Origin of the sequence: Nonomuraea cypriaca, from assembly GCF_015645445.1 — a bacterium.
GTDB lineage: Bacteria > Actinomycetota > Actinomycetes > Streptosporangiales > Streptosporangiaceae > Nonomuraea > Nonomuraea cypriaca.
Map to the genome: position 1 here is coordinate 1 of NZ_JADOGI010000070.1, position 44,959 is coordinate 44,959.

The 44,959-nt window shown below is 71.9% G+C and carries 31 protein-coding genes; 18 read left to right on the top strand and 13 right to left on the bottom strand.

Annotated elements, in window-relative coordinates; translation table 11 throughout:
- Positions 1-150: 150 nt before the first annotated feature.
- Both ITP53_RS23195 and ITP53_RS23200 read left to right on the top strand, forming a co-directional pair.
- Complete coding sequence (locus tag ITP53_RS23195; protein ID WP_328815472.1) at positions 151-1,665, top strand: MFS transporter; 1,515 nt, start codon at positions 151-153, stop codon at positions 1,663-1,665.
- Positions 1,666-1,835: 170 nt separating this feature from the next.
- Positions 1,836-2,765 (top strand): aldo/keto reductase, encoded by a 930-nt coding sequence (locus ITP53_RS23200; protein WP_195897532.1) that lies wholly within the window; start codon positions 1,836-1,838, stop codon positions 2,763-2,765.
- A 61-nt stretch (positions 2,766-2,826) separates the two neighbouring features.
- On the opposite strand, the gene polX is transcribed toward ITP53_RS23200, so the two are convergent.
- From polX to ITP53_RS23215, 3 genes are read right to left on the bottom strand one after another with little or no spacing between them, the layout of a single operon-like run.
- Entirely contained in the window at positions 2,827-4,506 is a 1,680-nt protein-coding gene (polX, locus tag ITP53_RS23205; RefSeq protein WP_195897533.1) for a DNA polymerase/3'-5' exonuclease PolX, read from the bottom strand.
- Between the two features lie 38 nt (positions 4,507-4,544).
- Positions 4,545-5,513, bottom strand: a complete 969-nt coding sequence (locus ITP53_RS23210) for an aldo/keto reductase (RefSeq protein WP_195897534.1) — start codon at positions 5,511-5,513, stop codon at positions 4,545-4,547.
- 43 nt (positions 5,514-5,556) lie between these two features.
- Positions 5,557-6,594, bottom strand: coding sequence for a zinc-dependent alcohol dehydrogenase family protein (locus tag ITP53_RS23215; protein ID WP_195897535.1), 1,038 nt, complete (start codon positions 6,592-6,594; stop codon positions 5,557-5,559).
- Between the two features lie 244 nt (positions 6,595-6,838).
- On the opposite strand from ITP53_RS23215, the gene ITP53_RS23220 reads away from it, so the two are divergent.
- From ITP53_RS23220 to ITP53_RS23240, 5 genes are all read left to right on the top strand, one after another.
- Positions 6,839-8,236 carry a glutamate--cysteine ligase family protein gene (locus ITP53_RS23220; protein ID WP_195897536.1) on the top strand — a complete coding sequence of 466 codons (1,398 nt, stop codon included), beginning with the start codon at positions 6,839-6,841 and terminating at the stop codon, positions 8,234-8,236.
- Between the two features lie 93 nt (positions 8,237-8,329).
- A complete protein-coding gene (locus tag ITP53_RS23225; RefSeq protein WP_195897537.1) occupies positions 8,330-9,349 on the top strand; it encodes a hypothetical protein in 1,020 nt (339 codons plus the stop codon).
- A gap of 111 nt (positions 9,350-9,460) precedes the next feature.
- Entirely contained in the window at positions 9,461-11,113 is a 1,653-nt protein-coding gene (locus ITP53_RS23230; RefSeq protein WP_195897538.1) for an acyl-CoA dehydrogenase family protein, read from the top strand.
- Positions 11,114-11,130: 17 nt separating this feature from the next.
- Positions 11,131-11,874 carry a crotonase/enoyl-CoA hydratase family protein gene (locus ITP53_RS23235; RefSeq protein WP_195897539.1) on the top strand — a complete coding sequence of 248 codons (744 nt, stop codon included), beginning with the start codon at positions 11,131-11,133 and terminating at the stop codon, positions 11,872-11,874.
- 30 nt (positions 11,875-11,904) lie between these two features.
- Positions 11,905-13,101, top strand: coding sequence for a DNA polymerase domain-containing protein (locus ITP53_RS23240; RefSeq protein WP_195897540.1), 1,197 nt, complete (start codon positions 11,905-11,907; stop codon positions 13,099-13,101).
- Positions 13,102-13,263: 162 nt separating this feature from the next.
- On the opposite strand, the gene ITP53_RS23245 is transcribed toward ITP53_RS23240, so the two are convergent.
- From ITP53_RS23245 to ITP53_RS23275, 7 genes are all read right to left on the bottom strand, one after another.
- Complete coding sequence (locus ITP53_RS23245; protein WP_195897541.1) at positions 13,264-14,682, bottom strand: NAD(P)/FAD-dependent oxidoreductase; 1,419 nt, start codon at positions 14,680-14,682, stop codon at positions 13,264-13,266.
- Positions 14,679-15,821, bottom strand: coding sequence for an ABC transporter ATP-binding protein (locus ITP53_RS23250; RefSeq protein ID WP_195897542.1), 1,143 nt, complete (start codon positions 15,819-15,821; stop codon positions 14,679-14,681). Before ITP53_RS23250 ends, ITP53_RS23245 begins: the two co-directional genes overlap by 4 nt.
- Positions 15,808-16,602, bottom strand: a complete 795-nt coding sequence (locus tag ITP53_RS23255; RefSeq protein WP_195897543.1) for an ABC transporter permease — start codon at positions 16,600-16,602, stop codon at positions 15,808-15,810. Before ITP53_RS23255 ends, ITP53_RS23250 begins: the two co-directional genes overlap by 14 nt.
- Positions 16,599-17,471: an ABC transporter permease gene (locus ITP53_RS23260; protein ID WP_207756323.1), complete on the bottom strand. Its 873-nt coding sequence runs from the start codon at positions 17,469-17,471 to the stop codon at positions 16,599-16,601. Before ITP53_RS23260 ends, ITP53_RS23255 begins: the two co-directional genes overlap by 4 nt.
- Before the next feature lie 6 nt (positions 17,472-17,477).
- Positions 17,478-18,596 carry an ABC transporter substrate-binding protein gene (locus tag ITP53_RS23265; protein ID WP_195897544.1) on the bottom strand — a complete coding sequence of 373 codons (1,119 nt, stop codon included), beginning with the start codon at positions 18,594-18,596 and terminating at the stop codon, positions 17,478-17,480.
- Between the two features lie 32 nt (positions 18,597-18,628).
- Positions 18,629-19,207, bottom strand: coding sequence for a helix-turn-helix domain-containing protein (locus tag ITP53_RS23270; RefSeq protein ID WP_268961113.1), 579 nt, complete (start codon positions 19,205-19,207; stop codon positions 18,629-18,631).
- A 113-nt stretch (positions 19,208-19,320) separates the two neighbouring features.
- Entirely contained in the window at positions 19,321-20,214 is an 894-nt protein-coding gene (locus ITP53_RS23275; protein ID WP_195897546.1) for an SDR family oxidoreductase, read from the bottom strand.
- A 66-nt stretch (positions 20,215-20,280) separates the two neighbouring features.
- On the opposite strand from ITP53_RS23275, the gene ITP53_RS23280 reads away from it, so the two are divergent.
- From ITP53_RS23280 to ITP53_RS23290, 3 genes are all read left to right on the top strand, one after another.
- Positions 20,281-22,041: a thiamine pyrophosphate-dependent enzyme gene (locus ITP53_RS23280; protein WP_195897547.1), complete on the top strand. Its 1,761-nt coding sequence runs from the start codon at positions 20,281-20,283 to the stop codon at positions 22,039-22,041.
- 121 nt (positions 22,042-22,162) lie between these two features.
- A complete protein-coding gene (pobA, locus tag ITP53_RS23285) occupies positions 22,163-23,326 on the top strand; it encodes a 4-hydroxybenzoate 3-monooxygenase (RefSeq protein WP_195897548.1) in 1,164 nt (387 codons plus the stop codon).
- Between the two features lie 72 nt (positions 23,327-23,398).
- Positions 23,399-23,665 carry a DUF6401 family natural product biosynthesis protein gene (locus tag ITP53_RS23290; RefSeq protein ID WP_195897549.1) on the top strand — a complete coding sequence of 89 codons (267 nt, stop codon included), beginning with the start codon at positions 23,399-23,401 and terminating at the stop codon, positions 23,663-23,665.
- A 133-nt stretch (positions 23,666-23,798) separates the two neighbouring features.
- On the opposite strand, the gene ITP53_RS23295 is transcribed toward ITP53_RS23290, so the two are convergent.
- Positions 23,799-24,587: a mechanosensitive ion channel family protein gene (locus ITP53_RS23295; RefSeq protein WP_328815483.1), complete on the bottom strand. Its 789-nt coding sequence runs from the start codon at positions 24,585-24,587 to the stop codon at positions 23,799-23,801.
- Between the two features lie 126 nt (positions 24,588-24,713).
- Here ITP53_RS23295 and ITP53_RS23300 point away from each other — a divergent pair, with 126 nt between their 5' ends.
- On the top strand, positions 24,714-25,088 hold the full coding sequence (locus ITP53_RS23300) for a VOC family protein (protein ID WP_195897550.1): 375 nt from the start codon (positions 24,714-24,716) through the stop codon (positions 25,086-25,088).
- Positions 25,089-25,143: 55 nt separating this feature from the next.
- On the opposite strand, the gene ITP53_RS23305 is transcribed toward ITP53_RS23300, so the two are convergent.
- Together ITP53_RS23305 and ITP53_RS23310 are read right to left on the bottom strand one after the other, a co-directional pair.
- Positions 25,144-25,908, bottom strand: coding sequence for an HpcH/HpaI aldolase family protein (locus ITP53_RS23305; RefSeq protein ID WP_195897551.1), 765 nt, complete (start codon positions 25,906-25,908; stop codon positions 25,144-25,146).
- A gap of 173 nt (positions 25,909-26,081) precedes the next feature.
- Complete coding sequence (locus ITP53_RS23310; protein ID WP_236051110.1) at positions 26,082-26,675, bottom strand: transposase; 594 nt, start codon at positions 26,673-26,675, stop codon at positions 26,082-26,084.
- Between the two features lie 185 nt (positions 26,676-26,860).
- Here ITP53_RS23310 and ITP53_RS23315 point away from each other — a divergent pair, with 185 nt between their 5' ends.
- From ITP53_RS23315 to ITP53_RS23340, 7 genes are all read left to right on the top strand, one after another.
- The gene (locus ITP53_RS23315; protein WP_207756324.1) at positions 26,861-28,120 is read left to right on the top strand and encodes a four-carbon acid sugar kinase family protein; all 1,260 of its coding nucleotides are present in this window, start codon (positions 26,861-26,863) and stop codon (positions 28,118-28,120) included.
- Complete coding sequence (gene pdxA / locus ITP53_RS23320) at positions 28,117-29,115, top strand: 4-hydroxythreonine-4-phosphate dehydrogenase PdxA (protein ID WP_195897553.1); 999 nt, start codon at positions 28,117-28,119, stop codon at positions 29,113-29,115. The genes ITP53_RS23315 and pdxA overlap by 4 nt, the downstream gene beginning before the upstream one ends.
- A 16-nt stretch (positions 29,116-29,131) precedes the next feature.
- Entirely contained in the window at positions 29,132-29,911 is a 780-nt protein-coding gene (locus ITP53_RS23325) for a DeoR/GlpR family DNA-binding transcription regulator (protein WP_195897554.1), read from the top strand.
- 161 nt (positions 29,912-30,072) lie between these two features.
- Positions 30,073-30,660, top strand: a complete 588-nt coding sequence (locus tag ITP53_RS56170) for a GNAT family N-acetyltransferase (protein ID WP_207756325.1) — start codon at positions 30,073-30,075, stop codon at positions 30,658-30,660.
- A gap of 5 nt (positions 30,661-30,665) precedes the next feature.
- A complete protein-coding gene (locus tag ITP53_RS23330; RefSeq protein ID WP_328815487.1) occupies positions 30,666-31,925 on the top strand; it encodes a lysine N(6)-hydroxylase/L-ornithine N(5)-oxygenase family protein in 1,260 nt (419 codons plus the stop codon).
- Positions 31,922-35,086, top strand: coding sequence for a non-ribosomal peptide synthetase (locus tag ITP53_RS23335; protein ID WP_195897556.1), 3,165 nt, complete (start codon positions 31,922-31,924; stop codon positions 35,084-35,086). The genes ITP53_RS23330 and ITP53_RS23335 overlap by 4 nt, the downstream gene beginning before the upstream one ends.
- The coding region (locus ITP53_RS23340) for a non-ribosomal peptide synthetase (protein WP_195897557.1) at positions 35,083-44,959 on the top strand (9,877 nt) is incomplete at its 3' end. The genes ITP53_RS23335 and ITP53_RS23340, both read left to right, overlap by 4 nt.

The following is a 44,959-nucleotide window of genomic DNA, read 5'->3' on the forward strand; positions in this document are numbered from 1 at the left end:
CCACGACGGCCACCGTCACCTCTCCACTCGCCGCCCCAGCCGGGGGGACCTCATGACCACCCCTCATGACGGCCACCGTCACCTCTCCGTCCGACGCCCCGCCCTGCGGGATCTCATGACCGCCGCCGACTGTCCGCCCCGGAGGATCGCGTGACCACCGCCGCCTCGCCCCCTGTTTCGTCGAGGCGGCGCTGGGCCGGGCTGGTCGTGTTGTCGGCCAGTGTGCTGCTCGTCGTCATGGACATGACCGTGCTCAACGTCGCGCTGCCTGCCATGTCCGAGGACCTGCGGCCGGACTCGATCGAGCTGCTGTGGATGGTGGACGCGTACGCGCTGGTGTTGTCCGGGCTGCTGGTCACGGTGAGTGCGCTGGGCGACCGGTGGGGGCGCAAGCGGATGCTGCTGACGGGGTTCGCGGTGTTCGGGCTGGCCTCGCTGGCGGTGCTCGCGACCGACAGCCCGCTGGAGGTCATCGCCGTACGCGCGCTGCTCGGGGTGGGCGGCGCGATGATCATGCCGTCCACGCTCTCCATGATCCGCAACCTCTTCACCGACCCTGCAGAACGCGCCAGGGCGCTGGGCGTCTGGTCGGCGATGGCCGCGGTGGGCGCCGCGCTGGGGCCGATCCTGGCCGGGTTCCTCCTGGGGCACTTCAGCTGGCACGCGGCGTTCCTGGTGAACGTGCCCGTCATGGCCACGGCCATCGCGGCCGGGGTGTTCCTGCTGCCCGAGTCCAGAAACCCGGCGCCCGGCCGCTGGGACGCGCTCGCCACGGTGCTGTCGATGGCGGGCATGGTGGCGCTGGTCTTCGCGGTCAAGACCTTCGGCAAGTACGGCCTCACCGCGCCGAGCGCCCTGACGGCGGCCGTGGTGGCGGTGGTGGCGCTGGGCTGGTTCGCGGCGCGGTGCCTGCGCCGGCCTGATCCGCTGCTGGAGCTCCGGCTGTTCCGCGGCGGGCCGTTCTCCGCCGGGGTGGTGACGGCGCTGACCACGTCGATCGCGATGGCCGCGGTGCTGCTGCTGCTCGCGCAGTGGATGCAACTCGTGCAGGGGTACTCGCCGCTGGAGACCGGGGTGCGCCTGCTGCCCGCCGCGCTGGCCGCTCTCGTCGCCTCACCGCTGGCCCCCGCGCTGGCCGAGCGGGTCGGCGCCCGTACGGTGCTGGCCGGCGGGCTGGCCGTGACCGGCCTGGGATTCCTGCCGCTGTTCTTAGCGCCCGCGCCGCTCGGCTACTGGCCGGTCGCGGGCGCCCTGATGCTGATCGGCATCGGGAACGGCTCCCTCGCCGTCGCCTCCGCCGTCATCATGTCCGGCACGCCCGCCGCGAAGTCCGGCAGCGCGGCGGCCATCGAGGAGACCAGCTACGAGGTGGGCGGAGCACTCGGCGTCGCCGTCCTGGGCAGCGTCGCGGCGGCCGTCTACCGGGCGGAGGTGGCGTACGACGGGCCGGCCGCCGGTGTGGTGCGCGAGTCGCTGGGCGGCGCGATCGACGTGACCAGGGAACTGGGGGCGCCGGGCGGGGCGGTGGCCGACCAGGCGCGGGCCGCCTTCACCGACTCGCTGGTCCTGACGAGCGCGGCGGGAGCGGCGCTGATGCTGGCGGGCGCGCTGGCGGTATGGCTGCTCACCCCCCGCACCCTGGACCTGTCACCGACCCACCACTGAGAAGCCCTCCGAGACCTGCCGCCCACTCACCACCACTGGGCAGCCCTCTGCGGACTCGCCGCCACTCACCACCACCGGGGAGCCCTCTGTGGACCTGTCGTCCGCTCTCCACCACTGATTGCCTGGGGTCCCCGTCGGGTCGCGGGATCGCCGGTGCCCATAATGGCCGGATGAGATCAATAGGCAGTACGGACCTGACCGTTTTCCCGATTTCGCTCGGTGCGAATGTCTTCGGGTGGACCGCGGACAAGGAGACGTCGTTCGCGGTCCTGGACGCGTACGTCGAGGCCGGCGGCAACTTCATCGACACGGCTGACTCCTACCCGTACTGGGCGACCGGCGAGTCCACCTCCGAAATGATCATCGGTGAGTGGATGGCCGACCGCCGCAACCGCGACTCCATCGTGCTCGGCACCAAGGTCGGCATGCTGGAAGGGCGGAAGGGGCTGGCTCCCGCAACCATCCGCACGGCGGTCGAGGACTCGCTGCGGCGGCTTCGTACCGACCACATCGACCTCTACTGGGCTCATGTCGACGATCAGGACACTCCGCTGGTGGAGTCCCTGGCCGCGTTCGACGAGCTGGTGCGCGAGGGCAAGGTCAGGTACGTCGGCGCGTCCAACTACAGCGCCGCCCGGCTGACGGAGGCGCTCAAGATCTCCGACGACGAGGGGCTGGTCCGGTATGTGGCCCTGCAGTCGCCGTACAACCTGGTCCAACGCGACTACGAGGGCGAGCTGCGCGACGTGGTCGCCAGGGAGGGGCTGGGCAGCACCCCCTACGTCGCCCTGGCCCGCGGCTTCCTGACCGGCAAGTACGCCCCCGGCGTGACGGTCGACAGCCCGCGAGCCGGCCGGGCGTCCGAGTTTCTTGCGACCGAGCACGGCCCCCGGACCCTGGAGGCGCTGACCAAGGTGGCGGCCGACAAGGAGGTCACCCCTGCCACGGTGGCCGTTGCCTGGGTCGCCGCCCAGCCCACCATCACCGCCCCGCTCTCCAGCGCCCGCGACCTCGGCCAGCTCCAGCCCCTGCTGGCCGCCGCCACCCTGACCCTCACCACGGACGAACTGACCTTCCTGGACGAAGCCTCCCGCCCCTGACCACGGACGAACCGGCCCTCCTGGAGGAAGCCTCTGACGACCGGGTCGCGCCGGGCCGCCGTCAGCGGCCCAGGAAGGCCAGCAGCCGGTCGAGCGGCCAGGTGTTGATCACGTCGTCCGTGGTCAGCCAGGCCCGTTGCGCGATCCCCACCCCGAACCGCTGGTTGCCCAGGTGGGGAATGGCGTGCGAGTCGCTGTCGATCGAGAACTTCACCCCGTGGTGCTTGGCCAGCCGCACCAGGTCGGACGGCAGGTCGGAGCGGTCGGGGAAGGAGTCGATCTCCATGGCGGTGCCCGTCCGTGCGGCCACCCGGAAGATCGCGTCCCAGTCCGCGTCCACGCCGGGGCGCTTGCCGATCTTGCGGGTGGTGGGGTGGCCGATGATGTCGACGTAGGGGTTTTCGCAGGCGGCGATGAAGCGGCGGGTCATCTCCTCCCGCGACATCCCGAAGTGCGAGTGCACCGAGGCCACGCACACGTCGAACTCGCGCAGGATCTCCCCTGGCCAGTCCACCGAGCCGTCGGGGGCGATGTTGAGTTCGGTGCCGTGCAGCAGGCGCATGCCGGGATGGTCGAGTTGCAGCTTGGCCACCTGGGCCCGCTGCTCCAGCGCCTTGTCCAGGGTCATCCGCTGCATCGCCAGGTCGGGCGCGTGGTCGGTGACCGCGTAGTAGGAGTAGCCGCGCGCGTGGCCGGCCGCCACCATGTCGGCCAGCGGGGCGATGCCGTCGGTCAGGTCGGTGTGGGTGTGCAGGTCGCCCTTGAGGTCGGCCAGGCCGACGAGCACCGGCAGCTCGCCCCGCAGCGCCGCCTTGACCTCCCCGCCGTCCTCGCGCATCGGCGGCGGCACGAACTGCATGCCGAGGGCTGCGTAGATGTCCTCCTCCGACTCGGCGGCGATCACCCGCTCGCCCTCGAACAGCCCGTATTCGGACAGTTTCCAGCCCTTCTTCACCGCCATCTCCCTGATGGTGACGTTGTGCTCCTTGGAGCCGGTGAAGTATTGCATCGCCGCGCCCCACGACCCGGTCGGCACCACGCGCAGGTCGACCTGGATGCCGGACGTGGTGCGGATCGAGGTCTTCTTGTCGCCGGTCGCGATGACCTCGGTGACGTAGGGCTGGGCGCGGAAGTCGTCCATGATGGACTCGGGCGCGACCGCCAGGATGTCGATGTCGCCGATCGTGTCCTTCATCCGCCGCAGCGACCCCGCGTACGCGATCCGCTCGGCCCGCAGCGACCCCATCACCTGCTCGGCCAGGGACATGGCGACGCCGATGTGGACCCGGCGGCCTGACGACTCGAGCTGCTCGATGCCCTTGAGCAGGTTGGCCAGAGTCTTGGGGCCGAGGCCCTTGACGCCGTCGAGCCGCCCGCCGGCGATCGCCTCGCCCAGCGCCGCCGGGGAGTCGACGCCGAAGTCCTCGAACAGCATGATCGCCGTCTTGGGGCCGAGCGACGGCACCCGCGTCAGCCTGCGCACGCCCTCGGGGACCCGCCCTCGCAGGTCGTCGAGCTGCCGGAAGCTCCCACGCGTCAGGAACTCCTCCATCTTCTTGGCGATGGCCTCGCCGACTCCGGGGACGCCGCGCACGTCCACGACCGAGATGTCCTCGGGGAACCCCGCGATCGCCTTGGCGGCCTTCTGGTAGCTCCGCACCCGGAAGGCGTCGCCGCCGCACAACGCGAACAGCTCCGCGTATTCCTGCAGCGCCGACGCCGCTTCCTCGTTTGCCCGCATCCCCATACTTTAAGAGGTCGCCCCGACAATCCCGAGCGTCAGAAACGCACCTGGCGCGGCAGATACGGATCCCCGAGGAACGCGAGCTCCTCCGCCGACAGCGACACGGAGACGGCGGCCACCGCGTCGTCCACGTGCGCGTCCTTGGTCGCCCCGACGATCGGCGCGGTGACGCCCGGCTGGTGGAGCAGCCAGGCCAGCGCGATCTGCGCGCCGGGCAGGCCGCGCTCCCCGGCCAGCCGCGCCACCCGGTCGAGGATCAGCTTGTCGTTCTCCGGGTCGTACAGGAAGTCGATGCGCTCGTCGGAGCCCGTCCTGGCGGTCGTGGCCGCCGCGCCGGCCCTGGCCAGCACGCCGCGCGCCAGCGGGCTCCACGGGATCACGCCCACGCCCTGGTCGGCGCAGAGCGGGAGCATCTCGCGCTCCTCCTCCCTGAAGAGCAGGTTGTAGTGGTTCTGCATGGAGACGAACTTCGTCCACCCGTTGGACTCGGCCACGTGCTGCGCCTTGGCGAACTGCCACGCCCACATGCTGGACGCGCCGATGTAGCGGGCCTTGCCCGCCTTGACGACGTCGTGCAGCGCCTCCATCGTCTCCTCGATGGGCGTCTCGTCGTCCCACCGGTGGATCTGGTAGAGGTCCACGTGGTCGGTGCCGAGCCGGGAGAGCGAGGCGTCCACGGCGGCGAGGATGTGCTTGCGTGACAGGCCGCCGGCGTTGGCGCCCTTGCCCATCGGGAAGTAGACCTTCGTGGCCAGCACGTAGTCCTCGCGCCGCGGGAAGATCGCGCGCAGCAGGTTGCCTGTCACGACCTCGCTCTCGCCCCGGCTGTAGGTGTCGGCCGTGTCGAAGAACGTCACGCCGGCGTCGGCCGCCCGGCGCACGATCGGCTCGGCGTGGTCCTGCGGCAGCGCCCACTCCTGCCTGGCCGGATCGCCGTAGCTCATCATGCCGAGGCAAACCCGGGAGACCTTCAAGCCTGTCGTGCCAAGTCGCGTGTATTCCATGGCACCCACCATAGGAGGACCGCGAACGGGGCAATCGCTGAGTTCAGACCTTCAGAGCCGGCGCGATCATGGTCACGCCGGGCACCGAGCCGATCGACGCCAGCGCCTTGCCCGCGTCGGCGAGCCCGATCGTGCGGGTGACGAGCTGGTCGGGGTGCAGGACCCCGGCCCTGATCAGCTCCAGCATCGGCGGGTACGCGTGCGCGGCCATCCCGTGGCTGCCCAGCAGCCGCAGCTCGTAGCCGACCACCCGGTCCATCGGCACGGGCGTCGGCCCGCCGGGCAGCAGCCCCACCTGGACGTGACGCCCCCTGCGGCGCAGGCTCTCGATCGAGGCGGCGCATGTGCCTGGGCTGCCCAGCGCGTCGACGGACACGTGCGCGCCGCCCCTCGTCAGCTCCCTGACCTGGGCCGCCGCGTCACCGGCCGAACCGTTGACGAAGTGCGTGGCGCCGGCCACCTCGGCCAGGTGCAGCGCATCGGCGCTGATGTCCACGGCCACCACGCGGGCCCCGGCCGCCGTCGCGATCATCACGGCGGACAGGCCCACGCCGCCGCACCCGTGGACCGCCACCCACTCGCCCGGGCGCGCCTCGCCCACCTGCGCCACGGCGCGGAACGCGGTGGCGAAGCGGCAGCCGAGCCCGGCCGCCGTGGCGTAGGCCATGTCCTCGGGGATCGCGATCAGGTTGACGTCGGCGTGGTCGATGGCGACGTACTCGGCGAAGGAGCCCCAGTGGCTGAAGCCTGGCTGCGTCTGCCGCTCGCAGATCTGCTGCTGGCCGGCGGCGCAGGCCGCGCATGAGCCGCAGGCGCAGACGAACGGCACGGTCACCCGCGCTCCAGGCCGCCAGCCGCGCACGTCGGGGCCGACCGCCTCGACCACGCCGGCCAGCTCGTGGCCTGGCACGTGGGGCAGGACCTTGATGTCGGGGTCGTGGCCCTGCCAGCCGTGCCAGTCGGAGCGGCAGAGCCCCGTGGCCTCGACCTTGATGACCGCTCCGTGCGGGGCCGGCTCGGGGTCGGGGAGCTCGCGCACGTCCAGCTCGCCACCGAAGATGTCAAACGCTACCGCTCGCATCTCATGAGCTTAGGGTCAATCGCCGCAGCTCGCGCAAGGCCTGGTGCGAGGGTGAACCGGGTTCGGTCGTGTAGAGGACGAGACGGAGGTCGTCGCGGTCGGGGGGCCGCCCGGCCAGGGGGGCGGCGATCGCCGTACGGCTCGCCACGCTCGACGCGGACGGTCCCACCGGGGGCTACCTGGACGACGGCGGCACCCTCCGCTGGTGATGTGTCAAACCCGGTGAAACGGACAGAGGGGGGTGATGGGACGAGATCTGGACAAGGAGCGCTTTACCGAGGCGGAGTACGCCCGCTTCGGTGAGCGCATCCGCGAGCAGCTCGGCGCGCTGCGCGAGCTGCTCGGAACCCCCGGCTTCGGCCAGGGCCCGGCGACGATCGGGGCCGAGCTGGAGCTGTTCCTCATCGACGCGCGGGGGCGTCCGCTGCCGCGCAACAGCCAGGTGCGGGAGACCCTGGACGACCCGCGCGTCGTGCTGGAGCTCGGCCGGTTCAACATCGAGGTGAACCTGACCCCGATACCGCTGGAGGGCAGGCCATTCGAGCTGCTGAGCGCCGAGGTCCAGGAGACGATGACCAAGGTGGACGGCGCGGTCGAAGGCGGCGGCGCGCTGCCCATCGGCATCCTGCCGACCCTCGACGCCGACGACTTCACGCTGGGCGCCATGAGTGACGAGAACCGCTACCGGGCGATGAGCAGGGGCATCAGGCGGCTGCGGCTGGAACCGTTCCTGGTCAAGATCGGCGACCTGGAGCTGTCGGTGGAGGACGTGATACTGGAGAGCGCCAACACCTCCTGGCAGGTGCACGTCCGCACGCCGCCCGAGCGGTTCGCCCGGCTGTTCAACGCGGCCCAGCTGGCCATCGGGCCGGTGCTGGCCGCGTGCGGCAACTCGCCGTTCTTCCTGGGCCGCGACCTGTGGGAGGAGACGCGGATCGCGCTGATGGAGGAGGCCGTCGACGACCGTGACGTGGAGCGCCGCTACCGCAGGGACGGGCGGGTCACGTTCGGCTCGGACTGGGTGCGCGAAGGGGCGTACGAGCTGTTCGAGCGGTACGTACGCGACTACGACCCGGTCGTGCCCGACCTCACCGACGACGCCGGGCCGCGGGACGTGCCCGAGCTGCGGCTGCACCAGGGCACCATCTGGCAGTGGAACCGGCCCGTCTACGACCCGGCGGAAGGCGGTCACCTGCGGATCGAGATGCGCGCGCTGCCCGCGGGGCCCACGTGCGCGGACATGGCGGCGAACACGGCGTTCCTGCTCGGGCTGACGTTGTCGCAGGCGGAGCGGGATCTGACCGGCTACCGGTTCGCGCAGGCGTACCAGAACTTCTACCGCGCGGCCATGGACGGGCTGGACGCGAAGCTCTCATGGCCGGGCAGGGACGGCGAGTTCGAGGCCGCGGACCTGGTGCTCTCCCTGCTGCCCGAGGCGAGGGAAGGGCTGCTCGGCGCGGGGGTGACGCCCAGCGACGCCGATCGCGCGCTGGGCGTCATGGAGCAGCGGACCAGGCTGCGCCGCACCGGCGCGGTGTGGCAGCGGGAGGCGCTGGCGCGCTTCGGCGGCGACCGGGAGCGGCTCGTGCGGCGCTACCGCGAGCTGGCCCTTTCCGGGCTGCCCGTGCATTTGTGGAAGTGACCCGTGCATTTGTGGAAGTGAAGCGAAACCTCAGCCGCGCCCGTTCCGTCAAACCAGGACAGGGGACGGAAAAGTGAGGGAGATGTGACGGCAATGGGGCTGGTTTCCACGGATAAAGCGCCTTTTGCCTTAGAGCAGGCGACGGGTGATCTCGCCGAAGGAGCGGCCAAGCTGGCGGAGGAGATCGGCAGCACGGCGGTCGAGGCGCTGCTGGCCTCGGCCAACAGGAAGGCGGTGCGCAAGGGCGCGGCGGCCGCGCTCGGCTCGATGGAGCCGAAACCCGCCGAGTGGTACGCCTTCGACGACAAGGACCAGGACACCGCCGACTGGTATCCCCAGGGCCTGACCTGCGGCGAGGAATCCGGCTCGATCGGCGTGCCGGTGTTCCTGGTGAGCTGGTACTTCAAGCCGGAGGCGGGCGAGCGGGGGATCAGGGTGTCCTTCCTGAGCCCGCAAACCCTGAAATATCAGCACGCGCTGCTGGTCGCGGCGAAACCCGATGGTTCGTACGGACCGATCGACATCCACGCGGGCGGCATCGCCTGCCACGGCGACCTGCTCTACGTCGCCGACACCGTCAGGGGCCTGCGCGTCTTCGACCTGAACAACCTGCTCGACCTGCGCACCGCCCAGGACGACCTGGGCGACCCCGAGCGCGTCGGGCGGCACGGGAACAAGTTCCACGCGTTCGGTTACCGCTACGTGATCCCGCAGACCGATCTCTGGCGGGTCGTGACGGCGGGGCCGCGGTTCTCGTTCGCCTCGGTCGACCACAGCGGCGACACACCGCTGCTGATCACGGGCGAGTTCAAGGACAGCGACCCGGACGGCTGGGTGGGGCGCTGGGAGCTGGACATGTCGGGCGGCGAGCCCGCGGACGCCTTCGTGATGGGGCACCCCAAGATCCAGGGGGCGCTCTCGTGGGACGACACGTGGTACCTCAGCCAGTCGGCCGGTTCGAGCGCCAAGGGCAAGCTGCTGGTCCACGCCGGAGAGGAGGCCCGGACGCGGCAGTTCCCGATCGGGCCGGAGGACCTGACGGTCCAGGACGGCAAACTGTGGAGCGTCACCGAGTTCCGCGACAAGCGCGTGGTCTTCGGGGTCCCTCTGTGAGGCGCCGGAACGACGGTCTTTGAGGCGCGGGAGCTTCGGCGCCCGGGCGCGGAAGCTTCGGCACCTGATGCGTGGGAGCGGACCCGTGCCGGGTGTGTAACACTCGCCGGTATGGGCCGGTATCTCATCGAACCGTTCGACGGCAGCGACCGTTACGCCACCGAGCGCTACCAGGGCGCGGCCGGGCGCAACTGGTGGCGTTGCGATCCCACGTTGCGGCTGCTCATGCGGCGGCACCTCGGAGACGGCCTCGCCTGGGCGGAGCCGCACCTCGACCGGCTCGGCGCGCTGATGGGCGGGCTGGTGGCCGAGTGCGCCGAGGAGACCGACCGCAACCCGCCTCGGCTGGAGAAGTACGACAAATGGGGTAGGGACGTCAGCGAGGTCGTCATGCCTCCGTCGTTCCACACCGCCCGGCAGGCTCTCATGGAGGACAACTTCACGTCTCCGGCGTTCGCGGAGGAGGCCCGCGCGCACGGGGCGAATCCGGACGCGCTCGCCGCGGCGTGGACGTACCTGCTCGACCAAGCCGACATCGGGATGGGCTGCGCGCTCGGCACGGGCGGCGACATGGTGGTGTCCCTGGCCGAGAAGCACGCGCCCCCGGACGTACGCGAACGGGTGCGGGAGATCTTCGCGGGCGGCTTCTACTCCGGCGAGGCCGCCCAGATGTTCACCGAGCGGACCGGCGGGTCGGACCTCGCGGCGCTAGAGGCCGAGGCGGTGCCCGACGGCGAGTCGTGGCTGCTGTCCGGGCTCAAGTGGTTCGCCTCCAATGCGAACGGGTCCGCGTTCGTGGTGCTGGCCCGGTTGCCCGGCGGTTCCGTGGCGCCGTTCCTGGTGTTGTGGGAGCGGCGGGACGGCACCCGCAACGGGGTGCGGATCAGGCGGCTCAAGGACAAACTCGGCACCAGGTCCGTCGCGTCGGCCGAGGTCGAGTTCGCGGACGCGGAGGCGTTTCTACTCGCGGGTGAGGGCTCCGGGTCGGGGCTCGGGACGATGATGAAGCTCACCAACGCCTCCAGGCTGGGCGTCGCCATGATGGGCGTCGGCGTGGCCAGGCGGGCGCTGGTCGAGGCGATCTGCTACGCCGGGGCGCGGGAGGCGTTCGGCAGGACCCTCATCGAGCAGCCGCTGATGCGGCGCAAGCTGAGCGAGCTGATCGTCGAGGTCGAGGCCGCTCAGGCGATGGTGTTCGACGGGCTCGTGGGGCCGCGGCTGCGGCTCGCGCCCGCCCTGGTCAAGCTGCGCGCGGCCCGGCTCGGCGTGACGGCGGCCAGTGACGCCGTCGAGGTGCACGGCGGCAACGGCTACATCGAGCAGTGGCCGGTGGCGAGGCTCCTGCGCGACGCCCAGGTCAACCCCATCTGGGAGGGCGGCGACAACATCCTCTGCCTGGACGTGCGGCGCGCCGTCGTGAAGGAGCAGGCCCACCTGCCCTTCCTGGAACGCCTGCGCTCCCTGGCCACCTCTGACCTGGTGCGGGCCGGCGTCGACGACCTGTCCAAGGCCGTCTCGGCGTGGTCCGCGCTGGACCCGGAGGTGGCGGAGCAGCGGCTGTACCCGCTGGCGCAGTTCATGGCCGACGTGTACGCCGCCGCCCTGCTGGAGGAGCAGGCCACCTGGGGACTCGACGACGGCCGCAAGGCGCTCGTCGCCCGCCTCTACGCCGAGGCGCACCTGGCAGAACGCGGCCCGCTGCGCGGCATCGACGCCCCCGCCGACGACCACTTCGACACGCTGCTGGCCGGCACCCTGACCTGAGCTCACCGGAGGTTCGCATGACCGTACGTGTGGAGCGCGAAGGACCCGTCACCACCGTGGTGATCAGCAGGCCCGCGGCGCGCAACGCCGTCGATCGCAAGACCGCCGACGCGCTGACGGACGCGTTCCGTGACTTCGAGGGCTCGGACAGCGCCGTCGCGGTGCTGTGGGGCGAGGGCGGCACGTTCTGCGCGGGCGCCGACCTCAAGGCGCTCGACAATCACATCGGCGAGGAGGGGGACGGGCCGATGGGGCCGACCCGGCTGCGCCTGACCAAGCCGGTCATCGCCGCCGTCGCCGGCCACGCCGTCGCGGGCGGGCTGGAGCTCGCCCTCTGGTGCGACCTGCGAGTGGCCGAGGAGGGCGCGGTGTTCGGGGTGTTCTGCCGGCGGTGGGGCGTGCCGCTAATCGACGGCGGCACCGTACGGCTGCCCAGGCTCATCGGCTCCTCGCGGGCCATGGACATGATCCTCACCGGCCGGCCTGTCGAGGGGCGGGAGGCGTACGAGTGGGGGCTGGCCAACCGGCTCGTCCCCACCGGAACCGCGCGGCGGCACGCCGAGTCGCTGGCACGGGAGATCGCCGGGTTCCCGCAGGCGTGCCTGCGCGGTGACCGGCTGTCGATGCTGGAGCAGGACGGGCTGGATGAGGCCGAGGCGATGCGCAACGAGCTGCGCCACGGCCTGGTCTCGCTGCCCGACGCGGTCTCGGGCGCCGCCAGGTTCGCCGCCGGCGCGGGTCGCCACGGCGACTTCGGCTGACTGTCGGTGCCCCCGCGTATCGTGACCTGCATGCCTGACATCGAGGTCGCCGGGCGCGAGGTGCGCGTCACCAGTCCCGGCAAGGTCATCTTCCCGCGGTCCGGGCACACCAAGCTCGACCTGATCCGGTTCTACCAGGCGGTGGGCGAGGGGGCGCTGCGCGGCGTCCACGGGCGGCCGATGGTGCTCAAGCGGTTCGTGCGCGGCATCGAGGAGGAGGCGTTCTTCCAGAAGCGCGCCCCGGCCAAGCGGCCCGGCTGGATCGAGGTGGCCGAGCTGAAATACCGCTCGGGGCTCAGCGCGGAGGAGGTCGTCTGCACCGACCTGGCGCAGTTGCTGTGGGTGGTCAATCTCGGGTGCGTCGACCTCAACCCGCACCCGGTGCGTTCCGACGACCTCGCCCACCCCGACGAGCTGCGCATCGACCTCGACCCGGTGCCGGGCGTCGAGTGGGCCGACGTGCTGCGGACCGCGCAGGTCGCCCGCGAGGTGCTGGCCGACCACGGGCTGGTCGCCTGGCCCAAGACGTCCGGATCGCGCGGGTTCCACGTCTACGCCAGGATCGAGCGGCGCTGGCCGTTCGCGAAGGTGCGCAAGGCGGCCGAGACCGTGGCCCGCGAGGTCGAGCGGCGGGCGCCCGACCTGGCCACCAGCCGGTGGTGGAAGGAGGAGCGCCACGGCGTGTTCGTCGACTTCAACCAGAATGCCTACGACCGCACGGTGGCCTCCGCCTACTCCGTGCGCGCCGTGCGGGACGCCCGCGTGTCCACGCCGCTGACCTGGGAGGAGGTGCCGGGGTGCCGGCCGGAGACGTTCACGATCGAGACCGTGCCCCGGCGGCTGGCCGAGCTCGGCGACCCCTGGGAGGACATGGATCTGCACGCGGGCTCGCTCGACGGGCTGCTGGAGCTGGCCGAGGAGCTCGGGCCCGCGCCCAAGGCGCCCAAGGGCACCGGGCGGCGGCAGCAGACCATGCCGGTGATCGAGATCGCCAAGGCGGAGCACAAGGACGAGGCGATGGCGGGGTTCGAGCGGTGGAAGGCCCGCCATCCGGCGGTCGCGGCCCGGCTGGAGCCCGCCGACGTGCTGGTCGACGGCATGCGGGGCCGCAGCAGCGTGTGGTATCGGGTGAGAGTCAACCTGCAGCACGTGCCGGAGGCGGAGCGGCCCCCGCAGGAGCCGCTCGAAGTCGACTACGACCCCTGGCACGGCGACTCCCCGGCTTGACGCCCGCCGGGCCGGCTCCCCAGTCTGACGCCCGCGAAGTCGGCTCCCCGGCCTGACGCCCGCGGAGCCGGGGAGATCTGGCGCCCGGCGGGCCGGGAAGGCTTGACGCCCGGCGGGTGGAGCGCCCGCCGGGCCGCGGGGGCAGATCCGGTGGCGGCTCGGCTATCGGCCGGAGATCAGGTTTGCCAGGCGGGCGTACGGTGAGGTGGTGGTGCCGTGGTCGTTCTCGCGGCGGTCGGCGGCGCGGAACAGCGCGTAGATGAGCTGCACGCCGGCCCACCGCAACGGCTCAGGCTCCCACTGACGCACCTGGCGGCCCACCCAGGGCAGCGTGGTCAGCTCGGTGTTCCGTCGCAGCACCAGGTCGCGCAGGGTGCGCCCGGCCAGGTTCGTCGTCGTGACGCCGCTGCCCACGTAACCGCCCGCCCAGCCGAGGCCCGTCGTGTGGTCCAGGTGGACCGTCGGGCACCAGTCGCGCGGCACTCCCAGCACACCGCACCACGCATGCTGGATCCGCGCGTCCGCCGCCGCGGGAAACAGCCTGACCAGCATCCGCCACAGCAGCGCCACGGTCTGCCGCTGGGTGGCGCCCCGGACATCCGTACGCGAGCCCAACCGGTAAGGCACCCCTCGCCCCCCGATCGCGATGCGGTCGTCGGCGGTCCGCTGCGCGTAGATGTAGGCGTGCGCCTCGTCCCCGAGCAGTTCGTTGCCCTGCCACCCGATGTGCTTCCACACCTCAGGAGACAGCGGCTCGGTGACGATCATGGAGCTGTTCATCGGCAGCCATTGCCGGTGCTGGCCGGACAGCGAGGCGGTGAAGCCCTCGGTGGCGCGGATGACGTAGTCGGCCGAGACCGCCCCGCGCGGGGTGAGCGCCGCCGGCTGGCCGACGTCCCTGCGCGGGAGGATCGCGGTCACCGGAGTGTCCTCGAAGATGTCCACCCCCAGCCGGGCGACCGCCTCGGCCAGGCCGACGGCCAGCTTGGCGGGCTGGACGCGGGCGCAGTGCGGCGAGTACGTCGCCTCCAGCGTCCCCGCCACCTGCACCCGCTCCCGCTGCTCGTCCCGGTCCAGCAGCCGCAGGTCGTCCTCGCGGTACCCCCAGGTACGCAGGTCCGCCAGCTCCTGGCGCATCCGCCGCCGCTGGGCCGGGTTCGTCGCGACGTGGATGAGCCCGCCCTTGTGCAGGTCCGCGTCGATGGCCTCCTCGCGGGTCACCGCGATGACCTCGTCCACCGAGCGGAACATCGCGTGCTGGAGGTCGATCATCGCCTGCCGCCCACGCGCCTTCGCGTACCTCTCGCGCGACCCGGCGAACTGCGCGGACAGCCATCCGCCGTTGCGCCCGGACGCCCCGAACCCGGCGAACTCCTTCTCCAGGATCGCGATGCGCAGCCCCGGTTCGGCCTGCTTCAGGTAGTACGCGGTCCACAGTCCGGTGTAGCCGCCGCCGACGATGGCCACGTCGTACGAGCGTGGCCCCGGCAGCGCGGGACGCCGTTCAGGCAGGCCGATCTGCCGGTACCAGTAGGAGACCCCGCCGTTGGCGAAGTCCTTGGTCAGGGGGATGTCGTTCACGTGAGCACAACCTCGGCGTCGGGGGAGTCGGGCAGGAGGACGGAGTCGGCGACACGCCACGTGAGCGTGACCTCGTCGCCGCCGTGGGCGTCGCTGAGGCTGCCGGCCTGCTCGCGCACCAGCGCCGCGGAGCCGTCGGGCAGCCTGAGCTCCAGTTTTCTGCTGGAGCCCAGGTAGATCTCCCCGGTGACGGTGGCCGGCAGGGCGTTCCATCCAGGGCCGGGGGAGAAATCCGCCTCCCGCACGGCCAGCCGCTCGGGGCGTACGACGAGCGCTCCGGCTTCCGGTGACGATCCGGCGGCCGGCGCGGGCCCGGTCGAGGGCGGCGTGCCCGGCGCCTGGAGCAGCCGCGCGCACACGCCGATGCCGTCGGGAGTGACGTCGCCGCGCAGGATCGTCGACTCGCCGAGAAAGCGGGCCACGAACAGCGTGGCGGGCCGCTCGTACAGCTCGTCGGCCGGCCCCACCTGCTCGATGCGGCCCTGGTTGAACACGGCGATGCGGTCCGACAGCACGAGCGCCTCGTCCTGGTCGTGCGTGACGTACACGAACGTGGTGCCGAGCTCGCCGTGAATGCGCTTGATCTCGAGCTGGAGCCAGTCGCGCAGCTTCTTGTCCAGGGCGCCCAGGGGCTCGTCCATCAGCAGCGCGCGCGGGCTGTAGACGATGGCCCTGGCCACGGCCACGCGCTGCTGCTGGCCGCCGGACAGCTCGCGCGGGTAGCGGTGGCCGTACTCGCCGAGATGGACGGTGGCCAGCGCCGCCGCGACCAGCTCGGCGCGCCGCGCCTTGGGCACCTTGCGTTGCTTGAGCGGGTACGCGATGTTCTCGGCGACCGTCATGTGCGGGAACAAGGCATAGTGCTGGAAGACCATTCCCATGCCCCGCCTGTGCGCGGGCGTCGCGGCGATGGCCGTCCCGTCCACGGTCAGCTCGCCGGTGGTGGGCTGGTCGAAGCCGGCGATGATGTTCAGCGTGGTCGTCTTGCCCGAGCCGCTCGGCCCGAGCAGCGTGATGAACTCGCCCGGCTTGATCGACAGCGAGACGTCGTCCACGGCGACGAAGTCCCCGTAGCGCTTGGTGAGTCCGGACAGTTCGATGCCGGCGCCGTGGGCGGCGAGATCGTTAGTGGTGGGCACGTGACCTCCTGGCGACGAAGAAGGTGGCGATCAGCACGAGGCTCGTGGTCAACACGATGATCATCGTGGCCGCCGCGGCGATGGTCGGGTCGGTCTCGCGGGTGACGCTCGCGTACATCTTCACCGGCAGGGTCTGCAGGTAGGGGCTCTGGATGAACAGCGAGACGACCACCTCGTCGAAGCTCGTGACGAACGCGAACAGCGCTCCCGCCGCCACGCCAGGCGCGACCAGCGGCAGCGTCACGGTGCGGAACGTGGTCCAGCGCCCCGCGCCCAGGCTCGCCGCCGCGCTCTCCAGCCGCCGGTCGAACCCGCTCAGCGACGCGGTCACCGGGATCATCACGAACGGCAGCGCCAGGACGGTGTGCGCCATGACGAAGCCCATCAGCGTCCCCACGAGCTGCAGCTTCAGGAACACGGCGTAGACCCCGATGGCCAGCACGACGCCCGGCACGATCATCGGGGCCAGCATCGACCCCTGGACCAGCGTGAGCCCGCGCATCCGCGCCCGGGTCAGGCCCAGCGCCGCCGCCGTGCCGAGCGCGGTGGCGACGACCGTGACGAGCACGCCCACCTGGATCGAGGTCCAGAGGGCGGACATCCAGGCGGGGTCGCCGAAGAAGTGCTCGTACCAGCGGGTGGAGTAGCCGTCGGGCGGGAACTTGAGCGACGCCTTCGAGGTGAGGCTGAGCGGCACCACGATCAGCGCGGGAGCCACCAGCCACAGGCCGACCAGCACGCAGAACGCCCACAGCACCCCGCGGCCCACACGCGCGCTCATCCGGTGACCCGCTTTCCCGCGCGGCGCAGCGTGACCGCCAGCAATGCGATCATGGCCAGCGTGAGCCCGAGCAGGACCACCCCCATGGCGCCGCCGCGCCCCCACTTGAGCAGCCCGTTGACCTGCGTGAAGATCTGCTGCGAGAGCAGCGCGTCGGTGGGCGAGCCGAGCAGGGCGGGGGTGACGTAGAACCCGAGCGCGCTGATGAACACGGTCAGGCACCCCGCCGACACCCCGGGGGTGGACAGCGGGACGTACACGGTCGCGAACGCCTTGACCGGGTGCGCTCCCATGCCGCCCGCGGCGGTGAGCAGCCGCCGGTCGATCCCGCTCATCACCGCGTAGAGCGGCAGCACCATGAACGGCATCAGCAGCTGCACCATCCCGATCACGACGCCCGCCTGGGTGCGGATCAGGCTGAACGGCCCCAGCCCGACGGCGCCCAGCACGTCGTTCACCACGCCGGTGTCCTGCAGCAGGATCACCCACGCGAAGGTCCGCACCATCAGGCTGGTCCAGAACGGCACCAGCACCAGGAGCGTCAGCACGGCCTTGGCCCGCGGCCCCGCGATCGTCATGGCGTACGCGTACGGGTACGACAGGAGCAGCGCGATCACCGTCACCCAGAGGGCGGTGGTGAACGTGCGGCCGAGCACCCGCAGGTTCTGGGCCTCACCGAAGAACCAGGTGAAGTTGCCGAGACCGGGCGCCGGGTCGGTGAACGCGCTGATCACCATGGAGACCAGCGGATACAGGAAGAAGACGGCGAGCGCGACCAGCGCCGGCAGCACCAGCAGCGCCGGGCGGCGCTCAGGCGCCTCCCGCCGGCCGGCGGGAGGCGGGGCGACCGCCTGCAGGGTGGAGACCATCGGAGATCAGCCGCCGAGCCAGGCGGACCACTTCTCGATCATCTCCGGCTGGTGCTCCGCCCACCACCCGGAATCGATCTTGAGCTCCTGGTCCGCCACCTTGGGCGAGCTCGTCAGGAACGACTGGCCGAGCGGGTCCAGGTTCGGCTCGGCATCGGTGTTGATCGGCGAGTACGACGTCAGCTCCGTCAGCTTGGCCTGCTGCCGCGCGCCCAGGTAATAGTTGATCAGCGCCATCGACGCCTTCGGGTTCTTGGCGTTCTTCGGCACGGTCAGCGAGTCCATGACCGGCATCCACTGGTCGAACGACACCTGGAACGGCGCGCCGTTCTTGACGGCCGCGTACGCCCGCCCGCTCCAGATCATCGCCAGGTCCACCTCGCCCGACTCCAGCAGTTGCTGCGACTCGGCGCCGGTCTTCCAGAACACCAGGTTCGAGCGGACCGACTGGAGCTTCTTGGTCGCCCGATCGACGTCCAGCGGGTAGAGCTGGTCAGGCGCGACGCCGTCGGCGATCAGCGCGGCCTCGAACGGACCGGGCGCCGAGTCCCCGGGATTGCCGGAAATGGCGCGCTTGCCGGGGAACTTCGTCGTGTCGAAGAAGTCCTTCCAGCCCTTGGGCGGGTTCGCGCCGAACTTGGTCTTGTTGTAGGCGAGCACCATGCCGTACTGCATCGCCGGGACGCTGCACTCGGTCGTCAGGCCCTCAGGGACCTTGGACTTGTCGATGACCTTGTAGTCGAGCGGCTGGAGCAGCTTGCCGCACTGCGCCTGCGCCCAGATCGAGTCGGTGTCGATCACGTCCCAGGTGACGTTGGACGAGTCGACCTGGGCCTTGATCTTGGCGTAGTCGGTCGGGCCGTCCTGCACGATGTTGGCGCCCGACTCCTGCGCGAACGGGTCGATCGCGGCCTTCTGCTGGCCGTCCTGGTAGGCGCCCCCGTAGGAGACGAAGGTCATGTTCAGGCCGCTGAGCGCGTCCTTCTTGACCGTGCCCGACTTGGCGGGTCCCGGGCCGAGGTCGATCGAGGCGGGTGTCGCCGAGCCCGCTCCGCAGGCCGCCGCGAGCAGGAGCGAAGCCGCGACACCGGCCGTCGCGGCCAGTCGCGCCGAGTGCTTCGGCATGGATTACCCCCTTGTTGCGGGTATGAGTGTGTTCAGGAGGATGTGGTGGGCGGGGCGATGATCCAGAGGATCTCGGCGGTCTCGTCGCTCTCGTTGACGACCCGGTGGGGGATCGACGTGCGGTACTCCACGCTGTCCCCGGGCCCCAGCACGTGGGCGGCGGCGGAGTCGTGGGGACCGAGCCAGAGGGTGATCCTCCCGCGGAGCACCAGAAAGATCTCCTGGGAGGCGCCGTGGCTGTACGGCTCGTCCCCGGTGGACGAGCCAGGATCGAACTCCCCGGCGTACACCTCCACATGCTGGAGCGGACGCTGGGAGATCAGGAACTTACGCGTGCCGGGGCCGGTGGGTAGTTCGGGACGGGCTTCGCGGCGCACCACGCGGTGGCCGATCTCGTCCTCCTCGTTGAACAGGTCCGCGACCGTGAGCCCGAGCGCCGAGGCGATCCGCCGGAGCATCCCGATGCTGGAGCTGGTCTGCCCGCGCTCCAACTGGCTGATGAAGCTCGCGCTCGCCTTGGCCTCGACCGCGAGAGAGCGCACGGTCATGTGACGCATGTTGCGGTAGGCGCGGATCCGCGCACCCAAGCGGGCGTTCTCCGACTCCGTCATCGAACCTCTCGATTGGCTGCACTGAACAGATTGTTAAGTGGCAATGAAAGGACCGTACAGAGGTAGTCGAATCCCCAGCAAGGGGGAGTTGAGTAACGAGTAAGTAAAGGCGCTCAGGTGCGGGTTGGGCGCTGGTAGCCCTCGTCGCCGCCGTACACGTGCAGGTCAGGGTCCTGCTCAGGCTGGCTGGCCGGGCTGGTGGGGGAGGCGGTGTGCTCGGTGGCGAAGTCGTCGGACGGCATGGACGGGGGCGGCAGGAGATATTCGAGCCAGGTGATGTGACCCGTGGGCGTCGCGTCGGTGGTCAGGTCGCCGGCGCGCTGGGCGGCGTACAGGCGTCCGGGGAAGCGTACGGGCAGGCAGGCGCGCCGCAGGCCCCTGGCGATCAGCCAGCTCCTGGCCAGCTCGCGGGTGTCGAGCACCTGCGGCCCCCCGAACTCGATCTCCCTGCCCGCCGGGCCGGCCGCGATCAGCTGGGTCACCAACGCGGCGACCTCGCCCGTGTGGACCGGCTGCCACGGCAGGCTCGGGTCGACCGGCAGCACCGGGAGCGACTGGAGGCCGCGTAGCCGCTGGTGCAGCCACTGGTGGAACGGCGTGGCGCGGAGCACGGTCCAGCCCAGGCCGCTCTCGCCGACCAGGTGCTCGGCCTCCCGCTTGTACCGGAGATAGCCGGTGGGCGCCCGATCCGCGCCGACCATCGAGGTGTAGAGCAGGTGACCGACGCCTGCCTCGCGGGCGGCGTGGATCAGCGCGCGAGTGCCGGGCAGGTCCACCGCGCCGCGCCCCCTGCGCCCGCTCGTGGCGAGGTGCGCGACCACGTCGACGCCGCTCACGGCGTCATGGACGCCCTTGCCCGAGATCAGGTCGCCCCAGACCCATTCGACCTTCCCGCGGCTCTCGTGCCTGGTACGGCTGAGCGCCCGCACCTGGTGTCCCGCCCTCACCAGGGCGGGCACCAGCGCGCCGCCCAGCGTGCCCGTGGCTCCCGTGACCAGAATGCGCATGGCCGTCAACTACCCCCGAATCCTCAGATATGTCTGCTGGCCGCGAAGCGGGGTAGTGCCGGTCCCATGGCTCGAATCGCATCGGAATCCCTGATCGAACGGCTCGCGGAGTGGGGCGTCGACACCGTCTTCGGCCTGCCCGGGGACGGCATCAACGGCATCATGGAAGGGCTGCGGCGGCACCGCGACCGGGTGCGCTTCGTGCTCGTCCACCACGAGGAGGCCGCGGCCTTCATGGCCACCGGCTACGCCAAGGCCACGGGGCGCCTCGGCGTGTGCCTGGCCACCTCAGGGCCAGGCGGCATCCACCTGCTCAACGGCCTCTACGACGCCAAACTCGACCACACGCCCGTCCTGGCCATCACCGGCATGCAGGAGACGTCCGTGCTGGGCACCGGCTACCAGCAGGAGGTGCACCTGGACAAGCTGTTCGCCGACGTGGCCGAGTACAACATGCTGGTCAGCAACCCGGCCCAACTGCCCTCGCTGGCGGACCTCGCGATCAGGACCGCGTACGCGCGGCGCGGGGTGGCGCACCTCACCGTGCCCAACGACATCCAGGTGGCCGAGGCGGGGGCGGATCCGTACCAGCACGTGGCCCCCGCGCGGGCGCCGCAGACCGCGCCGATCTACCTCCAGCCGTCCGGGCTGCCGCGGCAGGAGGACCTCGAATGGGCGGCCGAGGTGCTCAACCAGGCCGAGCGTCCGGCCATGCTCGTCGGGCAGGGCGCGCTGCACGCCAGGCAGGAGGTGCTGGCCGTGGCCGAGGCCCTGGGCGCGCCCGTGGTCAAGACGCTGCCGGGCAAGGCGGTCGTGCCGGACGACTCGCCGTACACGACCGGTGGGATCGGGCTGCTCGGCACCCGGCCGAGCGAGGAGTTGATGGACGACGCCGACGTGCTCTTCATGGTGGGCACGAACTTCCCGTACACCAAGTTCCTGCCGGAGCGGGCGCGGGTGGTGCAGTTCGAGGCGGAGCCGACCAGGGCGGGGGCGCGGATCGCGACGGACGTGCCGGTGGTGTGCGACGCGAAGGAGGGGCTGGCGGCGCTGCTGCCGCTGATCGCCCGCCGGGACGGAAGCGCTCATCTGGCGAAATATCAAAAGATGATGGCTAAGTGGCGCTCCGACATGGAGACGCTGGAGAACCCGGACAGGGACCCCATCGCGCCCCAGTACGCCATGTCCGTCATCGATGACCTCGCGGCCGACGACGCCATCCTGACCTGCGACAGCGGCACCATCGCCACGTGGGCGGCCAGGCACTGGACGATCCGCGACGGGCGCGAGTTCTACCTCTCGGGAACGCTGGCCACGATGGCTCCCGGCCTCCCGTACGCCATCGCGATGCAGCACGCCTTTCCCGGCCGCCAGGTCATCGCGTACGTCGGCGACGGCGGCTTCTCGATGCTGATGGCCGAGTTCCTGACCGCGGCCCAGCACCGGCTGCCGATCACGGTGGTCATCAACAACAACAACTCGCTCGGCCAGATTCTCTGGGAGCAGATGGTGCTCGGCTACCCAGAGCACGGCGTGCGCTACGCCGCGCCCGAGGCCGACTTCTCCGTCTGGGCGAGGTCGTGCGGCGGGTTCGGCGCGAAGGTCACCAAGTCGGGCGACGTGGCCCCGGCCATCAGGCAGGCGCTGGCCCACGACGGCCCGGCGCTGGTGGACGTGGACGTGAACCCGAACGAGCCGCCCATGCCGGGCAAGGTCTCCTACGAGCAGGCCAAGAGCTTCGCCCAGGCGTTCCTCAAGGGCCAGCCGCACAAGGCCGCCATCGCCACCACCCTGTTCAAGGACCGGATCCAGCGCCTGGACGGCTGACGCGGCGCGGCGGCGATCCCGGCCGCCGCGCTCAGCGGCGGCTCCGTCAGCCGGTGCGTCGTGCTCAGCGGCACCCCGCTGCACCTGGCCAGGTCGGTGCCGGAGGCGGGATGCTTCCCTCATGCGAACTCAGGTCGGGATCATCGGAGCCGGCCCCGCGGGCCTGCTCCTGTCTCATTTGCTGCACCTGCGCGGCATCTCCTCCGTGGTGCTGGAGAAGCGCAGCCGCGACCACGTCGAGCGGCGGGTCCGCGCCGGGGTGCTGGAGCAGGGCACGGTCGACACGCTGATCGAGGCGGGCGTCGGCGAGCGGATGTCGCGCGAGGGCCTGCCGCACCACGGCATCGAGCTCAGGTACGGCGGCGCCGGCCACCGCATCGCGTTCGAGAAGCTCGTCCCCGGCCGGTCGATCACCGTGTACGGGCAACAGGAGGTGGTCAAGGACCTCATCGCGGCCAGACTGTCGGCGGGCGGCGACGTGCGGTTCGAGGTCGAGGACGTGGCCGTGCACGGGCTGGAGTCGGAGCCCTGGCTGACGTTCGGCGGCGAACGGCTCGACTGCGACGTGATCGCCGGCTGCGACGGCTTCCACGGCGTGTCGAGGCCGGCCATCCCCGAGGGTGTTCTGGAGGTGTTCGAGCGGGAATACCCCTTCGCCTGGCTCGGCATCCTGGCCAGGGTGCCGCCGTCGTCCGAGGAGCTGATCTACACCAGGACCGAGCGCGGCTTCGCCCTGCACAGCATGCGCTCGCCCACTGTCAGCCGCTTCTACCTGCAGGTGCCGGCGGACGCGCGAGTGGAGCAGTGGCCGGACGAGCGGATCTGGGCGGAGTTGAAGGCTCGGCTGGAGAGCGTGCCCGGGTTCACGCTGGCGACCGGCGAGATCATGGAGAAGGGCGTCACGCCGATGCGCTCGTTCGTCGCCGAGCCCATGCAGTACGGGCGGCTCTACCTGGCCGGGGACGCCGCCCACATCGTGCCGCCGACCGGCGCCAAGGGGCTCAACCTGGCCGTGGCCGACGTCCGCGTGCTGACCGAGGCGCTGGCCGCCTACTTCGAACGCGGCTCCACCGACCTGCTCGACGGCTACTCGGCGGCGTGCCTCAAGCGGGTGTGGCGGGCGCAGCACTTCTCGTGGTGGATGACGACGCTGCTGCACACGTTCGAGGAGGACGACGCTTACGGGCGGCGGCTGCAGCTGTCGTACCTCGATTACGTGACCTCGTCGCAGACGGCGGCGACCACCCTGGCGGAGAACTACGTGGGCCTGCCGTGGGCCCCCTGACCTTGGAAGATGCTTTAAGGTTGATTGGTGGTCTTTGAGGATGGATGGGCGGTTTCGCCTTTTCGGTGGTTGATGAACGCGCTGGGCGAGGCGCAGCTCGACAGGATGGGCCGCGAGCCCGGACTGGTCGCCGCGGTTGACCAGCACGTCGCGGTGCTGCGTGACGCGATCCCGCTGGACCGCGAGACGCTGGGCGACTACCTGCTGGGCTTCATCGACGAGCTGCGCCAGCGCGGCTGGGTCCTCGGGGACGAGCCGGACGCGGCCGCGCTGCGGCTGACGGCGGTCTGCTGGCTGGCCCGCGAACGCGGCTTCCTGGAAGACGCCGGCCCCGCCTGATCGCGCGTACTGGGCCGACTCGGGCCCTGACCGCCGCGCGCCGGCCCCGCCTGATCGGGCCGAGCGGCCCGGTCGCACGAGGCCGGTGGCACGAGTCCGGTCGCACGAGTCCGGTCGTGTGGGGGGCCGGGGGTCAGCCGGGAGGCAGGTCGGACCGGGTGGCGCCGCCGCCGCCCTGGGTCGTGCGGGGCGTCGGCTCGCCGGTCATCGCCTGGGCGTCCTGGCGACCCCGCTGGTACGCCTCCGCGTGCGCCCTGGCCTGCGGGGCCTCCTGCTCGATCCGGCCCAGCCAGCGCTCCCAGCGCTGCTGCATCGGCCGTACGAGCCCGCCGCCGAAGCCGATCGCCGCGATCGCCCCGATGGTGGCGAGCACCGCGATCAGGACCGGAGTCGTGACGGTGGTGGCCACGCCGATCTGGTTGAGCGCGGCGATGATGCCCAGCGCCCAGATGAACACCGACACGGCGGTCGCCAGCCAGCGGCCGTAGGACAGCCCGCCCAGCATGCCGCCGACGATGTCGCTGACGGCCTTGGCCACTGCGCCCGCCACCACGATGATCACGATGGCGACGATGGCCTTGGGCAGCCACCCCACCACGGAGTTCAGCATCGCGGAGATCGGGTTGGGCCCGAAGACACTGAAGGCCAGCTGCAGGGTCACCAGCAGGATCGCGTAGAAGACGATCCTGGCGAGCAGGCTGCTCGCGTCGTACTTGCTGCGTTCCATCGCGCGCCGCACACCGCTGCGCTCCACGGCCCGGTCGAAGCCGACGCGCTCGAGGATCTTGTCGCAGATCTTTTCCAGAGCCTTGGCCACGATCCAGCCGATGATGAGGATCACCACGAACGCGATCAGTTTCGGGACGAACGTCGCTATCTGCCGGATTACGTCCTGGATGCCCTGGCCTATGTTGATGTCCACGGTTTCCTCCCCTGAGGAGCCAATGAAACGGCGCTACCCGTACAAAATCGGTATATGCACGCAGCGCCACCAAAAGCTCTCACAGGGCGACATTTCGCCCGGCGTTCAGCCGCTAGGATGATCGGCATGCATCGCAGCCGCCTCTACGCCCTCCTGATCGACACGCCCGCGCCCGAAGCCGCCGAGGCGTCGGCCTTCTGGGCGGCGGCCCTTGGCGCCACCGCCACCCCGCTGCCGTCGTACGAGCAGTTCACCTCGTTGCACGGCGCTGTGCCCGGTTTCGACGTAGCCGTCCAGGCGGTCGACGACGCGCCCCGGATGCACATCGACATCGAGACCGACGACGTCGAGGCCGAGGTCGCCCGCTTGGTCGCCCTCGGGGCGAAGGAGGTGGCGCAGTGGCAGGAGTGCCGCACCCTGCGCGCCCCCGGCGGCCACCTGCTCTGCGTGCTGCCCGTGGAGAGCGACCGGTTCGAGGCCGAGGCCAAGACCTGGCCGTAGCCTCAGACCGTCACAGACAGACAGCCTCAGAACATCACAGAGAGCCTCAAGAACGTCATTGACCCCTCGCCGTCTTCAGGTGGGCGGCCGCCGCCTGCTCCAGATGGACCAGGTCGGAGGCGACGGTGACGAAGGTGAAGCCCTCGGCCAGGCGCCGGGCGGCCTGGTCGCCGGAGACGTTGTGGATGCCGGCCGCGATGCCCGCGTCCTTGGCGGTCGTCCTGATCCTCTCCAGCGCGGCGTCGAACACGCCGGCGACGTCCGGGTCGTTCGGGAACCTGCCTCCGACGGCCAGGCACAGGTCGGAGGGGCCGACGTACACGCCGTCCAGGCCGGGCGTGGCGCAGATCGCCTCGAGGTTCGCCAGGCCATCGGGCGTCTCGATCATGGCCAGGACCAGCACGCTTTCGTCCGCCTCCGCCGGTGTGGGGCCGATCCTGAGCATCGAGCGCATCGGCCCGTACGAGCGGCGGCCCCCCGCCGGGTAGCGCGCGGCGGACACGGCGCGGGCCGCGTCCTCGGCCGTGTCGACCAGCGGGACGATCACGCCGCCCGCGCCGAAGTCCAGCGCCCTGCCGATGGCGGCGGGCTCGCCGGACTCGACGCGTACGATGCCCACCGAGCGGCCGCCCGCGTCCACGGCCATGAGATTGGCCAGCAGCCCCGCGTTCCCGATCAGGCCGTGCTGGGCGTCCAGCGCGACGTAGTCGTACCCGAGCCTGGCCAGGCGCTCGGTGGCGACGGGGGCGTCCAGCACCACCCAGTAGCCGACACACTGTTCCCGGTCGCGGATCTTCCTGGCGAGCTCGGCCGCGTTCATGGGCTGTCGATCTCCTCTGCGGGGATGCGTACGTGCTTGATGGCCTTGCGGTGGTAGGTGTAGTGCGACGTGCAGGCCGCCTTCCGCGGTCTGCGCGATCGAAGGGTACGACAGCTCCCGGTTGAGCCCGTCGCGCGAGTTGTTCGATGGATAGGACTGAGACATTCAGCCGTTCACTGAGCATCAGCGTTTCTCAGTTCGCGCGCCAGCGACGTGGTCAGCTTGTGGATCGCGTCCCGCCGCGAGGCCGCCACCCGGTGATGGGCGCGGTTACGGGCGGCGTCGGCCCGTTGCCACCGGCGTGAGGGGCGCTGGGCGGTGCGCCGGTCCGGGCCGGTTTTGCGCGAGACCGCCCGGGACAGGTGGCGCAGCCGCTTGGACGCCGTGGCCAGGTGGCGGGGGTTGGCGGCCGGGGGACGTCCGTCGGAGAACACCGCCAGGGTGGTGACGCCCAGGTCCACCCCGATCACGGCGTCGGGGCGGGCAGGCGTGGTGGTGGCGCGGTCGAGGTGCACCGACAGCGACACGAACCAGCGGCCCGCCTCCCGGCGCACCGTGGCCGAGGCGATCCGTGCGGTCCCGGCCTCGATCCGCCGGGCGAGTTCGCGGGTGGACTCGTGGGTCTTGATCCTACCCAGGCGGGGCAGGACCACGTGCGTGCGCCCGTCCAGGCGGATCGTGCCGGTGGTGAACCGTACCGACGGGGTGGTGGTGCGCTTGGAGCGGAAGCGGGGAAACCCTGGCACCGAGTGCGCCAGAGAGAACAACGATGATCACTGACAAGCACTGATAGAGCCTCCAGCAGTTATCAGCCCTCCGTGGAACAGGGGAATGTCGTTCTGGGGCAGGGAAACGTCCGCGTTACTTGGCAGTAACTGTGGCATAACTTGCGCGTTCCGTGCAATGCTTGAGGCGTGATTCACGCAGATGGACGGCGGTGGGAGGCGTCCCCGTGTTCGCCCTAGCCGACGACCTGTCAGGGGCGGCGGAGACGGCCGCCGCGCTCATGTCCCCGTCCCGCCCCGCGCTGATCACGCTCTCCCGCGCGCCGTCCGCCGCTGCGCCCGTGGTCGTGCTCGACCTGGACAGCCGGCACCACCCACAAGCCTTTGACCTGGTACGCGAGGCGCTCCGGCAGGCGCACGGCCACCGCCGCGTCTTCGTCAAGATCGATTCGCTGCTGCGCGGGAACGTGGCCGCCACCGTCGCGGCCTGCCTGGACGCCCCCGCCGTGCTTGTCACCGCCCTGCCGTCCGCCGGGCGCACGGTCGTCGGCGGCATCCCCTATGTACACGGAGTACGCCTGCGCGAAACGCGCACCTGGCATGCCGAATCCCGTCCCGCCCCCGATTCCGTCGCCGAGGCCCTGGGCGGGGTACCGTCGGCGCACGTGCCGCTCGCCGCCGTACGTACGGACGCCCTGGGAGCGGCGCTCGCGGCGGCGGCCGGCGCGGGGCGGGTGGCCGTGTGCGACGCGGAAACGGACGCCGACCTGGACGCCATCGTGGCCGCCGCCCTCGCGCGCGACGCCCGCCTCATCGGCGCGGGCGGCCTCGCCGCCGCCCTCGGCCGCGCCCTCGGCGACGCGACCCCCGCCAACGCGACCCTCGGCGACGCGACCCCCGCCAACGCGACCCCCGGCGACGCGACCCCCGGCGACGCGGGCTTCGCCGGTGCGGCCCCTGACCGTGAGGGCTTCGCCGGGGCTTCCGGTCTGCGGTCTTCGGGCTCCCGGCTGCTCATCGTGGTCGGCACCGCGGCGCCGGGAGCGGCCGAGCAGGTGAGGCTGCTCGTCGAGCACGGCGTACGGCCGGTGCCCATGGAGGCGGCGGACCCCGTGACCAAGGTCGCGGACCGCGTACGGGACGCGCTCGCCGCCGGTCCCACCGCGCTCACCGTGGCGGGACCCGCGCCACCCGGCCTCGCCCTGACGCTCGGCGAGGTCGTCCGTGCGGCGCTCGGGGAGACGTGCCCCGCCGACCTGATCCTGACCGGCGGCGAGACGGCGAGACGGGTGCTGGACGCGCTCAACGTACGTGAGCTGATCCCGTTGAGCCAGGTCCACCACGGCGCGGTCCACAGCCGCACCAGGCGAGGCGACTCCGTGATCACCAGGCCGGGCGGCTTCGGCGACCGGGACAGTCTCCTGCGCATGGCCGCGCGCCTCGAGCCCGGCCTCTTCACCACCGCCAGACAAGGAAGGCTGACATGAGCACCCCTCTGATCGCCCTCACCATGGGAGACGGCTCCGGCGTGGGCCCGGAGGTCGTCGTGGGCGCCCTGCTCGCCCCCGATACCTCCGCGTTCTGCCGCCCGGTCGTCATCGGTGACGCGGGACGCCTGCGCAAGGCCGCGGGTTTCCTGGGCGTACGGCCTGAGGTGGTCACCGTGACCGGGGTCGGCGAGGCCGTCTTCGAGCCGGGCCGGATCAACGTCATCGACCCCGGCCTGCTCCCCGAGGACCTGCCGTGGGGCCGGGTGTCGCCGGTCGCGGGGCACGCGGCGTACGAGTACGTGCGGCTGGCCGGCGAGCTGGCGATGTCCGGAGAGGTACGGGCGATCTGCACGGCCCCGCTGAACAAGGAGGCCCTGCACGCCGCCGGCCACGTCTACCCGGGTCACACCGAGCTGCTCGCCGACCTCACGGGCACGGCCGAGGTGTCGATGATGCTCTCCACACCCAGGGTCAAGGTCATCCACGTGACCACCCACGTCGGGCTCATCGACGCGGTCGCGCGGATCGAGCCTGGCCTGGTCGAGCGTACGATCCGGCGCGGCGAGGCGGCCATGCGCGGCTCGGGCGTCGTACGTCCCAAGATCGGCGTCTGCGGCATCAACCCGCACGCCGGCGAGAACGGCCTGTTCGGGTACGGCGAGGAGGAGGAGAAGATCGTTCCCGCGGTCGAGCGCCTGCGCGCCGAGGGCATGGACGTTCACGGGCCGCTCCCTGCCGACACCGCCTTCTTCCTCGCCGGCCGCGGCGACTACGACCTCATCGTGGCCATGTACCACGACCAGGGCCACGGCCCCGTCAAGATCCTCGGCCTGGAGTCGGGCGTCAACATCACCGTCGGCCTGCCCGTGATCAGGACCTCGGTCGACCACGGCACCGCGTTCGACATCGCGGGAAAGGGCGTCGCCGACGCGGGTAGCATGATCGAAGCCCTCCGTCAGGCGGCCGAGCTGTCGTCCGCGCAGGGCCTGTGACGGGAAGGGACCATCGATGGGCCGCGCAGCACAGGCACGCCGCGACGAGATTGTCCGCCTGGCCACCACCACCGGCCTGGCCAGTGTCGAGGAGCTGTCGGCCCAGCTGGGCGTGACCGCCTCCACCATCCGCCGCGACCTGGCCCACCTCAAGGCCGCGGGCCTGCTGGCCCGCACGTACGGCGGCGCCATGGCCGTGGTCACCCACCCCGAGGCGTCGCTGCGGCAGCGCATCGGGGAGGCGTTCGAGGCCAAGCGCGCCATCGCCGCCTGGGCCGCGTCCCAGATCCGCCCCGGCGAGACCATCCTGCTCGACTCCGGCTCGACCACCGGCGCGCTGGCCCACGAGCTCAGGCACGCCGTGGACCTGACGGTCGCCACCACGGGACTCAACGCCCTGCAGGAGCTGGCCGGAGCCACGGGCGTGCACGTCGAATGCCTCGGCGGCACGCTGCGCCACGTGAGCCAGGGCTTCGTCGGCCCGCTCGCGGAGGCGGCGCTGAGCCGGATGACGTTCGACCGCGTCTTCCTGGGAGCCGACGGAGTGACGGCGGAGGACGGCATCTGCGAGGCGAGCCTGCAGCAGACCAGGTTCAAGGAGCTGATGATGGACCGCTCCCGCCACGTCTACCTGCTGGTCCACGCCGCCAAGCTGGGGCGGCGCCCGTTCCACGCCTGGGCCCGCATGACCGACCCCTGGACCCTCGTCACCGACTCGGCCGCCACCCCCGAAGCCCTGGAGCCCTTCAAGTCCAGGAACGTCGAGACCATCGTCGTCGACCCCGCGCACGGATAGGCGGTCCGCACTCCCTCCGCGACGATGAGCCGCGCTATGTGGTTCGTGATGAACGTTACGGTGCATGGCCTTTGGGGTCTCTTGACGGTTTCGTAGTCCGATGCTTAGTTAGGCATGGCCTTCAATTTAGGTTAGGCAAACCTAACTATGCCGGAGGATGAGTGAATCAGGAAATCGCCCACCTGCAGGAGATCGGCGCACCACCGGTCCCGTCCGGGCTGGACGGGTGGCGCATCGCCGTGATCGAGCCGGGTACCGAGGGCGTCGTCCTCGTCTGCGACTGGATGAGCCGGCCGCACGTGGCCGCCCCGTGGGACCAGGCCTGGCCGTACGAGAAATGGGCGGAGGAGATCGCCGGGCAGATCGCGGGCGCGCACTCGCGACCTTGCCTGGCGTTCCTGGACGATCAGCCGGTCGCCTACCTGGAGCTCTACCGGGTGCTGCGGGACAGGCTGGCGCCGCTGTACCCCTACCGGTCGCACGACGTCGGCGTGCACATCGCCATCGGCGCGCGGGAGAACGTCGGCCGCGGCCTCGGCCGAGCCCTGCTGCGCGCGGTCGCGGCCGGGCTGTTCGAAGCGGAGAAGGAGTGCACGCGGATCGTGGCGGAGCCGAACGTGCGCAACGAGGCGTCGCTCCGGGCGTTCGCCGCCGCCGGATTCGTACGGGCGGGAGAGGTCACGATGCCGCACAAGACGGCCGCGTTGATGGTGTATCCGCGCTCTCAGGAGGACCTGCCCCAGTGGTGACGCCAGTGTTCGATCTCGTCGGGATCGGTTTCGGACCTTCCAATCTCGCCCTGGCCATCGCCCTCGCCGAGGAAGGGTCTCCCGCGCTGTCCACGGTCTTCCTGGAGAAGCAGGAGGCGTTCGGCTGGCACCGGGGGATGTTGATCGAGGGGACGACCATGCAGGTGTCCTTCCTCAAGGACCTGGTCACCATGCGCAACCCCGCCAGCCCGTACAGCTTCGTGAGCTACCTGCACGCGAAGGGCCGGCTGGCCGACTTCATCAACCAGAAGTCCATGTATCCCACGCGCGTGGAGTTCCACGACTACCTGGAGTGGGTCGCCGCCCGCTTCGAGCGCCAGGTGCGCTACGGCACGGAGGTCGTCACCATCCGCCCGGTGGAGGCCGACGGCGAGATCAGGGAGCTCGACATCGTCGTGCAGAGCGGCGACCTGACCACCTACCGCGCCCGCAATGTCGTGCTCGCCGCGGGGCTCCGTCCCGTCCTGCCCGCCGGTGTCGTCGCGGGGGAGCGGGTGTGGCACAGCCAGGAGCTGATGTGCCGGCTGCGCGACCTCCCCGAGCAGCGGCCGCACAGGTTCGTGGTGGTCGGCGCGGGCCAGAGCGCGGCCGAGGTGGTCGAGCATCTGCACAGCCGCTTTCCCGCCGCTCAGGTCTGCGCGGTCTTCTCCCGGTACGGCTTCAGCCCGGCCGACGACAGCCCCTTCGCCAACGGCGTCTTCGACCCCGCGGCCGTCGATCGTTTCTACGACGCTCCCCACGACGTCAAACGCATGATCATGGACTATCACGCGAACACCAACTACTCGGTCGTGGACCTCGGCCTGCTCCACGACCTGTACGGGCGCGCGTACCGGGAGAAGGTGACAGGGGTCGAGCGGCTACGTGTCATGAACCTGTCCCGGGCCGTGGGCCTGGAGACCCGCTCCGACGGCGTGAACGTCCACGTCGAGTCGCTGGCGACCGGTGAGGTGGAGGCGCTGCGCGCCGACGTGGTCGTCTACGCGACCGGGTACCGGCCGGTCGACCCGCTGGACCTGCTCGGCGCGGCCGGGCAGCTCTGCCTGCGCGACGAGCGCGGCGACCTGCTGGTCGGCCGCGACCACCGGGTGCGTACCGGGCCGGAGACGTCCTGTGGCATATACCTGCAGGGCGCCACCGAGCACACCCACGGCCTCACCTCCACGTTGCTCTCCACCACGGCCGTCAGGGCTGGAGAGATCGTGGACTCGCTCGCGTCCGCGGTCCTGGAGCCGGCCCGGTGACGCTCACCGAACTGATCGAGGCACAGGCGGCGGCGACTCCTGACGCGCCCGCCCTGCGTTTCGGAGACGTCACACTGACCTACGCGGAGCTGGACAGGGCCGCGTCGAACCTGGCCGTCCGGCTGCGCGAGCGCGGGGCGGGCCCCGAGCGGATCGTCGCGGTCGCGCTCGAGCGTTCGGCCGAGCTGGTCGTCGCACTGGTCGCGGTGCTGAAGACGGGAGCCGCCTACCTGCCCGTGGACCCCGATTATCCGGCGGAGCGGGCCACCTTCATGCTGGCGGACGCCGAGCCCGTGACGACGCTGCGCACCCTGACCCTCGACCTGGCCGGGCAGGCCGGGCCGGGCGTGCGGGTAGATCCGCGCAACCCGGCGTACGTGATCTACACGTCCGGCTCCACCGGGCGTCCCAAGGGGGTCGTGGTCTCGCACGAGGCCATCGTCAACCGGATCCGGTGGATGCAGGCGGAGTACGGTCTGACCGCCGAGGACCGCGTGCTGCAGAAGACGCCGTCCAGCTTCGACGTGTCGGTGTGGGAGTTCTTCTGGCCGTTGGTCACCGGCGCCACGCTGGTGGTGGCCGAGCCGGGCGGGCACCGTGACGCCGCCTACCTGGCCGCCCTGATCCAGCGGGAACGGGTCACGACCGTGCACTTCGTCCCCTCCATGCTCCGCGCGTTCCTGGCAGACCCCGACGCCACCGGCTGCACCGGTCTGCGCACGGTGATCTGCAGCGGCGAGGCGCTGCCGGCCGGCCTGGCCGCCGGCTTCCACGCGAGCCTGCCCGGGACGGGTCTGCACAATCTGTACGGTCCGACCGAGGCGGCGGTGGACGTGACGTTCTGGCCGTGCCGCCCGGGTGTGGAAGGGCCCGTGCCGATCGGCCGCCCGGTCTGGAACACCACGATCCACGTGCTGGACCAGAACCTGCGCCCGGCGTCGTACGGCGAGCTCTACATCGGCGGGGTGCAGGTGGCCCGCGGTTACCTGCGCAGGCCCGGCCTGACCGCGGAGCGGTTCGTGCCCGATCCGTTCGGCCCGCCGGGGGCGCGCATGTACCGGACCGGCGACCTGGCCCGCCGGAGACAGGACGGGGTCGTCGAGTACGCGGGCAGGGTCGACGACCAGATCAAGATCCGTGGCTTCCGCGTCGAGCCGGGGGAGGTCGAGGCGGCGCTGGCCGCTCATCCGGAGGTACGTCAGGCGGTCGTGGCGGCCAGGGAGGACCGTCCTGGCGTGCTCCGGCTGGTCGGCTACGTCGTCCCGGCCGGTGGTGGCCGCGTGGACCCGGCCGAGCTCCGCGAGCACGTCGCCGCCCGGTTGCCGGCCCACATGGTGCCCGCCGCGTTCGTCCACCTGGAATCGCCGCCGCTGACCGCCAACGGCAAGCTCGACCGCCGCGCGCTACCAGCCCCAGAAACGGAGCCCGCCTCGCCGACGGCAGCGGGCACAGGAAAGGCGGCCGGGGGCGCGGGGGAGAGCGTCACGCCGGGAGCCCGGCCGGGCGGAGTGCCGGGTGACGGCTTCTCGGAAGAGGCGGCGGATGAGCTCGTGGCGGCGGAGGAGACGCTGGCGCGGCTGTTCGCCGAGGTGCTCAGGTTGCCCTCGGTGAGCGGGACGGACGACTTCTTCGCCCTGGGCGGGGACAGCATCCTCGCGCTCCACCTGGTGGGCCGGGCCCGGCGGGCCGGGCTGGCCATCACCGCCCGTCAGGTGCTCGACCTGGGAACGGTCCGCGCTCTCGCGGCCGTCGCCGGGAAGGGGACGGCCGCCGAGTCGCGGGCGGCGGCGCTCGGCGCCGTCCCCGCCACACCGATCATGGGCTGGTTGCGCGAACGTGGCGAACAGATCGACCATTTCGCCCAGTCGATGACGCTCCGCCTGCCCAGGGACGTGGACGGCGACCGTCTCACCCTGGCCCTGCAGGCGGTGCTGGATCACCACGACCTGCTGCGCGCCCGCCTGAGCGCCGACGGGCTCGAGGTCCCACCACCCGGCACGGTGACCGCCGCGGCCCTGCTCCGCGAGGTGCCGGCCGGTGCGGCGTCCGGCAGCGAGGGGCCGGGCACCGTGCTGCCGGCCGTTGCGGCGGCCGACGGGGAGGGGCCGGGCACCGTGCCGGCGTCCGGCAACGAAGGGCCGGGCACTGTGCTGCCGGGCGAGGCCGTGGCCGCCGCGCGTGCCGGGCTGGCGCCGCGTGACGGTGTGATGGTGCGGGCCGTCTGGCTGAACGCGGGGCAGGGCGGGCAGAGCCTGCTCCACGTGGTGGCGCACCATCTCGTCGTGGACGGAGTGTCCTGGCGGGTGCTGGCCGAGGACCTGGCACAGGCCTACGAGAGCGGCACGCCCCTGGTCCGCTCCGCCTCCTTCAGAACCTGGGCCAGAGGCCTGCGCGCGCTCGATCACCGCGCCGAGCTGCCGTACTGGCGCGAGACACTGACCGGCGCCGCGGCCTGGGATCTGGATCCGCTGCTTGACACCACCGCGACCAGCGCACGCCTCACCCTGAGCGCACGGCTCGACGTGTCGCTCGACCTCGTGCTCGCCGCGCTGGCCGGGGCCGTGGCCGAGCATCGGGCGCGCCACGGCCGCCCGGGAGGTCACGAGCTCCTCGTCGACGTCGAGGGGCACGGGCGCGAGGACGTGGTGGCAGGCGCCGATCTGTCGCGCACGGTCGGCTGGTTCACCAGCATCTCCCCCGTACGCCTCGACAGTGGATCGGTCGACGGCGTCTCGCGCCGGCTTCGCGCCGTCCCGGGCAAGGGCGTCGGGTACGGCCTGCTCCGCTACCTCGCCCCCGACTCAGGCGCCGAGCTCGCCCGCCTGCCCAGGCCGCGGATCTGCGTCAACTACCTGGGCAGGTTCGCCGAAGACGGAGGCGACTGGGGCATGGTCCTCGACCAGGAAAGCTTCCTGGACCTGGCCGACCCAGGGCTTCCGCTCGCGCACGCCCTGACGATCGACGCCCACGTGGCGGAGGGGCCCGAGGGGGCACGCCTGGAGGCCACCTGGACGTGGGCGGCCCGGCTGCTGCCCGAATCGGTGATCCGCGAGCTGGCCGATCTGTGGCTCGACGCGCTCACGACCAGCACCCCTTCCGCCACCTTCCTGGTCGGGATCGATCAGGAAGAGCTCGACGAGTTCGAGGAGACTCTGGCTTGAAGAAGGTCCAGGACGTCTGGCCGCTCACGCCGCTCCAGGAGGGCCTGCTCTTCCACGCCCTCCACGGCGACGGCGACCCCTACACCGTCCACTCCACCCTTGACCTGCGCGGCCCGCTGGACTCCACGGAGCTGCGCGCCGCGGCGGAAACCCTGCTACGCCGCCACGACACCCTGCGCGCGGCCTTCCGCCGTCGCAGGAACGGTCAGCCGGTGCAGGTCATCGCCGGCCGCGCCCCCCTGAGCTGGCGTGAAGTCGACCTGACGGACGGGCCCGGCCACCGGGGCTCCGCCGCCGAGGTCATCGAGGAGGACCGGCGGACACCCTTCGACCTGGCGGCACCCCCGCTGCTGCGCTTCACCCTGGTCCGGCTGGCTCAGGAACGGCACCTCCTGCTCGTTGCCAACCACCACCTGGTGCTGGACGGCTGGTCACTGCACCTGCTGCTGGAGGAGCTGTTCGCGCTGTACGACGGTGCGGCCCCGCCGCCCGCGCCGCCGTACAGGGACTACCTGACCTGGCTGGCCGCGCGCGACGAGGCCGGCGCGCGGGCCGCATGGCGCGAGTACCTGGACGGGTTCGACGAGCCCACGCCGCTGGCGGGAGAGGCCGCCGGCGCGGTGCGCGAGGTGGTGGCCGAACTGCCGGCCGAGCCGACCGCGCGGCTCGCCGCCCTGGCCCGAGCCTCCAGGGCCACCATGAGCATGGTCGTGCAGACGGCATGGGCGCTCGTGCTCAACCTGCTCACCGGACGGGACGACGTGGTCTTCGGTACCACCGTCTCCGGCCGGCCGCCCGAGGTGCCGGGGTCCGAGCGGATGATCGGCCTGTTCATCAACACCGTTCCCGTACGAGTACGGCTGCGCCCCGGCCTGCCGGTCACCGACCACCTCGACCGGCTCAGGAACGCGCAGGCCGGCGTCGCCGACCACCAGCACGTCGGACTGGCCGACATCCAGCGCCTGGCGGGGTGCGGCGAGCTGTTCGACACGTTGGTGCTGTTCGAGAACCATCCGACCGGCGTGTCGGGCGCCGGTGGGCTGAGGGTCGCGGGGGCCGAGGAGCGCGACGCCACGCACTACCCGCTCACCGTCTCAGCGCGGCCGGGAGAACGGCTGCGCCTTGAGCTCTCCTACCGGGAGGGATCGGTGACCGGCGCCAGGGCGGAGCGGATCGCCGGGTACCTGGTCAGGGCGCTGGAGCAGTTGGCGGCCGGTTTCGACCGCCCGGTCGGGCTGCTGGACCTGCTGGAGGAGGGCGAGCGCAGCCAGGTGCTCCAGGAGTGGGCGGGCCCGGCGCGGCCCGCGCCCGAGCGCACGTTGCCCGAGATCTTCCTGGAACGGTGCGCGGCCACGCCTGACGAGGTGGCGGTCGTGGACCCGCTCGGGAACACGCTCACCTACGCCGAGCTGGATTCCAAGGCAGGCCGGCTGGCCAGGGCGCTCAGCGCGCGCGGCATCGGCCCGGAGGACGTGGTGGCGCTGGCCGTGCCGCGCGGCCTGGACACGGTCGTCGCCATCCTGGCGGTCTGGCAGGCCGGTGCCGCCTACCTGCCGATCGACCTGGGCTACCCGGCGGACAGGATCGCGCTCATGCTGGGCGACGCGCGGGCGGCCGCGGTGATCACGGACTCCGCGCACGCGCTTCCCCAGGAAGCCGGCGACCGGCTGCTCCTGCTGGACGACCCCGCGTCGTGGCCCGCCCCCGTCGGGAGGATCGGCGCGGGTGTGTCGCCGCCCGCCACCCGGGCCACTCTCCCGGGCGGCCGGCACGGGCCCGAAGCCGGGCACACGAATCGGCCGCTCCCCCGCCACCCGGCGTACGTGATCTACACCTCCGGCTCGACCGGCAGGCCCAAGGGCGTGGTGGTGCCCCACGCGGCGGTGGCCAACCTGCTGGCCGCGCACGAGACGGACGTGATCGCCGACGCCGTGGCGGCCGTGGGTGGGCGGCGGCTGCGGGTGGCGCACAGCGCCTCGTTCTCCTTCGACGCCTCCGTGGACCCGCTGCTGTGGATGCTCGCCGGTCACGAGCTCCACGTCCTCGACGACACCACCTACCAGGACCCCGAACTGCTCGCGGCGTACGTGGCCGGGCATCGGATCGACTACGTGGACGTGACGCCGTCGTACCTGGCCTCGCTGATCACCGCGCTGGAGGACGGCCCGCACCGTCCCGCGGTCGTCGCGGTCGGCGGAGAGGCGGTGCCGGGCCCGCTCTGGCGGCGACTGTGCACGATGGAGGGAATCGTCGCCCGCGACCTGTACGGCCCCACGGAGTGCACCGTGGACGCCTACCTACGCAGGCAGGACGGCAGCGCGGCCCCGGTGCCAGGCGTCCGGGTCCTCCTCCTTGACGGGAGGTTGCGCCCGGTGCCGCCCGGCGTCACGGGAGAGCTGTACCTCGCCGGCGCCGGGCTGGCCCGCGGCTACCTGAACCGTCCCGGCCTGACCGCGGAGCGGTTCGTGCCGTGCCCGTACGGACCCGCCGGTGCCCGCATGTACCGGACGGGAGATCTGGCCCGCTGGCACGACGGCGTGCTGGTGTTCGGCGGCCGGGCCGACGACCAGGTGAAGATCCGCGGCTTCCGCGTCGAGCCCGGCGAGATCGAATCCGCGCTCACCGCCCACCCGCTGGTCGCCCAGGCCGTGGTGACCGTGCGCGAGTCCGGGAGCGAACCCGACGCCCTGCGAGCGGAGCGAGCAATCGGAAAGAGTGCGTCGCGAAGCGGAGTGGAGGCCCGACGGAGGAGGGGCTCCGCGGAGGGAGTGAGGAGCGGTGAGCGACCCATGGGCAGGACCGGGGGGCGGCAGTTGGTCGCCTACGTCCGCGGCCGGGTGAGCGAACGGGAGCTGCGCGACCACGCGCGGGAGTCGCTCCCGAAACACCTGCTCCCTTCGCTGTACGTCCTCCTCGACGAGCTGCCCGTGCTGCCCAACGGGAAGGTCGACCGCCGCGCGCTCCCCGCCCCGGAACACACGACGACCGGCCGGGACCCGCGCGACCCTCTGGAGGAGCGGCTGTGCGCGCTCTTCGCCGAGATCCTCGGTGCCGAGCACGTGGGGATCGACGACGACTTCTTCCAGCTGGGCGGCCACTCGCTGCTCGCCGCCCGGCTGGTGAGCAGGATCAGGTCGGAGCTCGGCGCGTCGGCGGACGTCCGTACGCTGTTCGACGCGCCCACCGTCGCCAGGCTGAGCGGCCGCCTCGGCGCCGCCGCCGACCGGCCTGCACTGGTCCCCAGGGATCGCCAGGAACGGTTGCCGCTCTCCTACGCCCAGCGCCGCCTGTGGTTCCAGCACCGGCTGGACGGCGGCTCCGTCACCTACAACATGCCCTTCGCCCTCCGGCTCGGCGAACACCTGGAAGCCGGCGCGCTCGAGCGGGCCCTGGGCGACGTGGTGGCCAGGCACGAGGTCCTGCGTACGGTGTTCGGCGAGGCGGACGGGGAGCCGTACCAGAGGATCCTCGATCAGGTGAGCCCGGTCGTCGAGGCGGGGCCGCCCGACCTCGCCCACGTCTTCGACCTGGCCGGTGAGCCTCCACTGCGCGCCTGGCTGTGGGAGGACCGGCTCACGCTGCTCCTCCACCACATCGCGGGGGACGAGTGGTCGATGCGGCCGCTCGTGTCCGACCTGACAACCGCCTGTCGAGCACGCGCGTCGGGCGGCGCGCCGCAGTGGCCGCCGCTGCCCGTGCAGTACGCCGACTACACGCTCTGGCAGCGCGACCTCCTGGGCGACCGCGACGACCCGGCGAGCCGGCTGTCCAGGGAGCTCGCCCACTGGCGCCAGACGCTCGACGCCCTCCCGCCGGAGCTTCCGCTGCCCGTGGACCGGCCCTTCCCCGACCAGGCCGGCCGGAGCGGCGCCACGATCGGCTTCGACCTGCCGGAGGCCGCGGTGGCGGCGCTGGCCCGCCGTGGCGGATGCACCTCGTTCATGGTGCTGCACGCGGCGGTCGCGGCGTTGCTGACCAGACTGGGCGCCGGCACCGACCTCCCCATCGGCACCCCCGTCGCGGGACGCTCCGACGAGGCGCTGACCGACCTGGTCGGCTTCTTCGTCAACACGGTCGTCCTGCGTACCGACACCGGCGGCGACCCCACCTTCACCGAACTCCTCGACCGCGTCCGCCGGATCGACCTGACCGCCTTCGACCATGCCGAGCTCCCCTTCGACCTGCTGGTGGAGGAGCTACGCCCGGTTCGCGTGCCCGGCCGTCACCCGCTGTTCCAGGTGATGGTCGCCTACCAGCACGACTCCGGCCTGCCCGTCGAGGAGATCGAGCTGGCCGTGGCCAAGTTCGACCTGACGTTCGCGTTCACCCCGGACGGCGGGCAGCTCGAGTTCCGCACCGACCTGTTCGACGCGGCCACCGCGGAAGGGCTCGCCGCCCGCCTGGTCCAGCTGATCGAGCAGGCGGCCGCCCATCCCGACCGGCCCCTCACGGACCTCGTGGTCGCGCCGATGCGCGAGCCCGTCGTCCGCGGTGTTCCCGGCGCCGCACCGGCGGGCGCGGCGGGACCACGCACGGAGGCCGAGCGGATCCTGTGCCGCCTGTTCGCCGAGGTGCTCGGGCACGGCGAGGTGGGAGTCGACGACGACTTCTTCCTGCTGGGCGGGCACTCGCTGCTCGCCGTGCGGCTGGCCGCCAGGATCAGGTCGGACATGGACGCCGAGGCGTCACTCGGCGACATCTTCGCCGCGCCGACCGTCGCCGGGCTCGCCGGGCGTCTCGGTACGAGGGACCGGCCCGCGCTGGTCACGATGCCGCGCCCCGCGCGCCCGCCGCTCTCCCACGCGCAGCGGCGGCTGTGGTTCCTGCACCGGCTCGACCGGTCCGCCGCCTACACCATGCCGTTGATCCTGCGCCTGCGGGAGCCACTCGACGCCGGGGCGCTGCGGCAGGCTCTCGGCGACGTGACGGCCAGGCACGAGGTGTTGCGGACGCTGTACGCCGAGGAGGACGGCGAGCCGTACCAGGTGATCCGCGACCGGGTGAGCCTGACCGTCGAGACAGGGCCGGCGGATCTCGGGCACGTCTTCGACCTGGCCGCCGAGCCGCCGCTGCGGGTGTGGCTGGAGGACGAGCGGCTCACGCTGGTCATGCACCACATCGCCTGCGACGAATGGTCGCTGGAACCGCTCCTGGCCGACCTGGCCGTCGCCTACCGAGCGCGCGTGTCGGGCCGGGCGCCGGAGTGGGAGCCGCTGCCCGTGCAGTACGCCGACTACGCGCTCTGGCAGCACCAGGCCATGGGCGACCTCGTGGACCGGCAACTCGGCTACTGGACGGCCGCGCTCACCGAACTGCCCGAGCGGCTGGAGCTGCCCGCATGGACGGGGGACCGTGGCGCCGCCTCGGCCCGCCTCCCTTCGGAGACGCGTCAAGCACTGGCAGAGCTGGCCCTGCGCGGTGGCGCGACGATGTTCATGGTGGTGCACGCGGCGGTGGCGGCGTTGCTGACCAGGCTGGGCGCGGGCACCGACCTCCCCATCGGGACCCCGGTCGCCGGACGTCCCGACGCGGCGCTGACCGATCTGGTCGGCTTCTTCGTCAACACCGTCGTCCTGCGTACCGACACCGGCGGAGATCCCACGTTCACCGAACTCCTCGACCGCGTCCGCCAGGGCGACCTGGCCGCGTTCGACCACGCCGACGCGCCCTTCGACCAGGTGGTCGAGGCGGTCAACCCCGATCGCGGCAGCGGCGACAATCCGCTGTTCCAGGTGGCGGTCGCCTACCATCCGGCCACCAGGGCGATCTTCGACGCCACCGAGGAGCCCGCGCCGCCCGGCCCGGCCAAGTTCGACCTCGCCGTCACCTTCACGGAACGCGGCGACACGCTGGAGCTCCTCGTCGAGCACCGGCACGGCGCGGCCGATCGGTTCGCCGACCGGCTGGTCCCGCTGCTGACCCAGCTGGCCGGCGACCCAGGCGGACGGCTGAGCGAGCACCCGATCCTCTCCCCGGACGAACGGCGCACCATCCTCACCACGTGGAACGACACCGGCGCCGCCGAGCCGTACCTGACGCTGCCGGAGCTGTTCGAGGCCCAGGTCAGAGCCACACCCGACGCGGTGGCGGCCGTGTGCGAGAACGACTCGCTCACCTACGCGCAGCTGGACGCGCGGGCCGAGCGGCTGGCCGCGTCGCTCGCCGGGCACGGCGCGGGGCCCGAGCGAATCGTGGCGATCGCGTTGCCGCGCGACCTGCGGATGGTGGTCGGCGTGCTGGCCGTGGCCAAGGCGGGCGCCGCCTACCTGCCGATCGACCCCGCCCACCCCGCCGACCGCATCGCGTCGACGCTCGAGGACGCGCGGCCCGCGCTGCTGCTGGCCACCAGGGAGACGGCGGGCCACGTGCCCATGACGCCACTGCTGCTGGACGACCTGCCAGAAGCCGGCACCGCGGTCCCCGTACGGCCGGGACCGCGCCACCCGGTGTACGTCATCTACACCTCGGGATCGACTGGCAGGCCCAAGGGCGTCGTCGTGGAGCACGCGGGTGTGCGCGCGCTCGTGGACACGGCCGCCCGGCGCTTCGGCGTCGGTCCAGGCAGCCGGGTTCTGCACTTCGCCTCGATCAGCTTCGACGTGGCGTTCTGGGAGCTGACCATGGCGCTGTGCACCGGTGCCACGCTCGTGGTCGTGCCCGCGGAGCGGCGCGTCGCGGGACCCGAGCTGACCGGCTACGCCACCGAACACGGCGTCACCCACCTGGCCCTGCCACCCGCGCTGCTGTCCGCGCTGCCGGAGGACTGCACCCTGCCGGAAGGCTCCACCCTGCTGGTGGGCACCGAGACGGTGACTCCGGAACTGGTGAGACGCTGGGCCGCAAGACACCGGGTCTTCGACGCCTACGGGCCGACGGAGGCGATGGTGAACTCCACGCTGTGGGCGGCGGACGGCGACCTCGGCACCCTGGCCGGCGTGCCCATCGGTCACCCCGACGTGGGCAAGCGCGTCTACATCCTGGACCGCGCGCTGTGCCCGGTGCCGCCCGGCGTCGTCGGCGAGCTGTACGTGGCGGGCGCCGGGCTGGCCCGCGGCTACCTCGACCGGCCCGGCCTGACCAGCGAGCGTTTCGTGCCCGATCCCCACGGGCCGCCGGGCACCCGCATGTACCGCACCGGCGACCTGGCCAGATGGCGCGACGACGGCGCGGTGGAGTTCGCCGGCCGGGCGGACGGCCAGATCAAGATCCGCGGCTTCCGCATCGAGCCAGGCGAGATCGAGTCCGTGCTGGCGAGTTGCCCAGGCGTGCGCGAGGTCGCCGTGCTCGCGCGGGAGGACCGGCCGGGGGACCGGCGCCTCGTGGCCTACGTGGCGGGTGCGGAAACCGACCCGGCGACGCTGCGCGCCCACGCCGCGGCCAGACTGCCCGGCTACATGGTGCCCGCCGCGTTCGTCACGCTCTACACCATGCCGCTGATGATCAACGGCAAGGTGGACAGGAAGGCGCTGCCCGCGCCCGGCGGCCCGGCCGGCCGGTCGAGGGCTCCTCGCACGGCCACGGAGCGGACGCTGTGCCAGATCCTGGCCGAGGTGCTCGGCGCCGAGTCCGTCGGCATCGACGACAACTTCTTCCACCTGGGTGGTCACTCGCTGCTGGCGGTCAAGGTGATCGCTCGCGTACGGGCCAGGCTGGGCGCCGAGATGTCGTTGCGTGCCCTGTTCGACACGCCCACGGCCGCCGGCCTGGCCACCACTCTCACGGCTTCCGCGGATGCTCCCGCCCTGGCGCCCGCGACGCGTCCTGCCCGGGTGCCGCTGTCCTCCGCCCAGCTCCGGTTGTGGTTCCTGCAGGCGCTCGAAGGGCCGTCGGCCACCTACAACGTGCCGCTGACCGTACGGTTGCCGGGCTCGCCCGGCCTCGCCGTGCTCGCGGCGGCGCTGGGAGACGTGGTCCAGCGGCACGAGGCGCTGCGCACGGTCTTCCACGAGGAGGGCGGCACTCCGTACCAGGTGGTTCTCGAGACGGCGGACCCGGTCGTCGAGATCGGGCCCGCGGACCTGGGTCACGCCTTCGATCTGGCCGCCGAGCCGCCGATTCGCGCCTGGCTGCACGAGGGGCGGTGCACGCTGCTCATGCATCACATCGCCTGCGACGAGTGGTCGGCCGGGCCGCTGCTCGCCGACCTCTCGACCGCCGTGCGCGCGCGAGCGGCGGGGCGGGCGCCGGAGTTCGCGCCGCTGCCCGTGCAGGTCGCCGACCACGCCCTCTGGGAACGGGACCGGCTCGATGCCCTCCTGCCGGCGCAGCTTTCGTACTGGACGCGGGCTCTCGCCGGATCCCCCGAGCGAATCTCGCTGCCCCCGGCCGGGCGGGGAGGCGCGGTCGTCAGGCAGGTGCCCGTGCGGAGCGCGCTGGCGGCACTCGCCGTCCGCTCGGGCACGAGCATGTTCATGGTGCTGCACGCGGCGGTGGCGGCGTTGCTGACCAGGCTGGGCGCGGGCACCGATCTCCCCATCGGGACGCCGGTCGCGGGGCGTCCTGACGAGGCGCTGGCCGACGTGGTCGGCTTCTTCGTCAACACCGTGGTCCTGCGCGTGGACACCGGCGGCGATCCCGGGTTCGCCGAGTTGCTCGAACGGGTACGCGAAGCCGACCTGGCCGCGTTCGAGCACGCCGACGCGCCCTTCGAACGGGTGGTGGAGGCACTCAACCCCGACCGCTCGACGGCCGGGAACCCGCTCTTCCAGGTCATGGTGGCCTACCAGCGGACCACGCCGGAGCCGCTGGAGGTCATGCCGGAGCCCGGCGCGCCGGCCCCGAAGTTCGACCTGGCCTTCGCCTTCACCGAGACAGGGAACGACCTGGAACTCGCGATCGAGCACCGTTTCGAGCAGGCCACGGCGGAGCGGATCGCCGACGGCCTGCTCCAGGTGCTTGAGCAGGTCGCGCAGGCACCGGGACGGCCGATCGGCGAGCTGGACCTGCCCGCTCCCGGCGGCTTCGCCACACGCGGACCGGCCAGGCGCGTCACGTCCGAGCGCCGGGAGCCGGACGGCCCGGTCGAGGAGCGGCTGCTGGCGATCTTCGAGGATGTCCTCGGGGTGAGCGGCATCGGCGTCGGCGACGAGTTCTTCCACCTCGGCGGGCACTCGCTGCTGGCCGTTCGCCTGATCAGCAGGATCAGGGCGGAACTCGGCGGGACGGTCACGATCAGGGACGTCTTCGACGCCCCCACCGTCGCGACGCTCGCCGGCCGGCTCGACCCCTCACCCGGGCGGGCCATGCCAGCGCTGATCCCCCAGCCACGTGGGCGGCGGATCCCGCTGTCCTCCGCTCAGCGGCGACTGTGGTTCCTGCACACCCTCGAAGGGCCCTCGGCCACCTACAACGTGCCACTGGCCGTACGGCTTCACGGCCCGCTCGTCCCGGACGCGCTCCGCGCGGCCCTGGCCGACGTCGTGGCCAGGCACGAGGTGCTCAGAACGCTGATCGCCGAGGACGACTCCGGGCCGTACCAGCTCATCCTCGACCCGGCCGAGGCGGGTGCGCGGCTCGCGTTCGACCCTGGGCCCGGCCGTCCGGGCCACGTCTTCCACCTGGCCGGCGAGCTGCCGATACGGGCCTGGCTGCACGCCGAGCGGCCCGGGGAGCACCGGCTGCTCCTCCTGCTCCACCACATCGCCGGCGACGAGTGGTCGGCCGGCCCGCTCTGGGCCGACCTGGCCGCCGCCTACCGGGCGCGCGTGGCGGGCCGCGCGCCGGAGTGGGAACCGCTGCCCGTGCAGTACGCCGACTACGCCATCTGGCAGCAGGAGAACCAGGAGCAGGACCAGATCACCTTCTGGCGGCGAACCCTCGACGGACTCCCCGCGCACCCCCGGCTCCCGCACGACCTGCCCCGCCCACCCGTGA

Bases quoted from the DNA above. Each gene is read 5' to 3' on its own strand.
- ITP53_RS23200 (WP_195897532.1), top strand. From the start codon at position 1,836: ATGAGATCAATAGGCAGTACGGACCTGACCGTTTTCCCGATTTCGCTC.
- polX (WP_195897533.1), bottom strand. From the start codon at position 4,506: ATGCGGGCAAACGAGGAAGCGGCGTCGGCGCTGCAGGAATACGCGGAG.
- ITP53_RS23210 (WP_195897534.1), bottom strand. From the start codon at position 5,513: ATGGAATACACGCGACTTGGCACGACAGGCTTGAAGGTCTCCCGGGTT.
- ITP53_RS23215 (WP_195897535.1), bottom strand. From the start codon at position 6,594: ATGCGAGCGGTAGCGTTTGACATCTTCGGTGGCGAGCTGGACGTGCGC.
- ITP53_RS23220 (WP_195897536.1), top strand. From the start codon at position 6,839: ATGGGACGAGATCTGGACAAGGAGCGCTTTACCGAGGCGGAGTACGCC.
- ITP53_RS23225 (WP_195897537.1), top strand. From the start codon at position 8,330: ATGGGGCTGGTTTCCACGGATAAAGCGCCTTTTGCCTTAGAGCAGGCG.
- ITP53_RS23230 (WP_195897538.1), top strand. From the start codon at position 9,461: ATGGGCCGGTATCTCATCGAACCGTTCGACGGCAGCGACCGTTACGCC.
- ITP53_RS23235 (WP_195897539.1), top strand. From the start codon at position 11,131: ATGACCGTACGTGTGGAGCGCGAAGGACCCGTCACCACCGTGGTGATC.
- ITP53_RS23240 (WP_195897540.1), top strand. From the start codon at position 11,905: ATGCCTGACATCGAGGTCGCCGGGCGCGAGGTGCGCGTCACCAGTCCC.
- ITP53_RS23255 (WP_195897543.1), bottom strand. From the start codon at position 16,602: ATGAGCGCGCGTGTGGGCCGCGGGGTGCTGTGGGCGTTCTGCGTGCTG.
- ITP53_RS23260 (WP_207756323.1), bottom strand. From the start codon at position 17,471: ATGGTCTCCACCCTGCAGGCGGTCGCCCCGCCTCCCGCCGGCCGGCGG.
- ITP53_RS23265 (WP_195897544.1), bottom strand. From the start codon at position 18,596: ATGCCGAAGCACTCGGCGCGACTGGCCGCGACGGCCGGTGTCGCGGCT.
- ITP53_RS23270 (WP_268961113.1), bottom strand. From the start codon at position 19,207: ATGACGGAGTCGGAGAACGCCCGCTTGGGTGCGCGGATCCGCGCCTAC.
- ITP53_RS23275 (WP_195897546.1), bottom strand. From the start codon at position 20,214: ATGCGCATTCTGGTCACGGGAGCCACGGGCACGCTGGGCGGCGCGCTG.
- ITP53_RS23280 (WP_195897547.1), top strand. From the start codon at position 20,281: ATGGCTCGAATCGCATCGGAATCCCTGATCGAACGGCTCGCGGAGTGG.
- pobA (WP_195897548.1), top strand. From the start codon at position 22,163: ATGCGAACTCAGGTCGGGATCATCGGAGCCGGCCCCGCGGGCCTGCTC.
- ITP53_RS23290 (WP_195897549.1), top strand. From the start codon at position 23,399: ATGAACGCGCTGGGCGAGGCGCAGCTCGACAGGATGGGCCGCGAGCCC.
- ITP53_RS23300 (WP_195897550.1), top strand. From the start codon at position 24,714: ATGCATCGCAGCCGCCTCTACGCCCTCCTGATCGACACGCCCGCGCCC.
- ITP53_RS23305 (WP_195897551.1), bottom strand. From the start codon at position 25,908: ATGAACGCGGCCGAGCTCGCCAGGAAGATCCGCGACCGGGAACAGTGT.
- pdxA (WP_195897553.1), top strand. From the start codon at position 28,117: ATGAGCACCCCTCTGATCGCCCTCACCATGGGAGACGGCTCCGGCGTG.
- ITP53_RS23325 (WP_195897554.1), top strand. From the start codon at position 29,132: ATGGGCCGCGCAGCACAGGCACGCCGCGACGAGATTGTCCGCCTGGCC.